At 39.0% G+C, this 40692-nt stretch carries 27 protein-coding genes and 1 pseudogene; 9 read left to right on the forward strand and 19 right to left on the reverse strand.

Features of this window, described 5'->3' with window-relative positions; translation table 11 throughout:
- The 4 genes from AC1TPB_RS23210 to AC1TPB_RS23225 form a co-directional block, all read right to left on the reverse strand.
- The coding region (locus AC1TPB_RS23210; protein WP_482078662.1) for a non-ribosomal peptide synthetase at positions 1-2802 on the reverse strand (2802 nt) is incomplete at its 3' end.
- A complete protein-coding gene (locus AC1TPB_RS23215; protein WP_482078663.1) occupies positions 2799-10226 on the reverse strand; it encodes an SDR family NAD(P)-dependent oxidoreductase in 7428 nt (2475 codons plus the stop codon). The genes AC1TPB_RS23215 and AC1TPB_RS23210, both read right to left, overlap by 4 nt.
- 50 nt (positions 10227-10276) lie before the next feature.
- A complete protein-coding gene (locus AC1TPB_RS23220; RefSeq protein WP_482078664.1) occupies positions 10277-10786 on the reverse strand; it encodes a TlpA family protein disulfide reductase in 510 nt (169 codons plus the stop codon).
- Positions 10787-10828: 42 nt separating this feature from the next.
- The gene (locus tag AC1TPB_RS23225) at positions 10829-11533 is read right to left on the reverse strand and encodes a 4'-phosphopantetheinyl transferase family protein (RefSeq protein WP_482078665.1); all 705 of its coding nucleotides are present in this window, start codon (positions 11531-11533) and stop codon (positions 10829-10831) included.
- 362 nt (positions 11534-11895) lie between these two features.
- Between AC1TPB_RS23225 and AC1TPB_RS23230 the strand changes: the two genes are divergently transcribed.
- Complete coding sequence (locus tag AC1TPB_RS23230; protein WP_482078666.1) at positions 11896-14130, forward strand: MMPL family transporter; 2235 nt, start codon at positions 11896-11898, stop codon at positions 14128-14130.
- A gap of 116 nt (positions 14131-14246) precedes the next feature.
- Here the strand turns inward: AC1TPB_RS23230 and arfA are convergent, their stop codons facing one another.
- Positions 14247-15758, reverse strand: coding sequence for an arabinosylfuranosidase ArfA (gene arfA / locus AC1TPB_RS23235; protein ID WP_482078667.1), 1512 nt, complete (start codon positions 15756-15758; stop codon positions 14247-14249).
- A gap of 266 nt (positions 15759-16024) precedes the next feature.
- Here arfA and AC1TPB_RS23240 point away from each other — a divergent pair, with 266 nt between their 5' ends.
- A complete protein-coding gene (locus AC1TPB_RS23240) occupies positions 16025-16927 on the forward strand; it encodes an ArsR/SmtB family transcription factor (protein ID WP_482078668.1) in 903 nt (300 codons plus the stop codon).
- 31 nt (positions 16928-16958) lie between these two features.
- Here the strand turns inward: AC1TPB_RS23240 and AC1TPB_RS23245 are convergent, their stop codons facing one another.
- Positions 16959-17144, reverse strand: a complete 186-nt coding sequence (locus AC1TPB_RS23245; RefSeq protein ID WP_482078669.1) for a nucleotidyltransferase domain-containing protein — start codon at positions 17142-17144, stop codon at positions 16959-16961.
- A gap of 368 nt (positions 17145-17512) precedes the next feature.
- A pseudogene (locus AC1TPB_RS23250) lies at positions 17513-17881 on the reverse strand (ATP-binding cassette domain-containing protein); the annotation flags it as partial.
- Between the two features lie 391 nt (positions 17882-18272).
- Between AC1TPB_RS23250 and AC1TPB_RS23255 the strand changes: the two are divergent.
- The 4 genes from AC1TPB_RS23255 (at position 18273) to AC1TPB_RS23270 (ending at position 22478) form a co-directional block, all read left to right on the forward strand.
- Positions 18273-18788 carry a hypothetical protein gene (locus AC1TPB_RS23255; protein ID WP_482078670.1) on the forward strand — a complete coding sequence of 172 codons (516 nt, stop codon included), beginning with the start codon at positions 18273-18275 and terminating at the stop codon, positions 18786-18788.
- Positions 18785-19474 carry an AIM24 family protein gene (locus AC1TPB_RS23260; protein ID WP_482078671.1) on the forward strand — a complete coding sequence of 230 codons (690 nt, stop codon included), beginning with the start codon at positions 18785-18787 and terminating at the stop codon, positions 19472-19474. The genes AC1TPB_RS23255 and AC1TPB_RS23260 overlap by 4 nt, the downstream gene beginning before the upstream one ends.
- Positions 19475-19925: 451 nt before the next feature.
- Positions 19926-20507 carry a 50S ribosomal protein L25 gene (locus AC1TPB_RS23265; RefSeq protein WP_482078672.1) on the forward strand — a complete coding sequence of 194 codons (582 nt, stop codon included), beginning with the start codon at positions 19926-19928 and terminating at the stop codon, positions 20505-20507.
- A gap of 492 nt (positions 20508-20999) precedes the next feature.
- The gene (locus AC1TPB_RS23270; RefSeq protein ID WP_482078673.1) at positions 21000-22478 is read left to right on the forward strand and encodes a copper amine oxidase N-terminal domain-containing protein; all 1479 of its coding nucleotides are present in this window, start codon (positions 21000-21002) and stop codon (positions 22476-22478) included.
- Positions 22479-22616: 138 nt separating this feature from the next.
- Here the strand turns inward: AC1TPB_RS23270 and uxaC are convergent, their stop codons facing one another.
- Genes uxaC through AC1TPB_RS23285 form a run of 3 tightly spaced genes read right to left on the reverse strand, consistent with a single transcriptional unit; the run spans position 22617 to position 26504 of the window.
- Complete coding sequence (gene uxaC / locus AC1TPB_RS23275) at positions 22617-24020, reverse strand: glucuronate isomerase (protein WP_482078674.1); 1404 nt, start codon at positions 24018-24020, stop codon at positions 22617-22619.
- Positions 24021-24073: 53 nt separating this feature from the next.
- Positions 24074-25183 (reverse strand): rhamnogalacturonan acetylesterase, encoded by a 1110-nt coding sequence (locus AC1TPB_RS23280; RefSeq protein ID WP_482078675.1) that lies wholly within the window; start codon positions 25181-25183, stop codon positions 24074-24076.
- Between the two features lie 37 nt (positions 25184-25220).
- Complete coding sequence (locus tag AC1TPB_RS23285) at positions 25221-26504, reverse strand: Gfo/Idh/MocA family oxidoreductase (RefSeq protein ID WP_482078676.1); 1284 nt, start codon at positions 26502-26504, stop codon at positions 25221-25223.
- Between the two features lie 134 nt (positions 26505-26638).
- On the opposite strand from AC1TPB_RS23285, the gene AC1TPB_RS23290 reads away from it, so the two are divergent.
- Positions 26639-27445, forward strand: coding sequence for a helix-turn-helix domain-containing protein (locus AC1TPB_RS23290; RefSeq protein ID WP_482078677.1), 807 nt, complete (start codon positions 26639-26641; stop codon positions 27443-27445).
- A 79-nt stretch (positions 27446-27524) separates the two neighbouring features.
- Here the strand turns inward: AC1TPB_RS23290 and AC1TPB_RS23295 are convergent, their stop codons facing one another.
- Together AC1TPB_RS23295 and AC1TPB_RS23300 are read right to left on the reverse strand one after the other, a co-directional pair.
- On the reverse strand, positions 27525-29039 hold the full coding sequence (locus AC1TPB_RS23295) for a UxaA family hydrolase (protein WP_482078678.1): 1515 nt from the start codon (positions 29037-29039) through the stop codon (positions 27525-27527).
- Entirely contained in the window at positions 29032-30555 is a 1524-nt protein-coding gene (locus tag AC1TPB_RS23300; RefSeq protein ID WP_482078679.1) for a tagaturonate reductase, read from the reverse strand. The genes AC1TPB_RS23295 and AC1TPB_RS23300 overlap by 8 nt, the downstream gene beginning before the upstream one ends.
- Positions 30556-30759: 204 nt before the next feature.
- On the opposite strand from AC1TPB_RS23300, the gene AC1TPB_RS23305 reads away from it, so the two are divergent.
- Positions 30760-31629, forward strand: coding sequence for a helix-turn-helix domain-containing protein (locus AC1TPB_RS23305; protein WP_482078680.1), 870 nt, complete (start codon positions 30760-30762; stop codon positions 31627-31629).
- A gap of 1069 nt (positions 31630-32698) precedes the next feature.
- On the opposite strand, the gene AC1TPB_RS23310 is transcribed toward AC1TPB_RS23305, so the two are convergent.
- The 5 genes from AC1TPB_RS23310 to AC1TPB_RS23330 form a co-directional block, all read right to left on the reverse strand.
- On the reverse strand, positions 32699-32890 hold the full coding sequence (locus tag AC1TPB_RS23310) for a hypothetical protein (RefSeq protein WP_482078681.1): 192 nt from the start codon (positions 32888-32890) through the stop codon (positions 32699-32701).
- A 785-nt stretch (positions 32891-33675) separates the two neighbouring features.
- The gene (locus tag AC1TPB_RS23315; RefSeq protein WP_482078682.1) at positions 33676-33843 is read right to left on the reverse strand and encodes a hypothetical protein; all 168 of its coding nucleotides are present in this window, start codon (positions 33841-33843) and stop codon (positions 33676-33678) included.
- 102 nt (positions 33844-33945) lie between these two features.
- Positions 33946-34377, reverse strand: a complete 432-nt coding sequence (locus AC1TPB_RS23320; protein ID WP_482078683.1) for a hypothetical protein — start codon at positions 34375-34377, stop codon at positions 33946-33948.
- Between the two features lie 505 nt (positions 34378-34882).
- Complete coding sequence (locus AC1TPB_RS23325) at positions 34883-35284, reverse strand: restriction endonuclease (RefSeq protein ID WP_482078688.1); 402 nt, start codon at positions 35282-35284, stop codon at positions 34883-34885.
- A gap of 54 nt (positions 35285-35338) precedes the next feature.
- Complete coding sequence (locus AC1TPB_RS23330; RefSeq protein ID WP_482078684.1) at positions 35339-35755, reverse strand: hypothetical protein; 417 nt, start codon at positions 35753-35755, stop codon at positions 35339-35341.
- Between the two features lie 343 nt (positions 35756-36098).
- On the opposite strand from AC1TPB_RS23330, the gene AC1TPB_RS23335 reads away from it, so the two are divergent.
- Complete coding sequence (locus AC1TPB_RS23335; RefSeq protein WP_482078685.1) at positions 36099-37307, forward strand: IS110 family RNA-guided transposase; 1209 nt, start codon at positions 36099-36101, stop codon at positions 37305-37307.
- A gap of 339 nt (positions 37308-37646) precedes the next feature.
- Here the strand turns inward: AC1TPB_RS23335 and AC1TPB_RS23340 are convergent, their stop codons facing one another.
- Positions 37647-38426, reverse strand: a complete 780-nt coding sequence (locus tag AC1TPB_RS23340; RefSeq protein WP_482078686.1) for an SDR family oxidoreductase — start codon at positions 38424-38426, stop codon at positions 37647-37649.
- Between the two features lie 371 nt (positions 38427-38797).
- Positions 38798-39865, reverse strand: coding sequence for an ankyrin repeat domain-containing protein (locus AC1TPB_RS23345; protein ID WP_482078687.1), 1068 nt, complete (start codon positions 39863-39865; stop codon positions 38798-38800).
- Positions 39866-40692: the final 827 nt, after the last annotated feature.

Below are 40692 nucleotides of genomic sequence, written 5' to 3' on the forward strand. Positions count from 1 at the left end.
CCCTTGTATTTTCACTTGAGCATCCTTTCTTCCCAAAAATTCAATGACTCCACCAGGAAGATATCTCCCCATATCGCCAGTACGGTATATCCGTTCCTTGGTTTTAGGATGTTCTATAAAACTGGCCGTTGTCTTCTCATCGTCCTTCCAATATCCAAGCGCCAAACCGTTGCCTCCGATGTACAATTCTCCCTGCGTCCATGTTGGTGCAGAACGACCCCACTCATCTAACACAAACCAAGACTGATTGTTCATCGGATAGCCATATGGAATGCTCTTCCAAGAAGGGTCCACCTCATCAATTTCGTATAGGATCGACCAGATCGACGCCTCTGTAGCTCCGCCTAGACTGACCACTTTAGCCTGCGGTGCGATCTTCCGAATCCGACTCGGAAGGTCAATGGGGATCCAATCCCCACTCAGTAGTACGAGTCTAAGCTTCGGTAGCTGAACACCCCGATTCTCTGCCGCTTCAACTAGCAGTGTTGCTAGTGGCGGTGCGGAATTCCATATCGTGACCCCTTCTTCTAGCATTCGCTGTACCCAGTGAGACGGGTTCAATGTACGATCCGGATCTGGATAGATCAGCGTAGCGCCTGCGGCCGCTGCTCCAAACAGATCATAAACTGATAAATCAAAACCAAAGGATGATACGCCCAATATTCGATCCTCTGGTCCCACATGAAACCGAGAGTTGATATCTTCAATCGTATTCACGACGCCTTTGTGCGGAATCATGACTCCTTTAGGTCTGCCAGTTGATCCTGAAGTGTAGATGATATAGGCTAAATCACTCGTAGTCGCTCCAGTGTGAATCGCAGCAGCTTCTTCTTGCCCTTGAACTAGCATTCTAATCGACAGTACCGGTAGGGATGATGTCGCTGTAAGATTATCTGCGATATACTTGTCCTGGGCTACAATAATTACTGCTTCGCTATTATCGAGCAAGTAAGACAATCGTTCGTCTGGCAAGCTTGGATCAATCGGTACATAAGCCGCTCCTGCCTTAAGAATCCCATATACAGCTTGCAGTAATTCAGGCCCACGATCTGCAAGAATAGCTACATGTACTCCCTGTTTTACCCCGTGCCGACTGAGCATGTTAGCGATCCGATCACTAGCCTGTGCAAGTTCCCGATAACTTAATGTACTACCATGCGATTGATAAGCGATGGATTCAGGAGTAGTCGTTGCCGTATACTGGAGCAACTCTTCCAAACGAAACGTTAGCTTCTCTTCAGACTGTTGATGAACCTCTTGCCTCTCCTCCACATGTTTTGCTGGAATGAGTGGGATCATTTGCTGATTCCAAAGCTCAGTAGATCGAGCAAGCCTTTCGATCAGACCCGCATAGGCCTCCCACATATCATCGATTAATCCTTCAGGAAAAAAATCTTCAAGCAGATCCCATACAAAATATAAATCGCCATCAGTCATCTCCCAGAATTGGTGGTCCAACATAACCTGAGAAGTCTCTAAGCAACTAAAGTCGGCACGTTCAAAATCAGACATAAATAACCCGCTTCCGACTACGAAAGGAATTGCTGATTGTCCGAAGCCACCCGTTTGTCGATTATATGCCTGCATAACCTGCATACCGCCCCAATGGAGATACCTTGCGTCTAGAATTACTTGTTCCTGTATTTGTCTTGCTCGATCAACAAATGTCGAAACCTCTCTAAAATCAATCTCTAATGGATATAGAGATGCGAAATTCCCTAAAATATCTTTAATTTCTGGATGAATATTTAGTCTACGAGTCATCATATTGCTAAGAACAAAATGTCTGCTATTGCTCCACGCCGATATGATTTCAGCATAAGTTGTAAATAGGGCATTAGACGGAGTCAAACCGAATTGTTTTGCGTTTAATTTATATAATTTCCAAACCTCGTTATTTATTATTTTTTCACGACGATTAAGCTTCGAACGGACTCGACGATTGATTCCCGCAAGAAGTGGCAAATTCGGTGGACTTGGTAAATTCGGTAACCTTGCCTCCCAATATCGCCGTGCTTCCACACCTTGTGATGATGTAGCTAATTGCTCAAGCGCAAGGGTTGCATCCCGAATGCTAAGATGAAGTCTCGGGAGTGATAAATTGGGATTATTGTATAATTTATTAACCTCCTGCAGTAGTAGATTCGTTCCATACCCGTCCCAAAAGAAGTTATTATGATTGTAATGAATACGAGCATGGCTTATTCCCGCTTCTTCCCAAAGAGACACTCGAAGATCAATCCACGGCCATACATCCAATGGCAGTTCGCATCTCTTCATTTCCTCCCTGACAAGATTTAAAGCTTTATTAGCTTCAGAAACAGAACAATGACGAACATCCACAACCTTGCAGCGTATTGGCTGCGGATCTTTAACTACTTGCAAAGAACCATTAGGAAGAAGAATCACAATTTCTCTACTGTGGCGAAGCAATGCCTTATTCCAAGCCTGTTCATAGCGTTCAATATCTAACTCAACTGAATCTAGCTCAATATAATAATGTGGACGAACATGGAACTCCATATAGGGATCATCAGCCAAGTAGAAGCCAAGTTGCAAATCAGATAGTGGAAAAGGCTCATAGAGATTCAAAGAGTCAGGTTCACATTGTGGAATTGGTGCTCCATCGTCTGCTCCTGTTTCTTTCAATAATGTTAGTAATTCTTGTTTCTTTGTAATTAGAATTTCCCTTATTTCTTGAGTTAACGCACCCTTTGGGGCATGTATTTTTAAGGATTCACCATCTGGCTGAAGAATAATTTTTCGAGTTTTAAGAGTCTGTAGAAAACCTAACAAATTCATAACACTAGCTCCTCTAATTCTTCTTCTTCTGATTCGTTACTATTCATTTGTGCATCACTCAAAGATCTCAAAAGTAGCTTTTGCTGTATCAATCCAATCACTTCAGCGACACTGCTACCTCCAATCAACATATGTGCAGGAATATCTACCCTTACCCATGATCGTATTTGATTGCGCAGTTCCATCGCCATTAGTGAGTCTAGCCCCAGCGTAGAAAGCTTTAAATCTAATAAATGCTGATTATCTGTATATTCTCGCTCAGCATCAATACCTAGCACGGAACCAACTATCTTTTTAAAAACTTCTAAAATAGCAGCTTGTGCTCTCTCTTCCGACATTTTTTCCAATTCATTGGGTGAAACATATTGAAGATTAACTATTGCCTCGTTTGATGAAGAATAGCCAAGTTCAGAAGGTTCAACACCCATCAATCGCAATACATTTCCCTTTGCTTTAATTGCAATAAGCTGCTGAATTGGAGATGATAACGCAAGAGTAATGGTCTCTAGACCTTCATCAATTAAGATTGGCTCTACTCCTTGTTTGGACATTATTTGGCGATGAAATTCATCCGCCACAACACCGACCTCTCCCCAAAAGCCCCAATTAATCGTCTTTACGTTGAGTGACGATTGTCTAGCTATAGTCTCAGAAAAGGCATCTTGGAAAGTACTAGCTGCTGCATAATTAGACTGTCCTGCATTCCCGATAAATGATTGCACCGATGAAAAATACAATAGAAAGTCGAGTGGTTCATCTTTTACGGCCTCATAAAGATTAATACTGCCAACAACTTTTGGCCCCAGTACGTTTCTTAACATCGTTTCATCCATGTTAGCGAGTGCCTTATCCTTTAGTACCAACGCGGAATGAATGACACCATTTAGCGTTCCAAGCCGCTGTTTAGTTATGGCTACGGCACTACGAATACTTTGTGCGTCATTTGCATCAGCCTGGATATACAGAGCCTGTCCACCCAATTGTGATATCTCATCGATTTTTAATTGTAATTCCTCTTTTAATTCCGAACGTCCCACGAGAACAAGATTTGCATTAAAGTTTTTTGCTAAAAATTTACTTAACTCAAATCCAATTCCACCAGAGCCCCCTAGAATAAGATAGACTCCTTGTTTTCTATAAGGAGTTTTCAATGATCGATCCAGCTCTATATGCTTTAACATCCGTAAATACCGAACACCTTGGCGAATAGCTACGACATGTGCGTTATTTTGAACTCCTTCTGCGGTAATTAATGCTCCTAAATCATAGAGAAACTCTCTTTCTCCAGCGGGTTCATCAATGCCTATATCTAATTGCACGAAGTTCCATTCCGAGTACTCTTTCGCTACAGATTTTATTAATCCATGGATACTTGCTCCTATAGGTTGGATATTCTCATCAAGTGCGACGGCATATGTCCCATTTGTAACACTCTTGATCATTAGTGATTGATTGACGTAATTGTGCTGTACCAAGCCTTTAAGCAATCGGAAAAATGAAATGACCCCTTGCTCTTCGGCCATGTTCAGAGGTAATTGATCAGGTGAATGTGTTAACTCACTTTGAATCCCTCCGAAGAAATAGATGGTATCTACTTTGGAAATCTTCCCTAAAATAGTCTGTAAGCCCTCAGGATCAGTTAACTCCACTTGCCAGCTATTCGTGGTAAGTTGTTGATTCTCATGATCAAGAAGTATCTCGTAACAAATATTTTGTGCATGATGCAATTTAACAGCTTCTTTAACCGCCGTTGATTGTGAAGTGTAAACGTATAAAATTGAATTTCCGTCACCAGCATAATGAGACTTATCCTCTTTTATTGAACTCCATGTTGTAGAGTAATGCATTCCAGCATGTAAGTTCTCTTCGGATTTGCTGTATTCCTTCACATTTACCCAAACAGCATGTAATCCTGTAATCTCAGCAACTAGATTACCTTGACAATCATGAATCAAAATATCTGCAATTATTCCACTTTCATATTGCTCACGTAATTTCGCTTCAACATGCAACGTCTCATTCGCCTGGCAATCCCGGTATACTACAAGTGATTCAATGCCGTTAGGTAATGGAACACATTCTTTTTTCATATCAGATTCCAGAAATAAAGCACCTAAACTCTGAAACGCTGAGTCCCAAACCAGTGTGTGGATAGCTTCCTCTACCGCAATAAAGTCTGCGTCTACATTCAGTATAATTTCACTGTGTACAGTCTCTTCTATGCACGTTAATTGTTTAATAGATTGAAAGCTTTTGCCGTACTGAATTCCACGATCAGCCCAATCGTTATAAAACTTAGAAGTATTCGTTCTATCTTCTGGATCATGTAGTAAGTTCACTCCATTCGACTTCTCTTCCGTTGTCTGTATTGCTTCAAGAGTGCCTGATGCATAACAATCCCATTGATTAGATTTAGATTCCCATGCCATTATTTTTACGTTCCATAATTTACCATTATTCTCTTTACACTGCAAAATTGTCTGTACTTGAACATCTTCTTGTAATAGATATAGCGGTCGATTAAATTGTAGTTCTCGTAGAATGATAGTATCATTACTAGTAGCTAGTTTTGATTGTCTAAGTGCCGCGATCGCTAAACTAGCATATCCTGCTCCTGGCATAATGCTTAGCTCTCCCACACGATGTTCAAACAGAAATTGTCCAGAAAGACCTGGTAATGTCGATTTAAAACACTTCACATCATTCATTGCTACTTCCATTTGGTTACCAAGTAATGATCTGGTCTCACTCCTATTTTCAAGAGACTTATGAATTACTGCCTGTTTTGTGTACCAATACGATTTTCGATCGAAGGGATATAATAACAATTTAGCAACTGAAGTGGTTTTACGATCCGATAGATTCTCAAGCTTAACCTTTAATCCTGATGCGAAAAGTGCACCTAATGAATATTTCATTATTTGCTCATCATCAATGCCTTTTCTCATACTAGGTAGCCATGTACCAGATTCAATCAATCGTTGTCCAAGTCCGATTAATACTGGTGCTGGTCCGATTTCAACGAATAAATCAACACCCTTCGCTTCTAAGGTTCGAATAGCGTCTGCAAATAACACTGGTTGCCTTACCTGCTCAATCCAATAGGACGTGTTTGTAACATCCCCATTCACCGTTCCACCCGTTGTAATGATACGCTTAATAGGTTCTAGTAGTTGAACATCCTTCAAGACATCTGCTAAATTTGATAGAATCGGATCCATTAGACGAGAATGAAAGGCATGACTTACTTTTAACTTGTTAGTATTGATCCCGATATTATTTAGGAGATCAATAGAAGCATTAATTAAATTTTCAGAACCTGAAAGAACTAAAGTAGTATCTGTATTTATTGCAGCCACGTCGATGAGTTGCAACAAATCTCCTAAGACATTCTCAATTTCATTCATACTTGCATCAACCGATACCATTACTCCTTCACCTGGGGCAGACGCCATAATTCTTCCACGCTCGCAAACTATTTTCAACGTTGTGTCTAAATCCATTATTCCCGCTACGCAGCTTGCCGCATATTCACCAACGCTATGACCTACCAATAATTCCGGTTCAACCCCCCAGTACTTCCATTGTTCCACTAGTGCAAGTTGTAAAGATACCAATGCAGGTTGGATGATTTGCGTATCGGATAATAAGCTAGAGTCAGCATCGAACATAGCCTCTCGGATCGAAACGCCTATAAATTTATAAATGATATCATCACAACGATTCAAATATTTTCTAAATACAGGCTCTTCCAAATAAAGTTGTTTCCCCATATTGAGATATTGAGAGCCTTGTCCAGTGAACAGAAATGCTACTTTCGGTTGATTCTTGGCACGAGTACGGATTCGTCCATGTGCTTTGCCTTTTAAAGCAATAGCCATTTCATTACCGGTTCTCCCCACGATAGCCAATCGTTCCGTCAAATGAGCACGTCCGATATTGATGCTGTCACATAGTTCTTGGAGATCTTTAGGACTGCTTACCGTAGCAAACACTTGCGCATATTGTTCAGACAACCTATCCAAACTATCTTCTGATTGTGCGGATAAGGTTAGCAATTGTGGGCGACTGTTCTCTTCGTTGATTTCCTCATTTTTGTACGTGTCAATTACATTTGATTCGAAACCCTCAAGAACAATATGAGCATTCGTCCCTCCAAAGCCAAATGAGCTAACACCTGCACGATAAGGATGATGTTTAGGTCTAATCCATTCTTTCATTGAAGATGCCACTTGCAATCGACTACCTTCTAAATCAATATGTCTATTCAACTTTGTAAAATTGAAGTTTGCTGGTATATATCCCTTTTGAAGTACAAGAACCGTCTTTATCAAACCCATTATCCCAGCTGCTGATTCCAAATGGCCGATGTTAGTCTTCAATGCCCCTAACCAACAGGTATCCAATTTTTCTGGTAAGTCAGCATCCAAAATAGCTCGAAGTGAGCGGACCTCTATTGGATCACCTAATGGAGTTCCCGTACCATGAGTTTCAACATATCCAATCGAAGCAGGAGAGAAACCCGCATTTTCCAGAGCCTGTGCAACAACTCTTTGTTGAGAAAGCCCATTAGGAGCAGTAAGACCATTACTATATCCGTCTTGATTTACTGCCGATCCTCTTATAACAGCGAGAATGGGATCCCCATTACTAATAGCTTCGGAAAGTCGCTTTAACACGACGACCCCTAAACCCTCGCCTCTTACATAGCCATCTGCGCTATCATCAAATGTTCGACAACGGCCATTTGGTGATAACATCTGCGCTTCCGTGAAAATTTTCCCGTTAGCCTCAGATAAGATTAGATTGACTCCACCGGCAATGGCAAGACTACTTTCCCCTGTACTCAGACTTCTGCAAGCCTGATGAACCGCTACCAATGAAGAGGAACATGCTGTATCAATTGCCATACTAGGCCCTTGAAGTCCTAAACAATATGAAATGCGGTTAGCCGCAATACTGAACGCATTTCCCGTTCCTGTGTATGCATCCTCCGTATCCGATGCCTTACGCTTTAGATGCAAATAATCATTCGTGCTTATTCCAATAAATACACCTGTATCAGAACCTGATAACCTGTTTGGCGGTATATTAGCTGACTCTAAAGCTCTCCATGTTGTTTCCAATAAAAGTCTTTGTTGAGGGTCCATACTCTTCGCTTCTCTAGGGGAAATATTAAATACGGCCGCATCAAATTGATCGATGCCAGATATAAATCCGCCCCAACGATACGCATCATTATTACCCGCAGCATACCCTGTTAATTTCTTGCGTTCTTCTGGAACCACGGTTATGACCTCTCGATTAGTTGTAAGAAGCTCCCAGAATTGTTCTATTCCTTCAACTTCAGGTAATCTGCAGTCCATACCAATTACCGCGATCGGTTCATATGAGTCCGTTTTCGAAGAGGTCGACTCAGAGGAGCCAATTAAGTAGTTAGCTAAGCTCGCAATCGTAGGGTATTCGAAAACAATGGCTGAAGGGAGTGACATGCCAAGTGAAGAATTCACTTCCTCTACCAACTCAACAACTTGAACAGAACTAAGCCCTAGCGAGGTAAACGGAAGTTCCGTCGAAATATTGTTCTCACCCCCCCCCACGTACTTCGCTGTTAGCTGGCGAAGTAATTCGATGTACTTCGAACGGCTAAGTTTTTTCAGTTTAGTCTCTTCATTACTCATATCTACTGAAGTTGACTTAGATCTTGTCCAGCGGCCTATTTCCTTTAATTGTCCATCGATATATAACTGCTTGCACAATTTTCGCTGAGTTTTCCCGCTTGATGTCTTAGGAACCGTCCCTGGATTAACCAATATTAAGCAATCCAGCTCAATTCCATGTACTTCTGCAATTGCTTTCATGACTTGGAATCCTAGGTTATCTATATTAATATTTCTTCTTTTTGTTCGTTCAACCTCCTGTACTACAACGAGGCGCTGTTCGCCATCTTCTCTAATAGTAAAAGCTGCTCCCCAACCACCTGCACGAAGAATAGAACTAGTCATCTCCACCGTATTCTCAATATCCTGAGGATAATGATTTGTCCCGCGAACGATAATTAAGTCTTTCAACCTTCCTGTTATATACAGTTCACCTTCGTAAATAAATCCAAGGTCCCCTGTTCTTAAATAGTTTTTCGCTGTGTTATTGGCAAGAACAGCCTTGAAAGTAATCTCCGTTTCTACAGGATCATCCCAATACCCAGCGCATATACTGCTACCATGTAACCAGACCTCACCTATCTGTCCTGCTTCACGTTCCACAGCCGTATCGGGATTAACTATTAGAATATCAAAACCGTCAAGAACATGCCCCGAGGAAACGAACGCTTGTGTTTGATTAGTACCCTCTTCCTTGCATTCCACTAAATCATGCTCCAAAGCAACCTTGTCAACAAAAATAGTACTAACCTTGTGTCCTATAGGCTTAGTTGTTACAAAGAGTGTTGCCTCTGCAAGTCCATAGGCACCAACTATGAAATCTTTCTGAAATCCGCAACTAAAAAACTTATCAGAAAAGCTCTGTATCGTAGAATTAGAGATTGGTTCTGCTCCATTGCCCGCACATCTCCATGCAGATAAATTCAAAGAATGTAATTGGTCTTCATTTATTTTCCTTACACATAGATCATAGGCGAAATTAGGTGCAATACTTGTAACTGCTTTATAATTGGAAATGGCTTCTAACCAACGAATCGGCTTTTCTATAAAAGAAACAGGGGGCATAAACACTCCTGTGCCACCAAAAGCTATCGGTAACATGATCCCTTGAACTAGACCCATATCATGAAATACAGGAAGCCATGAAACATTAATCTCTCCCTCATTAAAATCAACATTATTCCGAATCAGTGTTAAGTTATGAACAATATTCTGATGTAAGACCATGACGCCTTTGGGGTTTCCAGTGGAACCTGAAGTGTATTGCAGATAAGCAATTTTTTCAGAACTAACTTCTTTATTCATCCAGCCTGATACAGTAAAATCCAATTCATCAAGAGCTAGCATTTCAATATGATTACCATCTCTGAAATGATTCATTTGAATCGCTTTATCTTTCAATATACTTGATAAAGTTAATGCAATATGTGCATCTGCATTCTGTGCAATGGCTGTAACTCGAAGGGCATGGTGATTGCTTTTTGGTGGATAGACAGGCACAGCTATCACTCCCGCATATAAACATCCTAAAAAGGCAACTACATAATCAATCCCAGAAGGAAATAGTAGCAATGCACGTTTTCCAACTAGTCCTCGATCTCTTAAGTGACTAGCAACGGCCAGCGCTTTCTTATGAAGTTCTAAGTATGTAATAAAGGCCGTAGCATCATCTCCGTTTTCCAAATAGATAAGCGCTTTTCGATCAGGTACTTGCTTTGCCCATAATGCAATCATTGAACTCAAAAGTTGATTTTCACTTCTCATTCTAGCCCTCCATATATATTGAATTTTTCAAATATGAGATCGATCACTTGCTAATTCTCATTGATTAATGATTGAACTTCCCTTTCTAGTTGCTCATAAGTTGAGGAGCCTGATCCACCCGTTACGATATATCCATTTCGATCAATAAAATATACAAAAGGAAGCCACTTTACTTTATACAATTTGCTTGCCTCACCATTCTCATCCAACAGCGCTCCTAACGCAGAATACCCATACTTTAAACAAAATTCGCTTGCCTTTTCTTTATTGTCAAGAGACGTCAGGTTAACTGCTCTAAAATTCATATGTACGTTGTATTTTTCATATAGTTTTATTACATTGGGCGCTTTACTCTGACAGGCCGAACACCAAGAAGCAAAAAAAACAACAAAAGTTGGCTTATTATTGTTAGGGACGATTAAGGAGTTCTCGCCATTTAAGGATGGCAAGATTATTTCTGGAGCTTTCATTCGTTTGCTAAGCGCTGAAATTTTCATACTTTGCCATATAACTATTCCAACCAAAATAATCACAATAATTATGATCAAAAATATTTTCATAATCGATACCTTCCTTCTTAATAATGAATTAGATGTTAATGATCAATCGTCAGCCAACTCAATCATCGACGCTTCCAATTGAGACCATGAGCATTTTTCCACATATTTTGGGAACTCGTTACGTTCTGAACATACTGTAAGCTTATATGTCGGATCGATTATAAATTGCTTGAAATAGAACATACGATCATTTCTATCAATTCTTACTGTTCCTGAGCCTATCCCTTCATCCCAGCAAGTGGTCACATTTTGTAACGGGATAGATAATCCACGGCCAATAGCCTTTATACAACTTTCTTTTATTGTCCAATAGTCAAAAAAACGTTCCAAAAAGCAATTCTCTCTCAAGTTTCTTAATTCAACTGCTTCTTTTTTTGAGAAATAGCGCTCAGCTACTATTGGCTCTATTTTTCTAATCCTCTCGACATCAACACCTACATGTGTATTGTCTATGGCGCAAACAACCCAACATCCAGAGTGAGATACATTAAAATGAAAATCGCTCAGACCTATAGCAAATGGTTTACCAAAACTATTTTTTGAAAATTGAATATTGCGATTAGAAACATGTAATTTGGTCTTTATAATTTTTCGTACTAGCAATTCCGCAGTTAAAGATCGAAGGGCGTCTGCCGGGTTACGATATCTCTTAATGACTTCCTGTTTCTCTCTTGACACATATGAAATCCAACGTGAGACTAAACATGATGCTTGGTTTTCATATAACTTTATTGCATACACATCCATATCACTTGAGTCTCCTATTCCTACATAAAAATGAAACCTTTCCCATATACAGACGTAACAATTTATTATAATGAAATTCCTCTATAGAAAACCTCCTATAAGTTTTATTCTATCTATTACCATAAAATATAATAAGTGGTTTTTTTAAACTATAACTAATTTCCTCATTCTGTTCAATAGCGAGGGCTGTAGCTTAATGTCGAATTACAATAAAAAACGAATAATATGTAAAACAAAATAAACATTGACTAAAAACGTTTGGAATATTAACATATAAATGCTAGTTATTGTAAATGTGTCGTAGCTATATTATCATTACTTATTCAAACATATTACAATTAATTTTAAAGGAGGATCATGCTTTGAAGGAATTGCAGAAACGAGGGTTTTATTGGAATTGGGGTCATCTAATGTATCGATTTCGTTGGATTATTCTTATTGTTTGGATTATTATCTTTGCCATATTTGCACAATACGCCGTAAAAGCCCCTGAGCTATTCAAAGAAAACGGCTTTACTCCTTATGGAAGTGAATCTGATATTGGAACGACTGCACTTGTAGATGAGTTTGATTTCCCATTGTCATCCTTAGCAATCGTTTACAAAAGTGACCATCTTGATTTAACTTCAACTGAGCAGAAAGACCGACTCTTGTCTTCCCTACAAGATCTTCAATCTTTGGACTATGTAACTGGAATTTCTTTTAACGACACAAAACGAATCAGTGAATCAAAACATACTCAATCCGTAATCATTTCAACGAATTTGAATCAAAATGATTCTATTGATAAATTTAATGAAATCCAAGAGCATGTCACTGAATTAGATGGGATTCAAACTTATATTACTGGGAAAGGTGCATTATTCCATGATTTTCAGACTGCAAGCCAATCGGGCATAATTAAAGCAGAAACAATAGGAATTCCCGTTGCACTAATTGTACTTCTTATCGTTTTTGGATCATTAATAGCTGCTTCAATACCTGTCATTATCGCTATGATGAGTATTACGATAACATTAGGCATATCTTCTATCATTGGGGAACAAGTTGCTTTAAGTAATTTTCTACCTAATATTGTGACAATGATAGGACTAGCTATCGGAATAGACTATGCACTATTTATGGTCAGTAGGTTCCGAGAGGAATTGAAGCGACAAAGTTCTCTATCTAATGCTGTAGCGATGACAAGCCATACCATTGGTCGATCTATAGTATTTTCAGGTTTAGCAGTATTTATTGGACTCTTCGGCTTGTTGTTTATAGATTTGAATATTTTCTTAAGTCTTGCTATAGGTGGAGTTTTGGTCGTAGCAATATCTGTTTTGGCTGCCAATACACTTCTACTTGCTATCTTTGGGATTTTAGGTGACAAAGTTAATAAACTTCAAGTCATTCCTGTTAGATGGAGAAATAGAGAAGATAAAAAGTGGTGGGGAAAATTTGCACTATCTGTAATGAAACGTCCAATAATTGCATCATTAAGTTGCATTGCATTTATGATTTTCCTAATGATTCCGTTAACAGATATAAAAGTTTCTGAGGCAAGTGAAGAAGTTATTCCTGTGGAATATAATTCTAGACAAGGGTCTGATCTCCTGAAGTCTACATATGACGAAAGTGAAAGCAACCCGATTTTAATATTGGTGAAGACTCCGACTGACATAGGAAATTCTTCAACAACAATTGATGTTCAAAATTTTGTTCAGCAAATTAAGGAACTACCTAACGTTCGAGAAGTTAAAAGCTATTTGGATGTATTAAACACAAATGATCCCGAACAAATTGAGGCATTATTGGCTACACCAGAAATAAGTGAACAACTCCAAAATAATAAACTTATTAACATTCAAGCAGCAATCATTTCTGTAATTTCAGATTCGAAACCCAAAGATTCCCAAACAACTAATCTCGTACTTGCAATTCGGAACTTAGAAACACCACTTGAAAATTGGGTAACAGGTAAAGCTGCAAATGATGTTGATGTATTAGAATTAATTAAAGACGGACTTCTACCGCTTTTAGCATTTGTTATGAGCATCACATTTATAGTTTTGTTCTTTGTTTTCAAATCAATACTTCTGCCCATCAAAGCAGTATTAATGAATGTTCTCAGCCTTGGTGCTAGCTTAGGTGTCGTTGTATCTGTATTCCAATTCGGAATTCTAGCTGATTTCTTTCATATTACCTCTATCGGATATGTTACTTCTACTCTACCAGTTATTATATTTGGCATTGTCTTCGGTATATCAATGGACTACGAAGTATTGCTTATATCGAGAATTATGGAGGAATATGAAAATACTGGTGATAATGAACTGAGTACAGCAGAGGGATTAAATAAAACTGGCGGGCTAATAACCAGTGCAGCGATTATTCTAGTCAGTGTAGTTGGGGCCTTTATTTTTACTGATATTGAACTCATTAAAGCTATCGGACTAGGACTAACTATTTCTATTATTTTGGATGCAACTATAATTCGTCTTATACTTGTACCTGCTCTCATGAAAATACTAGGTAAAGCCAATTGGTGGGCTCCTCGTTGGGTAAAACCGATTCAGCCAAAAAAACAGAGCGAGCAATCATTACATATAGACTGATACCAACTATGATTACACATTAGTTTAGTTCTGAAAATTAAAGGGTGTGACTTCGGTATATTACCGAAATCACACCCTACCAGTCGTATCTTTACATCATTCATAACTCCAATTGCTTACTTTTCATTCACTTTAAGTCTAATAACATTCCACGAAGTTTTTGAAAGCTGAGCAGTAATGCGACTACCGTCTACTGTCGTTGTTTCACATGTTTGAGGTACAACATTGTTCGGATTATGCTTCGTATTCACTGCTTTAATATCTTGATTAGTCATTACAATATGTTCAATCAATGTCACTGAACCAAAGCTGCGTAGATCAAGATCAAGCTGCAAGCTCTCCTCCAAATGTCTGTTCACCGCAAAAATAGTTACCTCACCTAATTCTTCATTGTACACACTAATTGACTCTAGGTAAGGAACATCTGTAAAGTCTTTGGAATCATACTTTGGACTATTAACTAATGGATGAAGCACCGTTCCACGACCAAAGGTAGACGTATGCAGGAATGGATAGTATGTCGTTTGTAACCATAGTGATCCGCCGTTTTCTGTCATAATCGGAGCAATAACGTTAATCAACTGCGCCATACAAGCCATTTTCACGCGGTCTGCATGCTTCAGTATCGTAATTAACAAGCAACCAACAACTAGTGCATCCTCTAGATCATAAACATCTTCCAGATCTGGTGGTGCTATCTGCCAGCGTTCTTCCGCCGTGCTAGTCCCGATTGTATTCCATACATTCCATTCATCCAAAGATAGATAGATTTTTTTCTTGCTTTTCTTTTTCGCTTTAATATAGTCACAAGTAGCAGCAACGCTATTAATGAATTGATCCAAATCAAGTGATTTGGCTAAGAAGTTAGCAGTATTATTTTCATTATTGTTATAATATTGATGTAGAGATAAGTAATCAACATTGTCATAAGTAAGATCTAATACAGTAGCTTCCCATTCAGCAAATGTACTCATACCGCTACTAGAGCTACCACAAGCGACAAATTCCAATGTTGGATCAACCCAGCGCATCGCTTTAGCTGTTTCATTAGCAAGCCTGCCGTATTCGTAAGCGGTTTTAGATCCAATCTGCCATGGTCCATCCATTTCATTGCCTAGACACCATGTTTTGAAAGCGTGTGGCTCCTTATAACCATGAGATATCCGCAAATCACTCCAGTAAGAGCCCGAAGGATGATTACTATATTCTACCAGATTCCTCGCTGCATCAATACCTCTAGTACCTAGATTAACTGCCATCATAACTTCTGATCCAGCTAGCTTAGCCCATTCTGCAAATTCATTGGTACCTACAAGATTCGGTTCAGTTGTCCACCAAGCAAGGTCTAGCTTATTCTTACGTTCATTTACCGGACCAACACCGTCTTCCCAGTTGTACCCTGACACGAAATTTCCACCAGGATAACGAATAATCGGAACATTTAACGATTGAATCGCTTCTAATGCATCCCGACGAAAACCTTGTTCATTCGCAGTAGGATGACCGGGTTCATAGATACCACCATATACTGCACGGCCCAAGTGCTCAATAAAAGAACCATAAACTCTAGGATCTACCTCAGCTATCTGAAAATCTTTGTCTACAATCATCGTTGATTTCAAAGTCATAATTATTGTTCCTCCTCAAAATTTTTATAGCTTCCTAAAATAACTTCTTGCGATAAAAAGTCACATCGGAAGCATATGCTAACTTTTTGTAGCTTCCCGTATAGCTTCTTTGTAACAAAAAGTAGCTTCGAAAGCATGGGTTAACTATATTATTAATCCTTGTATTCGTTTATACTACAATTATAAGTACATTAACGACATTTATACAATCAAATTATTGAGGATTAACATAAATGCTTATTCTATTGAATTTCGGAGGTATTATCATGTATTTAACAACAAACGCAGATTCACTTCGAGTTTATGAAGCACTTGGAAGCGAAGTAAGACTTAAAATTATTGATCTACTTGATAAGAGGGAAATGCATATTAAAGAATTGGCTGCACAATTATATCTTAGTAGCGCAATCGTCAGTTCTCATGTCGCTAAGCTTCAAAAAGCAGGGATCGTCAGCTCTCAGATGAAAAGAGTCGGTACAGGCACTTATAAATATTGCTCCCTATCTGCTAATTTTATGCAAATTAAACTATCAAGTTCTTCAGACATTGCAAGAAAAGTTGTTGAGCTATCTATTCCTGTGGGGCATTACAATGATTTACAGGCACAACCAACTTGTGGAATTGCAACGACTGAGAAGTTGATTGGATTTTACGATGATCCAAGATATTTTCTAGACCAGGAACGCGTTAATGCTGGAATACTTTGGTTCGCGAAAGGCTATGTAGAATACAAGGTTCCGAACTATTTATTTATCGATCAAATTGTGCAGGAAATTGAAATATCGATGGAAATTGGATCAGAAGCGCCCAATATCAATGAGAAATGGCCTTCAGATATAGTGTTTACGATGAATGGAATAGAACTAGGAAAATGGACTAGCCCAGGTGATTTCGGAAATTTGCGAGGTCGCTTAACACCTGACTGGTGGGGCTCTGACATCAATCAATATGGATTATTAAAAGTACTTAAAATTAATGCTGGGGGAACCTTTGTCGATGGTCAACAAATATCAGATGTTACCTTAAACGATGTCCATTGGAAAAACGACCAATGGTCATTCCGCTTTACAGCAGAAGATATCGGTCGTAGACGAGGCGGCTTAACTTTATTTGGGCGCGGCTTCGGTAACTATAATCAAGATATTGTATTTAGAGTATTTTATGAGTGAGCTCTTAAGTATATTCTATTGTGCAGCCTACTTAATGATCTGAAATCCTAAATTCAGCTGCAACAACCGCAATATCAATATCACTATCTTCAGTAAATCCTCCGTTAACGGAGGAACCATAAACGTAAAGACTGCGTATTTGAATATGACCCTGTAAACTTTCAGCGAATTGCAAAGCGATTTCATTTACTTTTCCTCTATTATCGATTTCAGCCATATTCTCAACTCCTTAATTTTAGCGAAAAGAGGCTAGTGGTAACCAATGCCTCTTAAATATTTTTATGAAGTAAAGTACTCTCAGATTCTATCGTAACAGCTGCGATTAAACAATCATTTTTTTTCTTATTGTAAACCCTTTTTCACGACATTGGCGATATATTTCTGCAGCGTGAAGGTAAGTTTTGATAGGTACAGGATGTTGAATAGGCTTGTATCTACGAGGATCATTGCCTTCCGTCCCTCAATTCATCTAGATTACCTTCCCATTTTATATTCCCTTCAAAACTAAGTAAATCACTGTGGACTTTTTTGTTTAATACTTCGGATATAGCAATACGAACAGTTTCATCATTTGAATACGAGGGATATAGCTCTAGCAATAGTGAGCAATTCCTTCTGTCCTTGCGAGACGTTGCCCGTATCCTCACTCAATTCCATCATATAACCATCGCTTAATGTTCTCACAAAGTGATCCATCTGAGCTTCCTTCGCAGATTCAATAACTTCCTCGTCAGTCGCATTTAAGTTACCATATCGGATATTTTCCATAATCGTGCCATTGAACAGCCAAGTATCCTGCAGCACCATACCGAACTTACTCCGAATATCCTGTCGTGTGAATGTAGTAAGATCATGCCCAGCGATAAGTATCATACCTCCGTCGAGGTCGTGAAACCTCATAAGCAGTTTGACAATCGTGATCTTCCCCGCTCCATTCGGTCCGACAATTGCGACTCATTGACCACAAACATCATAATCGGCATCATTAATCCCGAATAGAATTCTGCTTTCTTTGCGCTAGTGGCTAGAAGATGGAGATCCAACACTAGAGCTTCCCGGATTATTGATTTGGAACATTTCTTTAGAATGACAAAGGTTTGTCCCCGTCGGATTACGGGACTCCGTAACTGGAACAGCTACATTATACGTATTGGTGAAATGATCCAAATCAAGCAAATGCAATATATGTTACTTAATATTACGTTTTTAAACACGTTCACTCTTTCTTGGAATTCCTTAATAGAGATTTTCTCTTACTATGCGACAATAGGTGACAGATTTATAGTAGATATGAGATAATATAGAGATAATATAAATGATTATAGAGTTGAAGCGGGTGAGAACTATGAAATCTTTTTTAAAACATAGTATTGTGTTGATCATAGCATTCAATATAATGTCTATGATGGCAACGTCGGCAGAAGCTGGCTTCTTTGGCCGAGTGAAGGATATATATGATATTCCGGATCGAGTAGAAGAAATCCAACAACAATATGATGCCACTAAGCAGGCGATGGAAGGTCAAATTGCTGAGCAGCGTGAACTGCTTGAACTTTCCCAGCAGCAGGCCGAGGAATTACTACTCCAGCAAGAACAATTGCAGCAGATCAATGAGCATTATCGCGAGCAGAATGAAAAATATCGTGAACAGACCCTAATGCTGGCTGAAGAAAATAAAAATTTGCTGTTAACAATGGAGAAGTTAGAACAGGATCGCAAATCATTTGTTCAAAAATTAATTATAACAATCAGCACTATTATAGCGTTGTTTATTCTTTATAGCCTTTCTATCCGGGTCTGGCGCTTTGCTGTTTGGCGTAAGCAAGAACGCAATCGCAGGCGGAAGGTATTATTGCCATGAATGTAATATTGCCTCCGCCAATTGGACATGTTCATATTACACTAGAGGATGATGAAACGCTGCATGTACTGCATTCTAAGGCTATCATCTCTTATCAAGGCTCGCCGCTTGGACGCGAAGATAGGCTGATGGATATTGGTGGCGTTTATCGTAAGAAAAAATGGATTCGTACACGATTGCAAGGACCTTCGTCTTTTTTACTCGGTTTGCCTGCCGGTTTTTCGATGGAGTCAATTGATATTCCTGCGGAAAGTAACCTGCTCTTTGATTTTCGCCATGTTGTATTTTTCTCGGAAGGGATGAACTTTCGCAGTAAAGTGCTCAAATTAAAAACGGCATGGATAACGAAGGAATTTATTCGCATTAAGTTTTCTGGGCCAGGCAAATTAGGCATTATTACAGTTGGTGATATTGTGACGATGCAGCTTGATCCAAATACACCTTTATTTGTCGATACAAGCGCATTAGTCGCATATCCTGAGGACGCATCGATTCGTTTGTCAGTTTACGGTAATTCTTTGGCCAGCCAGCATATGAATGTACAATGGGAATTGTGTGGTACGGGACCAGTGCTTGTTCAAACCGGCTCTCGGGATCGACAGTTGGAGAACAGACTTTCCGAGGATGGTTGGATAAAGCGATTACTCAGGGAAGTTTTACCGTTCGGCAGCGTATATATTAAATAATTTATTTATCCGGCAACACGTAAACTTCATCAATCCTATCGACATTTCCTGCTACGTGAAATATGTCATATCCCCTATTAATTTCCCGCTAGTTCACCTACATCCAATTCAATAACTACGCACCTTCCATCAGGAATGCTTATGCATCATTCCTGATGGAGAACGGCATAACGATATCTTTTCCAAGCGCACAAATAAATGAGTTGAGTCCCCTTAGAGGCTGCCTAATTCGACATAATGATGAAAATGAGTTAAGATTATAGAAAGTAAGGCATTTCGTTCCGATTGGGACGGGGTGCCTTCAGCTATATATTAATGTGAATATTAGTGAGTTGAAAGGGGGCGATCTCATGTTGCTCAACCTCCCCCCACGTTGGGGGTAAAATCAGTAGTCAATAGTGGCGAAAGATTTTGGGGCATACAAATACATTTTAAAGGGAGTTAATTTATTATGAGTATTTCCATACATGCAGAACATCGACAGCACTTGAACCGTTCAGGATTGAAGCATTTACGCAGTAAAGGACGTTTACCGGGTATTATCTTTGGAAGAGGTTTGGACAATACCATGATTCATATATCGCGGAAAGATTTTCACCAATGGGCAAAAGGCGGAGGGGCTGGCATTGTACAGCTTCAGATTGGTGATACCGAAAAATTCCCAGTATTGCTGGAAAACGCACAACGGGATGCAATTACACAAGAATATATTCATATCGATTTTTTGATAGTAAACCAAGATGAGGAAGTTCGTATGTTTCTTCCTATTATTATAACAGGTACTCCAATAGGTACCAAGCTAGGCGGTATTATTCAAACAGACAGCACTGCCATTGAGGTACAAGCATTGCCTGTAAATCTACCAGCATCGATTACAATTGATATTACCGATTTTGATATTGGTGCTGTATTGCGTGGCGGAGAAATTAAATTGCCTGAAGGCGTCAGCTTAGTGTCCTCTCCGCAAGAGATACTAGTGTCGATCATTGCACCTCGAATTGCTGAAGAAGCAAGCGAAGAAGAAGCAACATAATAAGATCATTTACTGCAGACAATGGACTCATGTTGCATAAACATACATCTGCTGCCTGCCTTCCTATAGTGAAGAGCCTGCTACTATTCATATTAAGAAGCTAAATTTAGTCTTCTTGGTGGGAGAAGAGTCGACATCGGGTGAATTGCAAAGTGTTTTTAGATATAATAGTTGTTTTAAGTGAACAAGAGAATCCCAGGATAAAGCCGATAAATCCGCTTTTTCCTGGGATTTTGTGTTGTGTGGTGAATAATCGAGGAATTACTGCACCCGCAGGCTCCATGTAGTGTATCTGCATTATTGTCACATTTATTATCGTTGTGACAAATCGGACAGCTTTTAGCAGTGTTTATTATCATTCTTTCCTGCCTCCTCCCTATTTAATTCATATAATTGCAACCTTTTTGGACAATCCTCCGTTTATATAAGCAACACGTTTTAAAGCAACAACAGCTAGACTATACTTATTCAACAAACGAGGAGACCTACAACATGAACAAGAAATTAAAGAAAACTATAGTAAGCTCACTTTCAGTGGCTGTCCTTTCCATGTCGGCTGCAGGAATGGTATCTGCTTCAAACGGAGCAACAACTTCCATCCCAACAAATATATCGACTCAAAATGAATCCAACTCAGAAGTGAAATTAAACACTCAACAATTTGCTTCCATTACAGGAATTGTTCAAGAGATTACAAATTATAATGCGGTCGAAAATGCTAAGCTAGTAGAATTAAAAGCTAGTGATAACAGCATTACTCATTTCGTTGTAACAGATGCAACTTATATTATGGATGAACTAACGATTGGTACTGAAATGATGGCGTTCTATGATCAGCAAGCACCTGCAATATTAATTTTCCCACCTCAATATAAGGCAGTTGTTATCGCAGCTGTCAATGAAGAACGTAATGTTGTCGTAGATCACTTCAATTCTGAACTGGTTAATACGGACAACACTTTACAGCTTAATCCGTCTGACGATACAAAAATTGTTATACCTGACGGTGCGGCTTTTGAAGGAGAAATCACTGATCGCCTATTAGCGGTAACTTACACAGTTTCAACTCGCAGTATTCCTGCTCAAACTAATCCTGCACAGATTACTGTGCTAGACCATAAAGAAGTTGTGGAGGAAACCCCTGAAGTAACGGCTGATTATGCAGAAGTCCGCGGCACAATTAAGTCAATCAATCCAGCAGGCAAAGACGGAAAACAGCAATTAGTAGAAGTACAACTTGACAAAGATACTACAGTACATCTAAATGTTTCCGAGCTAACGTTTGTTGATGAAAAACTTGAAGTTGGCGCAGAAATCATCGCTTTCTACAAAACTAATGCACCAATGTTAATGATTTATCCACCGCGTTATAATGTATCTGCAATTGCTCTTGTAAAAGAAGATCGTCAATTTATGGTAGATCGTTTTGATAGTAATCTTAAAAATTCTGCCGGCAATTTAGTGCTTAATATTGGAGATGATACAAAGGTGCTAACTGCTGACGGTAAAGCATATGAGGACAGTCTGCAGGACAAAAACTTGTTTGTTGAATATGCAATCACAACTAGAAGCATTCCTGCTCAAACGACTCCGATTAGAGTTGTTGTATTAGAGGATGAAGCAGCTCCTATTGAAGAAAAATCAATTGTTGTTAATGGTCAAACAGTTGAAGCACCAGCAGCATATTCCGATGAAAATGGCGTTGTTATGGTACCTATTCGCGCAATTGCAGAAGCATTAGGCTATGAAGTTGGCTGGGAAAATAAAACCAGAGAAATTACACTTGGAATAGCAATCTCATTGCAAGTTGGAAAAGATAGCTATACTTTCGCTAGAATGGCTCCTATTGAGCTAGGCACTGCACCGATTATTGTAGAAGGTAACACTTATGTACCGCTTAACTTCTTCACAGATGTTGCACAATTAAGTGAAGCTTCTATCAATAACAAGGAAATCGTTATTAACAAATAATAGTTTTACCGTACATACGGTAAAACGAAGATAATATGAAGCGGCGTGAGCACAGTATGATTCAATACTGTACTCACGCCGCTTTTTTAAGTATAAACCTCTACCTGCTTTATTTTAGGAGCAGGGCGAACAAATCGCCTATGAACCAAACCGGAAATATTCCACTGCATTGCGATAGCATATTCCTTCAATGATCGTTTGCAGCAGCTCCATATCTTCTGGCAGCTGACCTGACTCAACCCATTCACCTAACAGATTACACAAAACACGCCGGAAATACTCATGCCTTGGGTAGGAAAGGAAGCTACGAGAATCGGTCAACATCCCTACGAATCGGCCAAGTACGCCCATGTTCGCCAGTGATTTAAGCTGAGCCAGCATACCATCGATCGTATCGTTAAACCACCATGCGGAACCGAGCTGAATTTTACCTGGAATGCCGCCACCTTGGAAGCTGCCCATCATCGTTGCTAGCACTTCATTATCACTAGCATTTAATGAATAGAGAATGGTGCGTGGCAATTTTTCAATTGCATCTAGTAGTTTGACAAGTGGCTCTGCTAATGGTCCATCATTAATTGAATCAAATCCCGTATCAGCACCAAGTTGATTAAACATCGCTGTATTATTATTGCGATGGGCTTTAATATGAAGCTGCATCGTCCAACCAAATTGCTCATACAAGCCTGCTAGATAGATCAAGGTATAGGTTTTATATGCAGCTTCTTCTTCTATTGTTACTGCATCCCCACGTAGCGCTTTAGCAAAAATCTCTGTTGCTTGCTCTATCGTTGCATCTGCATACATCACTTTATCTAATGCATGATCAGATAATAAGCAGCCTGTGTCATGGAAAAATTGCACGCGATCCTTTAGCGCTTTTAACAGCAAGCTATAATGGTTGACGTCATATCCACATACCTCTTCTAAGCGCTGTAACCACGGAAAAAATGTTGCCCTGTTAATTTCTAACGCCTTATCAGGTCGGAAAGTAGGTCTTACTTGAAATCCGAGGTTTTGTTCTTCATTTAATTTAAGATGATATTGTAACGAATCTACTGGATCATCCGTTGTACAAACGACTCGCACATTGGAGCTACGGATTAAACCTCGTGGTGAAAAACCCTCTTCCTTTAGACGCTCATTGGCTTTTCCCCAAATGATTGGTGCATTTTTTTCATTAATCATTTCATATATACCAAATAGTCGTCTAAGTTCTAGATGAGACCAATGATATAATGGATTGCCAATCAGCATTGGTACGGTTTTGGCATAAGCTACAAAACGCTCATAATCACTTATCCCTTGGCCACCAGTAACATATTGTTCTTTTACACCATTAGCTCTCATCGTCCGCCATTTATAATGATCACCATACAACCAAACTTCTGACAGATTAGCGAATGGCTTATCTTCAAAGATTGCTTGTGGATCAAGATGACAATGATAATCGATAATAGGCATTGGCTTTGCAAACTGCTCATATAAGTTAACTGCCGTATCGTTACTTAGCAAAAACTGTTCATCCATAAATGCTCTCACTGATTAATCACCTCAGAAAATTTAGTCGTATACTATTTAACTCATACAATATCTCATCCCTTAAGTTTCAGAAACATCTTAAGCGGCATGAGATTGAGATCTCGAATACCAGCAACCACTAATTGGGCAATTTGCAAACCGCCTTGTTCTTGGAAATGGGTATTATCCTTCGTGCCATTCGAGAAATTTTTCCACTCCCCAGGCTCTCCCCATAGAAAAATCGATTTTGTCGCTTCTTCACCAAGTTCTTCAAACAATTGTTTGCTACGATCTGCCAAATCAATGAGTGCTACATTTTCTTCCTCTGCTAGCTTTCTTACAGCATCCAAATACGTTGTGTGTGAGTTAATGATCCCACCATCGTTATCATAATCGCGACGGTGCACCGAAGTAATTAACACTGGTGTTGCCTTCTTCGAACGGGCAGCATCGATATATTTTTGCAGATGCTCGGGATAGGTTGTCTGTGGATCGGTGAATCTTTCCTCATCAGATTTTTGATCATTATGACCAAACTGAATGAATAAAAAGTCACCTTCTTTGATCTCGTCTACTATCCCGTCTAGTCTGCTTTCAGAAATAAAACTTTTTGAGCTTCGACCACCTATCGCATGATTCGCAATAACAACATCATGTCTAAAGTAGTAATTCAGCATTTGCCCCCAACCTGAGAACGGAAAACCGTCAACCGAGGGATCTGTAACGGTTGAATCTCCTGCCAAATAAATAGTAACTTGCTGTGAAGTCTGAACCATTTCAACAGCATTCAAGCGTGGTGCAAGTCCGCCAAAGCTTAATTTCAACTGTCCGTTCCGTACATTGACTCCAAACTGTTCACGAGCGCACTGTCCTGCTACCGTTTCATAATTTTGCAAAACAAGATGCTCACCATTTGTCTTTATTGAAGCATGAGTTGGTGCATGAGCATCTCCCATCAGTAAAGTAACGATATAATTACCATTAGGTACATCAGCAACAAAGGTTGAATCAAAAGGAATACAGAAATCTCCAGTTAGTAGCTCATCTGTCCGTTTTTTCGCTGACACTTTATGAGTCGTAGTAAAACCGAAATCTATGTTTTCATCATATAATGTAGTATTCGTAACCTTTTGATAGCCTTCTTGAGCTACTCCTGCTGGACCAAAGTCAAATAGGTATGACATACATTCACCTCTAACTGATTTTCTATACTATATCATTTTAGAACTTAACAAGTTGATCCACTTGTACTGGCATTCCTGTTCTCAATGAAATATTACCTGCAACACCAGTAAGAATAGACATTGCACCATCAACATGTGATGCCGCACGATGATACGGATCTTCCTCTGGAACTCCAAACAAATCATTAAGAAGAATTGGGTCCCCACCACCATGACCACCTTCACTGTCTTCAATGTTCACGTCATACGCTTCTCCAAACATTGGAATTACTTTAATACTCTTGGATTGAAGCGCACCTTCATCTTCTTTCTTCCCACCGGAATTTACATAAGATTTTTCCACAATTTTCATTTCAATACGTCCCTTTGAACCGTTAATATTGACCTGGAAGCCTTCCCATGGCATATAGCAGTTAAGAGAATATGTTAATATTGCTTTATTTTTATAGCGTACTAGTAAGCCTAGTGTATCTTCAATCGAAATACCATCTCCGAACACACTTTGATCACGATAGTAACCATCTTCATGTTCAGCATCTGCATACTGTCCTTTTAAGTCTTCACTCTTCTCCAAATCAAGGGCAAACGGGTCATTTTTCGCAATTTCACTACCACGAGCACGATTATAAAACTCTGTTACACCACGTTTTTCCGCATTTTCTTTACCATAAAACATCAATGAGCCTTGAGCGAAAACCGTTTGAGGCTGAGTGTCTAGCCAGAAGTTAATCAGATCAAAATGATGAGTCGATTTATGAACGAGCATTCCACCACTATTACGTTTATCTCTATGCCAGCGACGGAAATAATCTGCACCATGCTCTGTATTAAGTAACCATTCGAAATGTACAGAATGTACATCACCGATAGTACCATTCATAATCAATTCACGAAGTTTAGTATTATGCGGTGCATAACGATAGTTGAAAGCTACACGAAGCTTTTGACCTGTATTATTAACTGCATCAATAATATCTTGGCATTTTTCCTCGTCCACTGTCATTGGTTTTTCCGTTATAACATCACAGCCTAACTCCATTGCTTTAATAATATAAGTATGATGAGTACGATCCATCGTCGTCACAATAATCGTATCGGGCTTTTCTACTTGAATCATTTTTTCAAATTCATCTGCTTTATACGTCGGAATCGCTTTGTAACCATAATTTTCGACAAGCAGTTTATTCGCATAGTTCATTCTTGTTTGATTTGTATCGCAAAATGCAACGAGCTCAGACGTTTCACCATAATCTCTTACCAAAGAACCATAAAAAAATTGTGCTCGCCCGCCAGTACCAATAAGTGCATATTTCTTTTTCATATGGAAACGCTCCCTTTTAAATGAATGTAAACGATCTCCTTTAATATACTGCAATAATGAGTTATAATCGTCTATAATAATTGCTCAAATCAATAAAAAGTCGCAATTCTTGCACTTTACTCGCGGAGGTCAAAATGAGTGTCAACTATAATAGTGAAAAATCAATGATGATCGACCATACAAAGCGGAAAGGCTTTTTTACGATGCAAGATCAACATTCGCATGATGAATATGAACTCTATTATTTATTTGCTGGTGAACGTGATTATTTCATTCGTGATCGCACATACCGAGTAAAGCAAGGAAGCTTTGTATTTGTAGACAAGCATGAATTGCATAGAACGATCGATACTGGTATCGCTGATCACGAAAGACTTGTGATCAACTTCGGTGATTCATTTCTAGCAGATTTTCCATTTACCACACTAAGCGGGGTTATTGCGTTACCACCACAAGTGCAATATAAAGGAGAAAATATTGTTCAGGACTTACTTTCGGAAGCAAAGGATAATGCCCGCGGTCGGGATATCATGCTAGAATCATTACTACGTCAACTACTAATGCTAGTTTTCCGAGCGCAAGATGAGCAGCCTAAGGTTGAGGCTCAACCCTCATCTGTTCATCAAACGATGTATGAAATTGCGACTTATGTAGGAACCCATTACGTTGAAGCACTACGCCTTCATGACGTTGCTGCTCAATTTTTCATTAGCCCCTACTACTTAAGCAGAAAATTCAAACATTGTACTGGCTTCGGCTTTGCAGAATATGTGCAATTAGTTAGAGTGAGAGAGGCTCAACGCTTACTTCGCGAAACGAATCTGAAAATGAACGAAATCGCTGAACAAATTGGTATGGAGTCCGTGGGGAATTTTTATAAGCTGTTTAAGCATACGACAGGGTACTCTCCCCTGCAGTATAGAAAGAGCCAGGAGAGGTAGTTCAAACAGCGGACTTTGATAACGATGATTGACTTAGTAGTTTATTCGACGTTGAATACACTACTTAGCCAAACTCAGCCTACAACGTAACGCCATCTTTGAATATTGCGATTTCTTTAAACCCATTGCGTTCATTATGTGTCTGGATTTCCCCAGAAGCAATTGCAATAAGCTGTTCCCAAAATTCATCACTTAACGCTTCCATTGTCATATCGTCAAGTAGACGTCCTGCATTAAAATCGATCCAGTTTTTCTTACGCTGAGCTAATTCGGTGTTCGTAGAAATTTTCACCGTCGGGACTGGTCCACCAAATGGTGTCCCTCTTCCTGTTGTAAACAATACGATATGCGCCCCTGCTGCACTTAGCGCTGTGACCGAAACAAGATCATTGCCTGGTGATTCAAGTAACGTTAAACCATTTTGTAGTACGCGATTGCCATAACCAATAACGTCCGTAACAATGGCATGCCCGCCCTTTTGTGTGCATCCTAAAGATTTTTCTTCTAATGTACTGATGCCACCAGCAATATTTCCTGGAGATGGATTTTTATAAATCTCTTGACCATGGCGTATGAAATATTGTTTGAATTCATTAATTAGACCAACGACATCTTGAAAAATTTCTTCATTTGCTGATCGCTCCATTAGTATCGTTTCAGCACCAAACATTTCAGGCACTTCAGTTAAAATAGCCGAACCACCGGCAGCAATTAATCGATCTGCCATCCTACCTACTAGTGGGTTTGCTGTAATACCTGATAAACCATCGGAACCGCCACATTTTAAGCCCAGCTTTAAGCGTGATATAGGTACAGGTTCTCTTGTAAAGCTTTCTGCAAATTCAACCAATTCCTCCATTAATAACAACGCTTCTTCAATTTCATCCTCTGCCTGCTGCGCCTTTAAAAATTTAATACGACGAGGATCATAATCTCCAATTACTTGCTCGAACAACTCAATCTGATTGTTTTCACAGCCTAAACCAATGACTAGTATTCCGGCTGCATTCGGATGTCGAACCAATGAAGCTAGCAATTTTTGTGTGTAGCTCAAATCATCGCCTAATTGCGAGCAACCATAAGGATGTGCAAAATGATAGATGCCATCCACTCGATCCTCATATAATGCCGACGCACGACGAGCGACAATTTCACATGTTTTATTAATACAGCCTACCGTGTTAATAATCCATATTTCATTGCGAATACCGACCTCGCCATCCGCTCTGACATAACCTTGAAAAATGCGAGAAGTATCTTGGGATTGCTGCTGTGCAACAGCTGCCTCAGCAAACGCTTCCACACTTGGAGTATATTCATAGCTCAAAATCCCACTTAAGCCGGATCTAATATTTTGTGTATGAACCCAATGACCAGCTGCGATGGCCGTTGTCGCTACTCCGATTGAATTACCAAATTTAATAATATGTTCTCCTTCCTGCAAGGAATAGAGCGCAATTTTATGACCAAATGGTACATCATCAAGTAATTCGATCGAAGATTTATCGTCCAGTTGAAGTTTATCGCCTTTGGAAAAGGGTTTAAGAGCAATGGCTACTGTATCTTTTTCATGTAATTTAATCCACTTATTCATTGCCGAATTCCTCCCATTGCATCATAATAGCTGTTAATTGCTCTGCCAAATTGGGATTGCTGACATGGATATTGAAGCCCCATAGCGCTTCTAATTGGAGTATGAGAGTTACAGCTTGATGTAAAGATGTAGAAGTATTGTCTCTTGAAAAGTAACTGTAGCTGCTCCAGACGCTAGCTATCTGATCTAGTAAAACTGGATCATCACGCAAAATATACGATTCGCCTGCAAAAGATTCCCCTTCATAGCCCGCTTCAACTTTTTCAACTTGATAGTATCGGATTAATGCAGCTAACGCTGTAGCTAACCCTTTAGGAAGATGGGCAAACTGCTCATTGTGCAGGTAATATTGAATTGCTGGCAATAATCTCGTTCTAAATTTACTCAAACTATTCATCGCAATATCGGTTAAACGATGCTGGATATACGGGTTCAAAAAGCGCTGATACACTTGCTCGGCATATTGCTGTAAGTCGGCCGAATCATAAGGTAATGATGGAATAATTTCAGACTGAATCGTTCGCTTAATCAGTGTACTAATATGTGGATCTTCCATCGCTAACCGTACTTCTTTTACACCTTGTAACAAACCATATAACGCCATAAACGTATGTGCTCCATTTAATATGCTTACCTTACGCACTTGAAACGGCTTTAAGTCTTCGACCCATAGCACATTCATTCCTGCGGTGGCAAGCGGCAACTCCCGATCTAGTGAAGGATCACCTTCTATTGCCCATAAATGATACGGCTCAGCTGTTGTAAGCATTGGATCACGATATCCCCACTCATCGAACCAAGCATCTGCTTGTTCTTGCTTCGGATATCCTGTCACAATTCGATCTACAAGTGAATTTAGAAATAAATTATGATCAATAACCCAATCTCTAAAATCTGTAGGAAGCTGCCAATCTTCACAATAACGCAATATGCAATCGCGTAAAGTATCACCATTACGCTCTAGCAATTCACATGGCAAACAGATGAATCCGCGCTCCGGATCTCCTTGAAATGCTTTGAATCTGTGATATAACAATGCTGTTAATTTGCCAGGATAAGAAGTAATCGGTTCTCCCTCTTTCCACTGCTCTGGTCGATATGTCAAGCCTGCTTCTGTCGTATTCGAGACTACGATTTTTAACTCAGGTAGTTCGGCAAGTGCCATAAACTTATCCCAATGCTCATAGGGATCAAATGCGGTGCTGAAGACCGTAATCTGATCCACCCGTTCAATGGGAACATTATTTTCTAAGCCCCGAGTTACTAAAGTGTATATCCCATCTTGAGCCGATAATGCTTCGATATTAGGCTTACCAGTTGGACGCGGCTGCACAACTGCTACACTTCCATTGTATAAACCTTGCTTTCTGCTTTCATAAAGCATCCAATCAAAAAAACCTCTCAGAAAATTCCCTTCACCAATTTGCAGCACCTTAATCGGTGAATGTATCATCTCGTTATACATTAGGTTTTGCTTTGTAGTTAGTACCTCTTTATCTAATCGTGTGGACATCATGTCTATTCACTCTCCTTTAAGCTATGATCATATTCCGTACCATCATGAAAAAAAGCTTCCCTTATTCGAGAGAATCATATATTATTTCCTTAATTATAGACAACAAATTTGAATGGATATATAGCTAATCCTTGCTTATTTATACTCTATATTGATATTTCTATAGACTGAATAATAACTTTTATATAGAGATTGGAGGCACTCATGAATCCGTATCGTAAAATGTTTAACTTTGAGGCTGAATTTCCTTTTGAATATGTATATCGTGATTCCAAAAGCGAACAATTTGAATTGCCTAATCATGTTCATGATTGGTATGAATTTGTATATGTTTATGATGGGAGAGGAACTTTTTTTATTGATCATACCTTTTATGATGCAGAAGCAGGCGATATTTTTTTAATACCTAGTAATACCATTCATCGCTCTTTTCCTGCTCGGGAGGATCCAAAGCGAGCAACTGCTTTCTATTTTAGTGCAGCATTTGTACATGATACTTCTGCTATCGGTGAGCGATTTCATTATTTGCAACCTTTTGAAATCGCCCAATTAAAGCAATCTTTTCGCTTCACAGTACCAGAACCTTATCGCAAGCAGATCGTTGATCTAATAGAGCAGGTTCATCATGAGTATAGTGAGGAAACAATAGGGTTCAGGCAGGCGATTAGAATGCATATTCAACACATCTTATTATTGCTTAGTCGCCATGCAGAAAAAACTTGGGGGAACCCGCTTCAGCGCCAGTACGCAGCCATATTACCACAATGGCTAGAGCAAACTTTAACTTACATTGATTCACATTTGGAGGAAGCACTTGGATTAGCAGATCTTGCTCGAAACGCTGCTATTTCGCCCGCTCATTTTTCACGAGTATTCAAACGATTAACAGGGATGAATGTTACCGACTACGTTACTGCCAAACGGGTAATTCGGGCGAAAGAGATGTTACAGCTGAATGATCGAAATATTGCACAGATTGCAGAAGCATGTGGATTTGGAAGCATTCCTCATTTCCATCGTAAATTCAAAACACTCACTGGTATGACACCGGCACAGTATAAGCATAGTTTGTAGTTATCCCGATCTTATCAAACCAAGTGTATGATACGTTTCAAAGCTGAAAATGAAAAATGAACGTTTGATACAACTATGTAGTCGTAACAAACGTTCACCACTTCTCTATATAATAATGAATATCATTTTCGGCTCAACCTCATAATAAGTGCCTGACTGTTTAAATTTATATACGTAAGCGGACATCAGGTACGTTATAGGCATGATTGATCATTTTTCAGCAAGCTTTTGGCCCCTTGGCACTCGTTCATATAATAAAGCCAAAAGTAGCCTTAATGTGCGTCAGAGGGAGCTACTGCGGCATTCGTTGCTGAGCTCAGCAATTTGCGCTAAACTCCATTCAGCATATTGACGAGCTCAGTACAACCTAAACCCATTGGTAATACTAGCGGACTCACAGGACCTTATTTCTGCGTTTTCTTCTCATTTCGAGTTTTCGCGGACTCACAGGACCTTATTCACTCGTTTGCTAGTGAATGTTGAGTGAATTACTATCAATAGGGTCCTGTGAGTCCTCTTACATCCTAATGTGTTGGTTTTTAGCTAATTAGCGTCCTGTGTGTCCGCTCGTTTGCGCTTCATTCCCCACTTGCGGCGTATCAAAACCAAAAGTAGCCTTAATGTGCGCCGAATGGAGATACTGCGGCACATCCGTATGTCCATTCATATTTCGTCAAGCGCTGGTTTTGGTTTTGAGCCATATTTCATTAATATTATTAAGCACAACAATCTGAATAACACCCATCGTGCCAACGATTTCAATCGTAACATCTCCCCAGGTCAGAAATGCTTTGAGCCTTGACTAGCTTGGATCAAGTACAGCAATGACGCCATTATCAAATGGTCAAATAAACATAGCCCTGTCGCACCTACAAGAGGTGCGATTAGAAACCGACTCTTACCACCTCTAAAATCCACGCACCTACGTGAGGTACGACAAGACCAACAAGAGATTTTGCAACACCTGTCTATATTTCAATCCACGCATCTACGTGAGGTACGACCAATATAGTCCAAGTAGACACATAATGCGCAATAGGTGAAGTCAAAAAAAGCCCATTTTGTGGGCTCAAAATTTCTCTGGTTTTGCAATTTTAATTGATGCTACTTCTCCGCAATTTTTACAAAAAGTATATATAACTGGGGATCCTTTAGAAAAAATTTTACCGACTGGCATTACGTTAGCGTAGCCATTGTTTATTTCACCTTTAGTAAATGTATTACTTCCACAAGCTTTACAAGTTAAGTTTTCTTGATTCATAGTAACCACCCTTAATGAAATTATTAATTAATACGAATTATCCCAATAGAAGTTTCGTTATTTACAAGTGCTATATGTCGCAGTACGACAACACTATCTATCAGAGTTCAATCCACGTACCTACGTGAGGTACGACGTGCCACCTGTCGTCTGCGCTACATCTGCAAATCCGAGTTCAATCCACGTACCTACGTGAGGTACGACTAAATAGTCATAATTGTAATACCTCCATTAGTTTAGTTCAATCCAAGTACCTACGTGATCAGCTTATGAAAAGTGAATATTTTGTACAAACCTATTTATATAGGTTAATCTTCACTTTTATCTTTATAACATCCCTTATTTAATTTGACACCTTCAAAAGCCATATTACTTTGATTCCACTAAAAAAATTGGACAGTATAAACAACTCAATATTTTTTTAGATCCTGCACACTAGTTAATGTATGAGGCTTATAATATAATGATGGTTTTAATTTTGAATATAAAACTGTAATTGTTCAAGATTGTTTAAAGAATTACGTAGTATCATTAATTATTTCTAAATTTATAATTAGAGGAGCCGTAATCATGAAAATATCAGAAATTAATAGTATGGGAGAAAACCTTCAATAGAAAGTTATACCTTTAGAGCATATGGAGGAGGAAATTATTTAGGAGAAACCTATAAGAATTGGCTTGCTCTTTCTATTAGATTTGTAGAATCCAACTTTCCTGGAGATTCTAGATGTTCAGAGAAAATAAAGTATTAGACTGAAAATTATCAAGACCTAAACTTAAGGAAATCAAATGTACCAATCTCCGCCTTTAAGCGACTTAATCAAAAATTCGCTACAAATCTGGTGGAACTCCTCAAAGTTAGCCGTATTATTCCCATAATCCTCAACAGAAAAGTCCCAACGCATTTGCACCAGCTCATTGATATCGGCTAAGGTAGCCAACCGTATAATCATGATCAAGTCTCCCCCTCTACGATACACCTTCAATAATAAAACTTAGTATTTATAATTCTTCTTAACTGCTCCATTAACCTGCCCGTTTGTTCAGTAGTTTCCTTATTGGATTACAATATTGTTTTCATCAAAGAAAGTTATCTCAGCAGGGAAAGTTTCTTTTAACTCAGTTGGTAGTTTCTCGTATTTTATGAACGTTTCATCCTTAGAAATATCTGCTGTAAAACTAAATTCTTCATTTATTAGTTTGGCTAACAAGTGGTCTATTTTTAGATTGGGATTGGATCCGAATAACATTCCAAATATACCTTCATTTGTTTCTATTTTTCTATATGAAACTACATTAGTTCCATATCCTCCTGACCCTTCAATCTTGAACTTGCCGTTCAAGCCCTTAATCAAATGCGAATAGCCAAAATTTTTATTTTCAATTTGAAATAAAACGATGTATGAATTTGAATTATCTAATCTCACAACGTCTTTAACATTAGGGTTTAATTCTTCTATACCACCTCTATTTAACCAATCTTTCAACTCGAATTGTATGGATATGTTATCGTTGTCAATATGGAACCGATTGGAATAGTACAATACATATCCAGTAAAAAACACGATAAAAAATAAAGAAAAGTTCATTATCTTCTTAATTTTAGACAATCAAAACACCCCCAAAATAGCGTACCGTGAAACCCCATCTGATGAGTTGAAAATTGCTACGAAAATCTGTCCGTTAGTTCAATAAGATGAGCGGCTCACCACTACGCCTGCTCATCCATGGGTATGATTAAACTATCGTTCTCTGTTAGTTGAATCGATTATGTCTCAAAATGCTACTCAGCAATCACCCATGGGATATTAGCTTGAAACTCTAATTGCAATGAAGGTTCAGGAAATCCATCAGGAAGTAGGTTGATCCCGTGTGTAAATATTCATATCCAAATGAATGCTTAATCATAGTATCGAATCAAGTATTCGTCCCATGATTCCTTTGTTTGTATAGATATTAACTGCCTTATTAATTCTTCACGATCCCAAAGAATCACGCCAAGCTTATGTGCATCTTTTTAGCTGGAGCAGTAAATGAAGCAGATGTTATCAATAGTGCCTCGTTACAATTGTGAAAGCTAGCGTCTGTATAAATTTCTTGTACCGCGGATACACCGACAGAGCTGCTGTATCGTTTGCACTGCACTGCAGTCATAATTTTGGCCTTTTTTATAAATAGATCTACACCGTTATCGCCAGTGGCAGGTGTTATTTTGACAGTATACCCTTGTTTCTCAAAGAAATATTTGAGATGGTTTTCGAATTCTATGCCAGTCATTGCGTCAATAGTCTCAATATCAGATGATTCACGAATGTATTTTCTCCGAATGAGTTCTTTGAAATTATGTACATGTGAAGTACTTGAAGCAGTCTCATTGGTTAATTCTTGAACCACCAATTCGAGTGTTGGTTCTTCTTTATAATAAAATGAATTCAACTTTGTTTTTTTTCATTCAGAAATAATCACGAGCATTACTACAACGCCGTAAATCGATGAAAAAATAATCCAGGTATATGCATTGGCCTGTTTATCTTTGAAAAATAGCGTCATAATCCAATAAATAATGGCGAACCAAATCAGACTGCCCATTATGAACGCAGCTAAGCCCTTAACAAATTCGAATATGCTAAAGTGGATACTTTCCCACATAGTATGGAAAAACAATGCTACCCTATTTGATCGTTTATTTCTTTCTTTAATTTCAGTATCAAAATTAGATTTAGCAGTGTGGTATGATTCGATTCTTGAGGGTAGTATTTCTCTAGCTTGGCACAATAAACACCTTGTTTTTATATTGTTGTTGTCTACGTATTCATATAGATTTTCTTGTGGATGATCTTTACATACAACATACGTTGGATTCATATGATTTCCTCCTGACATCTGACTACCGCTTTATTTAATCATATATTTATATTAGTAGAATAATAAAACTTATTCTATTTACTATCCTGCCCGTTCGTATTATGAGATCAACCAGTTCTTTCTGGTTGATCCTTTTTTCATTTGCATAGAGGATTAAGGTAGCCTGGTCGAACGTACCTGCCCGTGGGACTTGATCCCGAGAGCTATAATGTTCACCCCTACTTGTCATGACCATGATTGAGGCTGGTTGGGACATAAGATCCCGTATAACAAGCGATGCTATGGAGCGACAAGAAGAATCTTAGGGGATGCCGGTGAATCTAAACTTACAGGGAGAGATGAAATGAATCCAGTTATCGGTCTAGATATTTCTAAAGAAGAAAGCCATGGACAAGCCTTTTTAGAGCGTGGAAAGCCATTCAGAGGGACATTCCACTTCGAGCATACTCGTGATGGTTTAGCTAATCTCCTTCAAGCTTTAAAGGATATTGAATCTGCAGCCAAACAACGTCCTTTGCTTATTCTAGAAGCAACCGGACATTACCAAAGTCCCGTTGTTCAGTTCCTAGAGGAACATCACTATATTTACATTGTCATTAATCCGCTCATCTCAAATCGGCTTAGAAAGTCTCAACTTCGTAAAGTAAAGACGGATGCAGCTGACGCTTACCTATTGGGAGAGTTGTACTACAAGGAAGAGTTTGAACCTTTTAAGAAAAGAGGAGTGCAACTTCTCAATCTGCGCTATCTTACAAGACAATACGAGTCTCTTTCAAAGATGTCTGTACAGACTAAACTACAATTCCAAGCTGTTTTAGATCAGGTTTTCCCTGCTTACAAAGGTGTCTTTGGAGCTATGTATTCCGGTATTTCACTACGGTTTTTAAGTGAATTTCCAACCTCATATTCCGTGTTGCAGACGGATGAAAACACACTAAAAACTAAGATGAAAGAACTGCTTTCTTCGAAACGGGGGCGCTCAGAGGACTGGATTAACCAACGGATACAACGACTGCTGGATGCGGCGAAACAAAACCCATTTCAGCAAACCATGTATGCAAGCCACTTAATCAATTTGAAAGTCCTTATTACCCTCATTCTCCAGTACCAAGAGCATCTTACTGGATTGGAACAGAACATCGCTGCTCTGGCTGAAGAAATTGAAGAGTATGAATTAATTCAGTCGATTCCCGGTATTGGGCATAAAATTGCAGCAACAATTTTATCTGAAATTGGAGAAATCGACCGATTTGATCATCCTAAAAAGCTAGTCGCCTTTGCAGGCATTGACCCGAGTGTCTTTGCATCCGGTAAGTTTACAGCAACTCGAAACCGAATCACGAAACGTGGTTCCAGGCAGCTGCGTTACGCGCTGGTCATGGCTGTTCAGTGTGGACTTATTCGTTCTCGTAACACTCGAATCAAAGAATTTTACGAACGTAAAAGAACCGAGGGTAAGCCGCATAAAGTAGCATTAGTCGCATGTGCAAATAAGCTAGTTCATTGGCTCTATGCCATCTTAAAAAGTAAAAAGGCATTCCGTCTGACTTAACAATTATAATTGGTTTAACCTTCCAAAAATTTCTGCGAATTGGAGGGTTATTTGCTTTATGTTTTTTAACTATAACATAAGATCTAGGGTAATTTTACTGGTAATCTTGACATGCTATTAGCTGGTATATCCATACATGCAGCGCAAGCGTCGCACCACAGATGATGTAAGTAGTTCCGTTCTTCCATGGGAGTTTAATAGAAAGAGCAGGCTACCGTAGAGCCTGCTCAACAATGTGCGTTATTCAACTAACGTTCTCCGTTAGCCATACATGCAGCGCAAACGCTGCACCACAGATGATGGAAGTAATTCCGTTCTTCCATGGGAGTTAAATTAAAATTATTTGCCTAGAAATCCGCCTTCGGATTTGATCACTTGCCCAGTGATCCACTGTGAATCATCGCTCGCTAAGAAACTAATACCTCTAGCTGCATCTTCTGGCAAGCCGACCCTTCCCATTGGAAACATAGGAAGAAAATGTGTCTTCATCTCTTCAGTTATCCAACCTGAATCAGTGGGCCCCGGATCGAAACCATTGACTGTAATATGGAGTGGAGCCAACCCTACAGAGAGAGGTTCGATCAAACCAATCAAAGCCCCCTTTGTCAAAATATATGCCAAGTTATCCTGGTCGGGTCCTTTTGACACCATGAAGATAATTCTCCCTGGAGTCCCCTTTGAATGATTCTTTTCAAACCTTCTTGCAAACTCTGTGCTGAGTAAGATCGTTCCACGATTGTTCACTACATAGTGTTGATCTAACGAAGTGATATTAAGGTTTCGATAATTGGTTGATACGCAATAAGCTGCATTATTAATCAGAATTGAAGCATTTCCTAGTGACTTCTCTACCTGATTCATAATAAGTGACGGCATTTCAGGATTAGCAAAATCTGCTTCCATATGATCTGCCCTCACACCCAAACCTTCCAATTCCTCGCAAAGATGTTCAGGCCATTCCTTTTCTCCACCGTTACCTTCTGTTTCATCAAAAGTATGCCAATGGGTAAAGAAGATATTTACCCCCTGACTTGCAAGCGAACGGCATATAGCTGTTCCGATCCCCGTCGATCTGCTTGCACCGGTAACGATTGCTATTTTGTTTTTCAGTAAGTTCATCTAAAGTACCTCCATTCATTAATTAGGAGGATAGGCAGGTAGAGATCAATAGAGATGCAGTTTCCCATAAAACTAAAACGGATACCAATATAGGTATCCGCATGATGGGTTTATGATACACTCATCCCTGCATACCCTCTAAGGTTAAAGATACGAACACCAAATAAAATAGTGTGAAATCACTATTTTTAGTGCTTTATCTCGTTTTTAAACCTTACATTACAGAGTACACATGAAAGGTTCTTTGCTCCTTCTAAAACATCTCACCACAATTATAGCAAACGATGGAAAATTATTGCAAGGGTTTTCATTCAAAAATACAATCGATTAGTAATAAGCTTTGAAAGAGACGCTTATAATTATCCTGCCAGTTAGCGTAATGATGATTCTATGTCCTCATAATCATAGTAGCCATCAATTATACGATCGATATATAATCCCGGATTTTTCAAGAAGTTTTCCCAGGTCATATCATGCAAGAGATATATCCATTCATGTTCAATGTCTACGCTAACAAATAAGTGATTGCTTGGACACCATGTTATCATACCGAATGCCTCGAAGTTACCTATTTCTAACAAGAGATTAAATAGTTTAAAACCGTGATATTCGAAGCACACAACATCGGAAATAGTTCCAAAGATCAGATAGTTGGAATAATACCCAGATTGATAATCCAGTCGCTTCTCGCTTTTTCCTAGAACCTCAATAACTTCCAAAGGTACACCACCATGAATAAGTTCTCTAGTTCGCTTATTAATATCGTGATATTCATGGGGCTCATTTAATTTAATATAAGCTGCTAATTCGGGAGTACCTTCTGTTCTAGCGTAATTATATGCACGGTATCCTACTTGACTCACAATGGTGGTGTCTGCACCTTTACTAATTAAATACTTCACCGTTTCTAATTGATTTCCTTTTACAGCAGCAATGAGAGGCGTAGCCCCACTAGTAAATACATTGTCCACAATATAAAAGTTAATATCTACGCCTCGACCAATAAGAATATCTATAATTTCAATCCTACCTTCATTTGCACAACCGATTAAGGTTTCCCCTCCTACCACTCTTAAATCAATTCCTAAGTCGATAAGAGAATAGGCTCCTGACACATTCCCGAAAGTAACCGCACGACTTAAAGCAGAGTGACCGACATGATTAATGGCGTTGAGATCTGCTCCCTTAGAAAGCAGATGTTCGAACAGCGTACGATCAGCCCCTCTTGCTGCATCAACCATCACGTCACTTGGGAGCAACGCTCCGAATTCAATCAATAACTTTGCAATATCATATTGCTGATAATCCAATGAGCACTCCAAAATAGATTCATAGCAGCTTACAGATTGATTCGGATTAAAACCATTTTTTAAGAGAAACTGGATACTTTCCATGTCTCCCTCTTTTATCATTTTAGATACCTGCTCAATTAGTTTCATATCATATCTCACCCTTTTTTTGTTGATAATAACATAGTTTTTTAAGGTGCTAGTACGGAGTTTGACTGAAACTCAAAGCGGTATATAGCCTGCTCTGTAGTTCTTCAATTCCAAACTCCTCGTTCATAAACCGACTTACTAGTACTTCAAAATAATGAATGTTTATTGAACTCACCCTTATCTTAAATCTGTTCTGAGACACTATAGTGCCACGTTTGCGGAATAATCCATACTTTTCGGATCTTAATGTTAGTTGTTTTAAGAATATCTACGCTTTTTCCTGAAGCTCCTGCAACTTGGTGTGCCATTGATCGCTTATTTAGCAAATGTTCTAATCAAGCAATAGATCAAGTATTGGTAAGCTTACGCTATCCAGCCCGACGTAGTCACAATTGGTCATTACAGAAATAGCGATTTTTCATCGGGAAGTAGAATCAGATCACTTAGAAAACCGGTATCCCATCCGGAATGTGGGACGATCCGAAAACCCTTATATTCTCCCAAAAACCAACCTAGACCGATCTGTGCTGTTTCTTATTCTTGCCCAGTAACTGCATAAGGCTTCCACATTTCATCATAGCTGCCTGACTGCAAGGAATTAAACTAAACTGCCAGTTAGCTTAATAAAATGAGCAGGATACCGAAGCACATGCTCATCAATGTGTATTATTCAACTATCGTTCTCCGTTAGAATTCCTGTATAACGAATAATTTGGACTTTGCACAAAAAAGAGTGCCTCTGTAACATAGGAGTTGATAACGGGTTGCAGCCCAAAAATCTCACTATTAGGAGGTCACTCATCTATGAAGTTTAAAGCTCAGGATAA

The organism is Paenibacillus sp. Y951, assembly GCF_056786395.1.

Coding starts and splice junctions, on each gene's coding strand:
- AC1TPB_RS23215 (WP_482078663.1), bottom strand. CDS start 10,226: ATGAGAAGTGAAAATCAACTTTTGAGTTCAATGATTGCATTATGGGCA.
- AC1TPB_RS23295 (WP_482078678.1), bottom strand. CDS start 29,039: ATGAATAAGTGGATTAAATTACATGAAAAAGATACAGTAGCCATTGCT.
- AC1TPB_RS23285 (WP_482078676.1), bottom strand. CDS start 26,504: ATGAAAAAGAAATATGCACTTATTGGTACTGGCGGGCGAGCACAATTT.
- AC1TPB_RS23330 (WP_482078684.1), bottom strand. CDS start 35,755: ATGAATCCAACGTATGTTGTATGTAAAGATCATCCACAAGAAAATCTA.
- AC1TPB_RS23335 (WP_482078685.1), top strand. CDS start 36,099: ATGAATCCAGTTATCGGTCTAGATATTTCTAAAGAAGAAAGCCATGGA.
- AC1TPB_RS23310 (WP_482078681.1), bottom strand. CDS start 32,890: ATGAATCAAGAAAACTTAACTTGTAAAGCTTGTGGAAGTAATACATTT.
- AC1TPB_RS23315 (WP_482078682.1), bottom strand. CDS start 33,843: ATGATTATACGGTTGGCTACCTTAGCCGATATCAATGAGCTGGTGCAA.
- AC1TPB_RS23290 (WP_482078677.1), top strand. CDS start 26,639: ATGAGTGTCAACTATAATAGTGAAAAATCAATGATGATCGACCATACA.
- AC1TPB_RS23220 (WP_482078664.1), bottom strand. CDS start 10,786: ATGAAAATATTTTTGATCATAATTATTGTGATTATTTTGGTTGGAATA.
- AC1TPB_RS23340 (WP_482078686.1), bottom strand. CDS start 38,426: ATGAACTTACTGAAAAACAAAATAGCAATCGTTACCGGTGCAAGCAGA.
- arfA (WP_482078667.1), bottom strand. CDS start 15,758: ATGACTTTGAAATCAACGATGATTGTAGACAAAGATTTTCAGATAGCT.
- AC1TPB_RS23240 (WP_482078668.1), top strand. CDS start 16,025: ATGTATTTAACAACAAACGCAGATTCACTTCGAGTTTATGAAGCACTT.
- AC1TPB_RS23300 (WP_482078679.1), bottom strand. CDS start 30,555: ATGATGTCCACACGATTAGATAAAGAGGTACTAACTACAAAGCAAAAC.
- AC1TPB_RS23260 (WP_482078671.1), top strand. CDS start 18,785: ATGAATGTAATATTGCCTCCGCCAATTGGACATGTTCATATTACACTA.
- AC1TPB_RS23305 (WP_482078680.1), top strand. CDS start 30,760: ATGAATCCGTATCGTAAAATGTTTAACTTTGAGGCTGAATTTCCTTTT.
- AC1TPB_RS23245 (WP_482078669.1), bottom strand. CDS start 17,144: ATGGCTGAAATCGATAATAGAGGAAAAGTAAATGAAATCGCTTTGCAA.
- AC1TPB_RS23270 (WP_482078673.1), top strand. CDS start 21,000: ATGAACAAGAAATTAAAGAAAACTATAGTAAGCTCACTTTCAGTGGCT.
- AC1TPB_RS23225 (WP_482078665.1), bottom strand. CDS start 11,533: ATGGATGTGTATGCAATAAAGTTATATGAAAACCAAGCATCATGTTTA.
- AC1TPB_RS23280 (WP_482078675.1), bottom strand. CDS start 25,183: ATGTCATACCTATTTGACTTTGGTCCAGCAGGAGTAGCTCAAGAAGGC.
- AC1TPB_RS23255 (WP_482078670.1), top strand. CDS start 18,273: ATGAAATCTTTTTTAAAACATAGTATTGTGTTGATCATAGCATTCAAT.
- AC1TPB_RS23345 (WP_482078687.1), bottom strand. CDS start 39,865: ATGAAACTAATTGAGCAGGTATCTAAAATGATAAAAGAGGGAGACATG.
- AC1TPB_RS23265 (WP_482078672.1), top strand. CDS start 19,926: ATGAGTATTTCCATACATGCAGAACATCGACAGCACTTGAACCGTTCA.